Source organism: Cupriavidus sp. GW822-FHT03E04, from assembly GCF_058801495.1.
In genome coordinates this window covers 341413-383119 of the sequence record NZ_JBXANI010000004.1, presented here as the reverse complement: position 1 = coordinate 383119, position 41707 = coordinate 341413, and the positions used below count along the sequence as shown (strand labels likewise).

Annotated in this window: 37 protein-coding genes (1 of these 37 cut by a window edge); 26 read left to right on the top strand and 11 right to left on the bottom strand. The window is 66.5% G+C overall.

Going from position 1 to position 41707, the window contains the following annotated elements:
* Positions 1–159: 159 nt before the first annotated feature.
* On the bottom strand, positions 160–480 hold the full coding sequence (gene fliE, locus AC1RQC_RS07480; RefSeq protein ID WP_043353483.1) for a flagellar hook-basal body complex protein FliE: 321 nt from the start codon (positions 478–480) through the stop codon (positions 160–162).
* A 511-nt stretch (positions 481–991) separates the two neighbouring features.
* Here fliE and fliF point away from each other — a divergent pair.
* From fliF to alkB, 7 genes are all read left to right on the top strand, one after another.
* Complete coding sequence (fliF, locus tag AC1RQC_RS07475; RefSeq protein WP_492376682.1) at positions 992–2701, top strand: flagellar basal-body MS-ring/collar protein FliF; 1710 nt, start codon at positions 992–994, stop codon at positions 2699–2701.
* Positions 2691–3683, top strand: a complete 993-nt coding sequence (fliG, locus tag AC1RQC_RS07470) for a flagellar motor switch protein FliG (RefSeq protein WP_492376681.1) — start codon at positions 2691–2693, stop codon at positions 3681–3683. The genes fliF and fliG overlap by 11 nt, the downstream gene beginning before the upstream one ends.
* Positions 3670–4527, top strand: a complete 858-nt coding sequence (gene fliH, locus AC1RQC_RS07465) for a flagellar assembly protein FliH (protein WP_253928365.1) — start codon at positions 3670–3672, stop codon at positions 4525–4527. The genes fliG and fliH overlap by 14 nt, the downstream gene beginning before the upstream one ends.
* The gene (gene fliI / locus AC1RQC_RS07460; protein ID WP_492812952.1) at positions 4520–6007 is read left to right on the top strand and encodes a flagellar protein export ATPase FliI; all 1488 of its coding nucleotides are present in this window, start codon (positions 4520–4522) and stop codon (positions 6005–6007) included. The genes fliH and fliI overlap by 8 nt, the downstream gene beginning before the upstream one ends.
* The gene (gene fliJ, locus AC1RQC_RS07455) at positions 6000–6455 is read left to right on the top strand and encodes a flagellar export protein FliJ (protein ID WP_174425237.1); all 456 of its coding nucleotides are present in this window, start codon (positions 6000–6002) and stop codon (positions 6453–6455) included. Before fliI ends, fliJ begins: the two co-directional genes overlap by 8 nt.
* A 28-nt stretch (positions 6456–6483) precedes the next feature.
* Entirely contained in the window at positions 6484–7977 is a 1494-nt protein-coding gene (locus AC1RQC_RS07450) for a flagellar hook-length control protein FliK (protein ID WP_492376679.1), read from the top strand.
* Between the two features lie 134 nt (positions 7978–8111).
* Positions 8112–8765, top strand: a complete 654-nt coding sequence (gene alkB / locus AC1RQC_RS07445; protein WP_253928368.1) for a DNA oxidative demethylase AlkB — start codon at positions 8112–8114, stop codon at positions 8763–8765.
* A 30-nt stretch (positions 8766–8795) separates the two neighbouring features.
* Here the strand turns inward: alkB and AC1RQC_RS07440 are convergent, their stop codons facing one another.
* A complete protein-coding gene (locus AC1RQC_RS07440; RefSeq protein ID WP_492882826.1) occupies positions 8796–10046 on the bottom strand; it encodes a DUF1444 domain-containing protein in 1251 nt (416 codons plus the stop codon).
* A 222-nt stretch (positions 10047–10268) separates the two neighbouring features.
* Here AC1RQC_RS07440 and AC1RQC_RS07435 point away from each other — a divergent pair, with 222 nt between their 5' ends.
* The gene (locus tag AC1RQC_RS07435; protein WP_492882824.1) at positions 10269–11390 is read left to right on the top strand and encodes a tetratricopeptide repeat-containing glycosyltransferase; all 1122 of its coding nucleotides are present in this window, start codon (positions 10269–10271) and stop codon (positions 11388–11390) included.
* Between the two features lie 20 nt (positions 11391–11410).
* On the opposite strand, the gene AC1RQC_RS07430 is transcribed toward AC1RQC_RS07435, so the two are convergent.
* The 3 genes from AC1RQC_RS07430 to AC1RQC_RS07420 form a co-directional block, all read right to left on the bottom strand.
* Entirely contained in the window at positions 11411–11884 is a 474-nt protein-coding gene (locus AC1RQC_RS07430) for a thioesterase family protein (RefSeq protein WP_492828837.1), read from the bottom strand.
* Between the two features lie 1023 nt (positions 11885–12907).
* Positions 12908–15493 (bottom strand): bifunctional aconitate hydratase 2/2-methylisocitrate dehydratase, encoded by a 2586-nt coding sequence (acnB, locus tag AC1RQC_RS07425; RefSeq protein WP_150990488.1) that lies wholly within the window; start codon positions 15491–15493, stop codon positions 12908–12910.
* A gap of 174 nt (positions 15494–15667) precedes the next feature.
* Positions 15668–16585, bottom strand: coding sequence for a LysR family transcriptional regulator (locus AC1RQC_RS07420; RefSeq protein ID WP_492373381.1), 918 nt, complete (start codon positions 16583–16585; stop codon positions 15668–15670).
* A gap of 197 nt (positions 16586–16782) precedes the next feature.
* On the opposite strand from AC1RQC_RS07420, the gene catA reads away from it, so the two are divergent.
* From catA to AC1RQC_RS07355, 13 genes are all read left to right on the top strand, one after another.
* A complete protein-coding gene (catA, locus tag AC1RQC_RS07415) occupies positions 16783–17697 on the top strand; it encodes a catechol 1,2-dioxygenase (protein WP_492373382.1) in 915 nt (304 codons plus the stop codon).
* Positions 17698–17818: 121 nt separating this feature from the next.
* Positions 17819–19207, top strand: a complete 1389-nt coding sequence (gene benA, locus AC1RQC_RS07410) for a benzoate 1,2-dioxygenase large subunit (RefSeq protein ID WP_492373383.1) — start codon at positions 17819–17821, stop codon at positions 19205–19207.
* On the top strand, positions 19204–19713 hold the full coding sequence (gene benB / locus AC1RQC_RS07405; protein WP_492373384.1) for a benzoate 1,2-dioxygenase small subunit: 510 nt from the start codon (positions 19204–19206) through the stop codon (positions 19711–19713). Before benA ends, benB begins: the two co-directional genes overlap by 4 nt.
* A 25-nt stretch (positions 19714–19738) precedes the next feature.
* Positions 19739–20758 (top strand): benzoate 1,2-dioxygenase electron transfer component BenC, encoded by a 1020-nt coding sequence (gene benC, locus AC1RQC_RS07400; protein ID WP_492373385.1) that lies wholly within the window; start codon positions 19739–19741, stop codon positions 20756–20758.
* A 28-nt stretch (positions 20759–20786) separates the two neighbouring features.
* On the top strand, positions 20787–21572 hold the full coding sequence (locus AC1RQC_RS07395; RefSeq protein ID WP_492373386.1) for a 1,6-dihydroxycyclohexa-2,4-diene-1-carboxylate dehydrogenase: 786 nt from the start codon (positions 20787–20789) through the stop codon (positions 21570–21572).
* 684 nt (positions 21573–22256) lie between these two features.
* Positions 22257–22742, top strand: coding sequence for a flagellar basal body-associated protein FliL (fliL, locus tag AC1RQC_RS07390; RefSeq protein ID WP_150990480.1), 486 nt, complete (start codon positions 22257–22259; stop codon positions 22740–22742).
* Between the two features lie 150 nt (positions 22743–22892).
* On the top strand, positions 22893–23900 hold the full coding sequence (gene fliM, locus AC1RQC_RS07385) for a flagellar motor switch protein FliM (protein ID WP_150990478.1): 1008 nt from the start codon (positions 22893–22895) through the stop codon (positions 23898–23900).
* Positions 23893–24351: a flagellar motor switch protein FliN gene (gene fliN, locus AC1RQC_RS07380; RefSeq protein ID WP_492373387.1), complete on the top strand. Its 459-nt coding sequence runs from the start codon at positions 23893–23895 to the stop codon at positions 24349–24351. The genes fliM and fliN overlap by 8 nt, the downstream gene beginning before the upstream one ends.
* Positions 24348–24866 (top strand): flagellar biosynthetic protein FliO, encoded by a 519-nt coding sequence (gene fliO / locus AC1RQC_RS07375; protein WP_492882821.1) that lies wholly within the window; start codon positions 24348–24350, stop codon positions 24864–24866. Before fliN ends, fliO begins: the two co-directional genes overlap by 4 nt.
* The gene (fliP, locus tag AC1RQC_RS07370) at positions 24863–25705 is read left to right on the top strand and encodes a flagellar type III secretion system pore protein FliP (RefSeq protein WP_492373389.1); all 843 of its coding nucleotides are present in this window, start codon (positions 24863–24865) and stop codon (positions 25703–25705) included. Before fliO ends, fliP begins: the two co-directional genes overlap by 4 nt.
* Positions 25706–25739: 34 nt before the next feature.
* Positions 25740–26009, top strand: coding sequence for a flagellar biosynthesis protein FliQ (fliQ, locus tag AC1RQC_RS07365; RefSeq protein WP_043353410.1), 270 nt, complete (start codon positions 25740–25742; stop codon positions 26007–26009).
* A gap of 117 nt (positions 26010–26126) precedes the next feature.
* Positions 26127–26912, top strand: coding sequence for a flagellar biosynthetic protein FliR (gene fliR / locus AC1RQC_RS07360; protein WP_492373390.1), 786 nt, complete (start codon positions 26127–26129; stop codon positions 26910–26912).
* Positions 26913–27101: 189 nt separating this feature from the next.
* On the top strand, positions 27102–28049 hold the full coding sequence (locus AC1RQC_RS07355; protein ID WP_492828842.1) for a methionyl-tRNA formyltransferase: 948 nt from the start codon (positions 27102–27104) through the stop codon (positions 28047–28049).
* Between the two features lie 85 nt (positions 28050–28134).
* Here AC1RQC_RS07355 and rtcA read toward each other — a convergent pair whose 3' ends face one another.
* The 3 genes from rtcA to AC1RQC_RS07340 all read right to left on the bottom strand — a co-directional run bounded on the left by rtcA (position 28135) and on the right by AC1RQC_RS07340 (position 32394).
* Entirely contained in the window at positions 28135–29154 is a 1020-nt protein-coding gene (gene rtcA, locus AC1RQC_RS07350; protein ID WP_492373392.1) for an RNA 3'-terminal phosphate cyclase, read from the bottom strand.
* 77 nt (positions 29155–29231) lie between these two features.
* A complete protein-coding gene (locus AC1RQC_RS07345) occupies positions 29232–30458 on the bottom strand; it encodes an RtcB family protein (protein ID WP_492373393.1) in 1227 nt (408 codons plus the stop codon).
* A gap of 373 nt (positions 30459–30831) precedes the next feature.
* Positions 30832–32394, bottom strand: coding sequence for a vWA domain-containing protein (locus tag AC1RQC_RS07340; protein ID WP_492812979.1), 1563 nt, complete (start codon positions 32392–32394; stop codon positions 30832–30834).
* A gap of 206 nt (positions 32395–32600) precedes the next feature.
* Here AC1RQC_RS07340 and rtcR point away from each other — a divergent pair, with 206 nt between their 5' ends.
* Positions 32601–34205, top strand: coding sequence for an RNA repair transcriptional activator RtcR (gene rtcR / locus AC1RQC_RS07335; protein ID WP_492812981.1), 1605 nt, complete (start codon positions 32601–32603; stop codon positions 34203–34205).
* Here the strand turns inward: rtcR and bla are convergent.
* On the bottom strand, positions 34202–35089 hold the full coding sequence (gene bla / locus AC1RQC_RS07330) for a class A beta-lactamase (protein WP_492828846.1): 888 nt from the start codon (positions 35087–35089) through the stop codon (positions 34202–34204). The genes rtcR and bla overlap by 4 nt on opposite strands.
* Before the next feature lie 29 nt (positions 35090–35118).
* Complete coding sequence (gene blaOXA / locus AC1RQC_RS07325; protein ID WP_492828960.1) at positions 35119–35919, bottom strand: class D beta-lactamase; 801 nt, start codon at positions 35917–35919, stop codon at positions 35119–35121.
* 259 nt (positions 35920–36178) lie between these two features.
* On the opposite strand from blaOXA, the gene AC1RQC_RS07320 reads away from it, so the two are divergent.
* The 3 genes from AC1RQC_RS07320 to AC1RQC_RS07310 all read left to right on the top strand — a co-directional run bounded on the left by AC1RQC_RS07320 (position 36179) and on the right by AC1RQC_RS07310 (position 40833).
* Positions 36179–37858, top strand: coding sequence for a hypothetical protein (locus tag AC1RQC_RS07320; RefSeq protein ID WP_492373397.1), 1680 nt, complete (start codon positions 36179–36181; stop codon positions 37856–37858).
* Positions 37859–37936: 78 nt separating this feature from the next.
* A complete protein-coding gene (locus tag AC1RQC_RS07315; RefSeq protein WP_492882819.1) occupies positions 37937–39490 on the top strand; it encodes a metallophosphoesterase family protein in 1554 nt (517 codons plus the stop codon).
* The gene (locus tag AC1RQC_RS07310; RefSeq protein ID WP_492812987.1) at positions 39487–40833 is read left to right on the top strand and encodes a cytochrome-c peroxidase; all 1347 of its coding nucleotides are present in this window, start codon (positions 39487–39489) and stop codon (positions 40831–40833) included. The genes AC1RQC_RS07315 and AC1RQC_RS07310 overlap by 4 nt, the downstream gene beginning before the upstream one ends.
* Here the strand turns inward: AC1RQC_RS07310 and AC1RQC_RS07305 are convergent.
* On the bottom strand, positions 40830–41456 hold the full coding sequence (locus AC1RQC_RS07305) for a hypothetical protein (protein WP_492882817.1): 627 nt from the start codon (positions 41454–41456) through the stop codon (positions 40830–40832). The two genes, AC1RQC_RS07310 and AC1RQC_RS07305, sit on opposite strands and share 4 nt — an antisense overlap.
* 105 nt (positions 41457–41561) lie before the next feature.
* Between AC1RQC_RS07305 and AC1RQC_RS07300 the strand changes: the two genes are divergently transcribed.
* Positions 41562–41707, top strand: the start of a protein-coding gene (locus tag AC1RQC_RS07300; RefSeq protein ID WP_492812991.1) for a LysR family transcriptional regulator. 757 nt of this gene lie beyond the right edge of the window; 146 of the gene's 903 nt are visible here — the first part of the coding sequence; its start codon is at positions 41562–41564; the stop codon falls past the right edge of the window.

Genomic DNA, 41707 nt, shown 5'->3' with positions numbered 1-41707 from the left:
GTAGTCGCCCCATCCGGCGCGCCTTCTTTGCCTACTTTCTTGGCAAGACAAGAAAGTAGGTCGCCGCCCCGCAGGGGCGGTGAAACTGCAGTTGCCTTTGACGGTAAGCAGTTGCAGCTGCCCTTGCCCCAAAGCAGCCACAAGCAAAACCCACTCCCCTCAAACCGTCATATTCATCATTTCCTGATACGCCGCCGTCAACCGATTCCGAACCTGTACCCCGGTCTGAAACGAAACATTAGCCTTCTGCATATCGATCATCACATCGTTGAGCGATACACCCGGCTTGCCAAGCTCAAAAGCCTCGGCCTGCCCATAAGCCTTCTCCTGCACGTTGCTGATGCGCGCCAGCGAACGCTGGAGCTCGCCGGCAAAACCGCCGGAAGAAACGGCGGAAGCCTGGCTTTCCTGCCCGGTGGCGCTCTGGGCCAGCCCGCGCAGTTGCTGCAACATGCCGTCGATGGAAGAGATGGTAGTCATGGCGATCCGCTTGGAACCCGCCCCGCCCTGGCCAGCCGAAGCCCGCCCCGGGGGAAACCGGTTCGAAAATGAGTCATTGAGGGTTGCGCCGGGCACCCGCCCGGGCTGCTGCCGGCAAACCTGGCGCAATGCGCCGCCTATGCCACAAATACCGCATCCGCGCGCGCCGCCTGTGCCAGCCCCCGAAGCGTACTCGCGGCGTCACCTGGGCCATTGCGGGAATTCGGGTGGAAAACGAGGCCTATTCGCCGGATTGTCTGCACCCGCCTTGGATGATCATCGATACCGTGCCGAATCTGGGATGCCGCTTACCTTTGCGCGCCCGGTCCGGGCCCGAATCTCATCAACTATCGCGGGGAGTACGCGTGTTTTGTCAGCAGCGTGATCTTAGCCATGCCGAAGCCAGGGTTAGCCAGGCCAGCCGGGGTGGACAGGGCAGCCAGAGCGGCGCCCGCCATCCGGCCCAGCCGATCCTGACCCATGCCGGCCCGGCCGTGACGGGGGCGCGCGCATGAACGCCGTGGCAGCCCTGTCGAACAAGTCCGAGCTGTTCGAGCGACTCAAGACCAATCCGCGCCTGCCCCTGATGCTGGGCGGCGCGGCCCTCGCCGCAGCCATCGCGGTGGGTGTGCTTTGGTCGCGTGCGCCGGACTACAAGGTGCTCTACAGCAATCTGTCCGAGCGCGACGGCGGTGCCGTCATCGCCTCCCTGCAGCAGATGAACGTGCCGTACAAGTTCGCCGAAGGCGGCGGTGCGGTAATGGTGCCCTCCGAAAAAGTCCACGAAACGCGGCTGCGCCTGGCTTCGCAGGGCTTGCCCAAGAGCGGCACCACGGGCATGGAACTGATGGACACGCAGAAATTCGGCATCAGCCAGTTTGCCGAACAGGTCAACTACCAGCGCGGCCTCGAAGGCGAGCTGGCCCGCTCGATCGAATCGATTGCGGCGGTGCAGTCGGCGCGCGTGCACCTGGCCATTCCCAAGCCGACGCTGTTCGTGCGCGAACGCCAGAAGCCGACCGCCTCGATCGTGCTGCAACTCTACCCGGGCCGCGCCATCGATGACGGCCAGGTCGCCGCGATCGGCCACCTGGTTTCGTCCAGCGTGCCGGAGCTCACGCCCAAGGCCATCTCCATCGTCGACCAGCACGGCAACCTGCTGTCCGGCAGCGGCACCAACGAGCGTATGCTCGACGCCGGCCAGATCAAGTACGTGCAGGCGCTGGAGCGCAACTACGCGCAGCGCGTGGAGGCCATCCTGGCCCCGATCCTCGGCCAGGACAACGTGAAAGCGCAGGTGACCGCCGACGTGGACTTCTCCATCGTCGAGCACACGGACGAATCCTACAAGCCGAACCAGGACCCGACCCGCGCCGCCATTCGCAGCCAGCAATCGAGCGAGTCGAGCCAGCAAGGCGCGGCGCCGGTCGGCGGCGTGCCTGGCGCGCTGTCCAACCAGCCGCCGGCACCGGCCACGGCCCCGATCGCCACGGCCCAGCCGCCGCGCCCGGGCCAGCCGAACCAGCCGGGGCAGCAGCCCGGCCAGCAAGGCCAGGCCGCGGGCCAGGCCCAGGGCGGCGCCACCGCCACGGCCCAGACCGGCCCGAGCAGCAACCGCCACGACTCCACCACCAACTACGAGCTCGACCGTACCGTGCGCCATGTGCAGCAGGCACCAGGCGGCGTGAAGCGCCTGTCGGTGGCCGTGGTGGTCAACTACCGTCAAAAGGCGGGCGCCAACGGCAAGATGGTGTCTGAAGCCCTGCCCGCCGCGCAGCTCGCCCAGATCGAGAACCTGACCAAGGAAGCCATGGGCTTCTCGGCCGACCGGGGCGACTCGCTCAATGTGGTCAACAGCCCGTTCACCGTGGACAACGACATCAAGCCGGAACTGCCGCTGTGGAAGCAGCCGGAAATGATCGCCCTGGCCAAGACCGCCGCCGGCTACCTGCTGCTGGCACTGCTGGCGCTGTTCGTGTGGTTCAAGGTAGCGCGTCCGGTGCTGCGCAAGTACACCGCGCCGCCCCTGCCGCCGCCACAGGAAAAGTCGGCCGACAACGAAGCCATTTTGTTGCCGCCTGAAGAGCCGGCAAATCCGGAAGTCCTGCGGCTTGCCGCTAAATATGAAAGCGATCTCGCCCTGGTGCGTGACGCCGCGCAGCGCGACCCGCGCCTGGTTGCTAGTGTGATCAAAAACTGGATGGCTAGCGATGACCGATGAAGGATTGCAGAAGAGCGCCATCCTGATGATGTCGCTCGGTGAAGACGCCGCAGCTGAAGTATTCAAGCACCTTGGCCCCCGCGAGGTGCAGAGCCTGGGCTCGGCCATGGCCACGCTCAACTCGGTGACGCGCGAGCAGATGTCCGCCGTGCTGGCCGAGTTCCGCCAGGAGACCGAGCAGTATCTCGCGCTGAATGTGGACTCGAGCGCCTTTATCCGCAGCGTGCTGAACAAGGCGCTGGGCGAGGAGCGCGCGGTATCGGTGATCGAGGACATCCTCGAGTCCCGCGACCCGGGCGCCGGCATCGACTCGCTGAACTGGATGGATTCCACTTCGGTGGCAGAACTGATCCGCGACGAACACCCGCAGATCATTGCCACCATCCTGATCCACCTGGACCGGCAGAAGTCGTCCGAGATCATCGCCATGTTCACCGAGCGCCTGCGCCAGGACGTGATCCTGCGGATCGCCACCTTCGGCGGCGTGCAGCCTGGCGCCCTGCAGGAACTGACCGACGTGCTGACCAAGCTGCTGGCGGGCCAGAGCCTCAAGCGCAGCCGCATGGGCGGTGTGCGTACGGCGGCCGAGATCATCAACCTGATGAGCACGGCCCACGAAGAAGCGGTGATCGAAGGCGTGCGCCTGCACGACGGCGACCTCGCGCAGAAGATCATCGACGAGATGTTCCTGTTCGAGAACCTGATGGAAGTCGACGATCGCGGCATCCAGCGCGTGCTCAAGGAAGTGGCCACCGAATCGCTCATCGTCGCGCTCAAGGGCGCGCCGGTGGAGTTGCGCGACAAGTTCATCCGCAACATGTCGACCCGCGCTGGCGAAATGCTGCGCGAAGACCTCGAAGCGCTGGGCCCGGTGCGGGTCTCGCAAGTCGAGGCCGAGCAGAAGAACATCCTCCAGGTGGTACGACGCCTGGCCGAAGCCGGCGAAGTTGTAATCGGTGGTGGCGACGATGCCTACGTCTGAACGTGCCCTGCGCCAGTTCCGGGGCCTTGCCTCGGACAGCGATTTTGTCGATGGTCGCAGCGAGCTTCGCGGCGATCATGCCAGCGATGCCGGCGATGGCCGCGCAGCGGGCAACCGCGGCGCGCCACGCCAGGCTGGCTTCGAGAGCTTTGCCGCGCCGGCGGGCCGCGCCCCGCAGAAAAACGGCTGGCAGCGCTGGCAGATGGTCTCGCTGGATCCGCGCAAGGCCGCGCCCGCTCCGGCAGAGTTCATGCCGCTGGAGCCCGCACCGCCCCCCATCGACTTTGCCGCGCTCGACGCCATGCGTGAAGGCGCGCGCAAGGAAGGCTACGCCCAGGGCTATACCCAGGGCCAGACCCAGGGCTACGGCGACGGCCACCGCGAAGGCTATGCGCGCGGCCTGGAAGGCGCACGCACCGAAGCCGCCCACCTGCAGCAACTGGCCGCCACCTTCAGCCACGCGCTTGGCCGCGTTGACGAAGAAGTGGCCCAGACCCTGATTTCACTGGCGCTGGATGTGGCGCGCCAGCTCGTGCAGCAGGCCGTGCAGGCCGATCCCGCCGTGCTGCTTCCAGCGGTGCGCGAACTGCTCGCGGCCGAGCCGGCGCTGTCCGGCTCGCCCTGCCTGCTGCTCAATCCCGAAGATGTCACGCTGGTGGAAACCCACCTGACGGGCGAGCTTCAGGCCGCCGGCTGGAGCGTGCGCGCCGACCCGGCCATCGCGCGCGGCGGCTGCGTGGCGAGTGCCGCCAGCGGCGAGCTCGATGCCACGCTGTCCACGCGCTGGAGCCGCGTAGTCAAGGCGCTCGGCCGTGACGACCCGTGGGAGCCGCCGCATGCCTGATACCTCGGCCAACACTTCGGCCAATACTTCGGCCAATACTTCGGTGAATACGGATTTCACCGCCGGCCTGCATGGCCAGCGCTGGCGCGATGCGCTCACCGCGGCCTCGGCCGGCATTGCCGAGATCGACAGCAAGCGCAGCTGCGGCCGCCTGACCCGCGCCGCCGGCCTGGTGCTGGAAGCCGTGGGCCTGCGCCTGCCGGTCGGCAGCGATTGCCTGATCGAGCTGCCGGGTGGCCAGTTGCACGGCAAGAACACCGGCCCGCGCCTGGCCGAGGCAGAAGTCGTTGGCTTCGGCGCCGACCGGCTCTACCTGATGCCGCAATCCGACGTGGTAGGCCTGGTGCCCGGCGCGCGCGTCTATCCGCTCGAGCCCACGCCGCTGCCCAGCGGCGACACCACCCCGCGTGAGCCGGGCTCCAAGCGCCTGCCGGTGGGTGAAGGCCTGCTCGGGCGCGTGCTCGATGCTGCCGGGCGTCCGCTGGACGGCCTGGGCCCCATCACCGCTGCCACGGAAGTCACGCTCGGCGGCACGCAGATCAACCCGCTGTCGCGCGCGCCTATCGAGACCGTGCTCGACGTGGGCGTGCGTGCCATCAACGGCATGCTCACCGTGGGCCGCGGCCAGCGCATGGGACTGTTCGCCGGCTCCGGCGTGGGCAAGAGCGTGTTGCTGGGCATGATGGCGCGCTACACCAGCGCGGAAGTGATCGTGGTCGGCCTGATCGGCGAGCGCGGCCGCGAAGTGAAGGACTTCATCGAGAACATCCTGGGCCCCGAAGGGCGCGCGCGCTCCGTGGTGGTGGCGGCACCTGCCGACACCTCGCCGCTGCTGCGCATGCAGGGCGCCTCCTATGCCACGCGCCTGGCCGAGTACTTCCGCGACCAGGGCCGCCACGTGCTGCTGATCATGGACTCGCTCACGCGTTACGCCATGGCCCAGCGCGAGATCGCCCTGGCCATCGGCGAGCCGCCCGCCACCAAGGGCTATCCGCCCTCGGTGTTCGCCAAGCTCCCCACACTGGTGGAGCGTACCGGCAACGGCGCCGAAGGCGGCGGCTCGATCACGGCCTTCTACACCGTGCTGACCGAAGGCGACGACCAGCAGGACCCGATCGCAGATTCCGCGCGCGCCATCCTGGACGGCCACATCGTGCTCTCGCGCAGCCTGGCGGAATCCGGCCACTACCCCGCCATCGACGTGGAAGCTTCGATCAGCCGGGCCATGACGGCGCTGATCGAGCCGCCGCAGTTCGCCTCAGTGCGGCGCTTCAAGCAATTGATGTCGCGCTACCAGCGCAACCGTGACCTGATCAGCGTGGGCGCGTACGTGCCGGGTAACGATCCGGAGCTGGATCTGGCCATCCACCTGCATCCACAGATGGAGGCCTTCCTGCAGCAAGACATCCATGAGCGCGCCGGCTACGACGCCTCGATCGGCCAGTTGCATAGTCTCTTCCAACGGAGTGAACATGGCTAAGCCATCTGCATTGAATACCTTGGCCGACCTGGCCCAGAACGATACGGATGCAGCCGCGCGCGAGCTGGGCCGGCTGCAAGGCCTGCGCAACCAGGCGGAGCAGCAACTGGCCGCGCTCACGCAGTACCGTCAGGAATACCGCGAGCGCATGCAAGCCATCGCGCAGGACGGCATGACTTCCACCCGCTGGCAGGACTTTGCACAGTTCCTGGCCTCGCTCGATACCGCCATCCGCCAGCAGACCGAAGCGCTGGCCCGGGCCGAAGCCCAGTTGCTCGCTGGCCGCGCCAACTGGCAGCAGCAAAAGCGCCGCCAGAGTTCCTTCGACACGCTCATTACCCGCGCGGATACGCGCGAGCAGATTGCCAGCACGCGCCGCGAGCAACGCGACACCGACGAATATGCAGCCCGCGCCGCCCGCCTGCAAGTTGCAGGCCGCCACCGCTAAGCCGCCCAGACAAACCGAGCCCGAACACATGATCGACATCAGCCAGATTGTCAGCAATGCCGCCGCGGCCGCCACAGCCGCCTCTTCGCGCAGTACCAGCAACACCAGCAGTGCCGACGCGCAGCAGCAAGGGTTCGGCGATGCGCTGGCGCGCGCCCGCAACGACGACCGCACCAGCACCAATAGCACCAATAGCAGCAACGCCGGCAATGGCAGCGCAAGCAACGCCAGCAGCAACAACACCAACAACGCGTCCACACGCAACGACGCCGGCGGCCAGAACGCCAACGCCGCCAATCAAGGCACGCAGTCCAGCACGGTAGCCACCAAGCCGTCACGCCGCCAGGACAAGGACGACGAGACGTCCGAGAACCAGGCCGCGGATCCCGCCGCACAGTCCGCCGCCGCCGCGCTGGCCGCCCTGCTCGCACCGCAACCGGCCCAGCCAGCACAGCCTGCCGCGCTGGCAGCCAACGGCGCGCTGCCGGGCTCGGCTGGACTGCCCGGCACTGCTGCCCTGGGCGCACAAGCCGGCTTGAAGGACATGAAGGACCCGGCGCTCGCCAGCGCCGCGGCCGCTACGCCCAATGCGGCCGCACCGGCGACCTCGGCCGCCGCCGATACGCTGGCCACCATCGCGTCCCAGCGCGCCGCGCTGCAGGCCGTGCCGCAAACCGCGGCCAGCACCCAGGCGGCAACCGCGGACAAGCCCGCCGCAACACCCGGCACCGACGCCACCAAGACCGCCCCGGACCTGGCCGCGAGCCTCAAGGCCGCCATGGCCGGCCAGCAAGGCGGCAATGGCCAGGCCTCCTCCGGGCAGCAGGACGCCTCGCTCGGCCAGCCGTACAAGGCCCCGCTGCAGCTTGGCGATGCCGGCAAGAACAACGCGCCTGCGGCAGCCACCGCCGCCGCGCCGGCCAACCCGATGCAACTGGCGGCAGCCATGCGCGCCGCCGAGCCGGCCAGCACCGAAGCCACGCCCGCCGCCGTCACGCCGCTGATGGCGGCCGGCAGCCTGGCCGCGAGCCAGGCGCCGACTTCCGGCGGCCTGTCGCCGACCACCTCGCTGCCGATCGCGCCGCCCGTGGGTGACGGCCAGTGGCCGCAAGCGCTGGGCCAGCAGATGGTGCGCCTGTCGACCCAAGGCAACCACACCGCCGAGCTGCAGCTCAATCCGCCCGACCTCGGCCCGCTCAAGGTCGTGCTCAACGTCGTCAACGACCAGGCCCAGGCCCAGTTCGTCTCGCCGCATGCCGCCGTGCGCGCCGCGGTCGAAGCCGCGCTGCCGCAACTGCGCACCGCGCTGGCCGACAACGGGATCCAGCTGGGCCAGACTTCGGTGGGCGCCGACGGCTTTGCCGGCCAGGCCGGCAACGGCCAACAGCAGCAACGCCAGCCGGGCAACGCGCAGAACGGCTTTGGCACGTTGGCCGGTATCCCGGCAGCCCCGGTCAATGCCGGCCCTGTGGCCCCGGTGGCGCGCACCCTCGCACGCGGCGAAGTCGACACCTTCGCCTGACCGCCCGGGCGGGATGGAGGCTCGGGCGCACACGCCCGGGCATGCCACGCAGCCCAGCGCATTCGCGCTTACCATGTCGTTTTAGAGCAGGGCCGCAGCCACCAAGGCTGGCGCGCCCCGCCCGCCAGGACGCCATGACCTTCGACCTGTTCGATTCCCTCCCCCAGGACGCCCCCCGCGCCGAGCCCATCGTGCCCGGCGCAGTGGTGCTGCGCGGCTTCGCACGGGAGCATGAATTAACCCTGCTGGATAACGTGCGCGCCATTGCCACGCAAGCGCCGTGGCGGCACCTCATCACGCCGGGCGGCCTGCGCATGTCGGTGGCCATGACCAACTGCGGCCAGTTTGGCTGGGTTTCGGATGTCACCGGCTACCGCTACGAAGCGGCCGATCCCCTCAGCGGCCAGCCCTGGCCCGGCATGCCGGATGCCTTCCTGGCGCTGGCGCGCGATGCGGCCGCCACGGCCGGCTTTGCCGATTTCCGGCCGGACGCGTGCCTGCTCAACCGCTATGCGCCGGGCACCCGGCTCTCCCTGCACCAGGACCGCGATGAGCTCGACCTGCGCGCGCCCATCGTCTCGGTGTCGCTTGGCCTGCCGGCCGTGTTCCTGTTCGGCGGCCTTGCCCGCGCCGAGCGCCCGCTGCGTGTGCGGCTGGCGCATGGCGATGTGGTGGTATGGGGTGGCCCGGCCAGGCTGGCGTTCCACGGCATTGCGCCGCTGGCCGACGGCGATCACGCGCTGGTGGGCCGCGAGCGGATCAACCTGACTTTCCGCAAGACGCGCTAACGGCGTGCCGGGCGCATTGGCGGGCGAGCGTCAGCCGATCTCATCGAGCAACGCCAGCCGGCTATCGTCGGGAAACGCCTTGACGCGATACCTGGCGGGATACTGCGCCTCCGGCTCCATCAGGTCACCCAGCATGGCCAGCGCCTGCTGCCAGCCCACCACGCGCGTCTGCCCCATGCCATCAGCCGCGTCGGGCCGTACCAGGGCGATGCGATCCGCGCGCGGCAGCGAAGTCTCCACGCCGCACGTCCAGGTGGTAATCGAGAACGAAGTGAGCGGATCGTCCTGCCGCCCATAAAGCAGGTAATTGGCCAGGAAAACACCGGCGCCGTCGCGCTCGTTCAGGCGGTCCAGGGCGGCCTTTTGCGTGTCGTATTCTTCCTTGCGGTACAGCCGCGCCAGATGGGCAAGGTGCCGTGCAGCCTCCTCGCCGGACGGGACGAAATGCAACACCTCGGTCCCCGTGGGCACAGCGTGCGCCACGCCCCCGGGCTGGTAGCGGAACATGGCCGGCGAGATCGCGCGGCCCTGGCGGGATGCCTGCAGGCTGAGCTCGACCATGCGCAGCTGCCCGGCATCATCCTGGTCGCCCGTCACCAGCAGCACCTCGCGGGTTGGCATCATGAACACCGGACGGCCGCGTACCGGTACGCGCTCCAGCACATCCGGAAGCAGCGCGCGGCTGGCCTCGTAGCCGTCGCTCCAGGCACCCTGGTAGACGCCCTGCGCGACCGGGACGAAGGCTTCGCCGGTGTGGTCGCGCAGGTTGTCGCCCGCCATCTGCAGCGCCTGGCCAAGCGTCACCTGCCAGGAGGCGGAGGGGCCACTGAGCAGCGTCGACGTGGTTTCCGGATAGTCCACCGCCAGCAGGATCACGCAATCCTCGCCGAAGGGCAGGTAGGCGACATCAAAGGTCGAAGGATCGCCTTCCGTGCGCAAGTGGTGCAGCCGGATCTCGTCGATCAGCGAGCGGCTTCGGATCAGCGGGCGCAGCATGGGCCGGGCCTCGGACAGCAAGGCCGGCGTGGCTTGCCCGCTGGAACACAAGGTGGCCACGAAGCCATGCAGCACCTTGTCGCGCTGCGCGCCAGGCGCCTCGCAGTACGCCCGGTAGGCGTTATGGAGGTTGAAGAAAGCGTTGCGCCCGTGCTCCAGCCGGAACTCGTCCGCGTTGACATCGAGGCGCCCCTCAAAGCCCTGGCGCCGGGCAGCGGCAATGAACAGCGCCGCGAAACGATCCGGCGGCGGCTTGCGCAGGAAAAACGAATCGAAGAAACCCATGGCGATGGCGTGGCCCGGATGTTGACTGGGAGGTTGGCCTGGATGACAGTGCTTACACCTTACCCCATGTCCCGGCGTTTCGGCATCCTCGCCGTGCTCCGCCATGCGCCCTGCCGCGCGGTGTTGCGCTGCCATGTTTTCCGCTATTCTTGGGCTCGCCGCGGCGCCGGGCCGACCATCCCGCCCGTGGCCCCACCCCCCCAGGATCACAGGAAACCCGAATTGACGCGCATCTGCCTGAACATGATCGTGAAGAACGAGGCCCCGGTGATCGCCCGCTGCCTCGCGTCCGTCAAGCCATGGATCGACCGCTGGGCGATCGTCGACACCGGGTCCACCGACGGCACCCAGGCGCTGGTGCGCAAGATCATGGGGGACCTGCCCGGCGCGCTCCATGAACGGCCCTGGATCGATTTCGCGCACAACCGCAACGAGGCCCTGGCGCTGGCGCGCGCCGGCATGGAGGGCGCGGCCGGTGCCGAAGACTACGTGCTGTTCATCGATGCCGATGAAACCCTGCGCATGCCCGAAGGATTCCGCTGGCCCCGGCTGGCCGACGACGGCTATCGCTTCCAGTGCGAGCTGGGCGGCTGGCAATACCAGCGCAACGCCCTGGTCAAGGCGGGCCAGCCCTGGCGCTGGGAAGGCGTGCTGCACGAATACCTGACGCAGGATCCGGCGCATGCCTGGCAGCACCTGCCCGGCCCCGCCATCGTGGTCTCGCGCGATGGCGCCCGCGCCCGGGATCCGCAGACCTACCTGCGTGACATCGAAGTGCTGGAGCGCGCCCTGTGCAAGGATCCGGCCAACGCGCGCTACTGCTTCTACCTGGCGCAGAGCTACCGCGACGCCGGCAAGCTGGAAGCCAGCCTGAAGCAATACCAGGTGCGCGTGGCCATGGGCGGCTGGGAGGAGGAGCGCTGGTTCGCGCTGTTCCAGATCGCGGTGCTGACCGAGCGCCTTGCCGCCGACGCCGCGCATGCGGCAAACCCGGCCTACGCCCCCGGTGCCGTGCGCGATGCCTACCTCGCTGCCTACCAGGCGCGCCCCGCGCGTGCCGAGCCGCTGTGCGAACTGGCCCGCTACCACCGGCTGCGCGGCGAGTTCGCGCAGGCGCACCTCTACGCCCAGCAGGCCGCGGCCATGCCCTGCCCGGCCGATACCCTGTTTGTCGATGCGTCGGTCTATGCCTGGCGCGCGCTCGACGAACTCACGGTTAGCGCGTACTACATCGGCGCGCTGGCGCAAGGCAAGGCCGCCTTGCAAAAGCTGCTGACCGAGGAGCGTTTCCCGCCCACCGAAAGCACGCGCATCCAGTCGAACCGGCCTTACTACGGGCTGTAGCTTTTCATCCCGGGCCTGCCTTAGCCTGCCTTGGCCGCCCCACGGTCCACCCAGTTGACCTTGGGGAATTTGCGCGCGAACGCCTCCGGCATCGGCACGACCTGCTTGCGCTCGTAGCTGAAAAAGACAAAGCCGGACTTGGCCATGGCCACCAGCGCCTGGTCTGCCGGGCGCGTGATGCGGAAGGTGATATCGCCGCCATAGCGGTTGAAGTCCATCACCCCCACCTCGAACAGCAACTGGTCGCGGGCATGGGCCTCGGTGCGGTACGTGGTGGCCAGGTCGGTCACGATGATGCCCACCTTGTCGGTCTCGCCGTCCTCCGCGTCACTCGCATGCAGGTCGAACAGAAAGCGCGCCCGCGCCTCGGAAATCATCGAGATCATCGAGTCGTTGCCGAGGTGGTTGGCGGAGTTGATATCGGTCACGCGCACCGTCAGGTGGGTGGAGTAGCAGAATTGGTCTTCGGGGAATTCGAGATTTAGGCGGGCCATGATGTGATGGGGGAAACTCAGTGAGTGATTGTTGCTGTTTCTTTTTGCGGCGTTGGTTTTTGGACCTGCGGGCCGTACGACATTGGTCTTTGGGGTTGGTCACTGTTTCTTTTTGCGGCGTTGGCTTTTGCACCCAACAGCCATACGACATCCCCCTGCGGGGTTGGTCGCTGTTTCTTTGAGCGGCGATGGTTTTTGCACCCAACAGCCATACGACATCCCCCTGCGGGGGCTGCCGGTCACTCTTCTTTGCGTCGGCAAAGAAGACTAACGAGAAGAAAGCCGACCCTGCCGGGCGCAGAGCAATCGCGGGTGCTAGGGACACTGGTTTCGTCGTATGGCCTCAGTTCTGCGGGCATCTGCCGGTACCGGCTTGACCGGCCACGACCCTGCCAGCTTCCGGGGTTCGTGCTGAGGCCCCCGGTAGTAGACACCACTTGCTTCAAGCCGTCTGTCGCTCGCGCAGTGACCGGCCACGAAGTCGCAAGCGCACCGGTTCCGTCGTGGGCGCGGTGGCACCGGGGTGATATGCCGAAGGCCCTGACCACCGCGCCCGCCCCACCACGAAACCATTGGCCGGCGCTGTGTCGTGATGGTCCGCACCGGTAACGGCAGATGGTGGAATGCTCACCGAGCAACGCGATCAGGGGCACCACCACGTGACCATTGGGTCATGCCGTAGCGATGACCTACAAGCCGGTATGGCAAAGGCCAGCCAACACTCCGGGCCGTACGACGCAACCACCGACGCCCACAAGCCTGATTGCTCTGCCCCCGGCAGGGTCGGCTTTCTTCTCGTTAGTCTTCTTTGCCGACGCAAAGAAGAGTGACCGGCAGCCCCCGCAGGGGGATGTCGTATGGCTTTTGGGTGCAAAGGCCAACGCCGCAAAAAGAAACAGCGACCAACCCCAAAGACCAATGTCGTACGGCCCGCGAGTCCAAGATGCCAACACCGCCAGCAAACCATAAAAGAAAAGCCCCGCAAGGGGCCTTTCAAACGTACCGCTGGAAAACCAGGACAGCTTAAACCGTCACCGTATCCGCCACGCCCTTGAAGTCTTCAATCTTGTCGAAGTTCAGGTACTTGTAGATCTGATCACCGTTGGTGGCCAGCACGCCCATGTCCGACATGTACTCTTCCTTGGTCGGAATACGACCCAGACGCGAGCAGATCGCGGCCAGCTCGGCCGAACCCAGGTACACGTTGGTGTTCTTGCCCAGACGGTTCGGGAAGTTACGGGTGCTGGTCGACATCACCGTGGCGCCTTCGCGCACTTGTGCCTGGTTACCCATGCACAGCGAGCAGCCCGGCATTTCGGTGCGGGCGCCGGCCGTGCCGAACACGCCGTAGTGGCCTTCTTCGGTCAGTTGCTTGGCGTCCATCTTGGTCGGCGGGGCAACCCACAGCTTGACGGGGATGTCGCGCTTGCCTTCGAGCAGCTTGGAGGCTGCGCGGAAGTGGCCGATGTTGGTCATGCACGAACCGATGAAGACTTCGTCGATCTTGGCGCCAGCCACTTCCGACAGGGTCTTGACGTCGTCCGGGTCGTTCGGGCAGGCCACGATGGGCTCATGCACGTCGGCCAGGTCGATCTCGATCACGGCGGCGTACTCGGCGTCCGCATCCGGCTCCAGCAGCTTGGGGTCGGCCAGCCAGGCTTCCATGGCCTGGATACGGCGCGACAGGCTGCGCGGGTCTTGGTAGCCTTCGGCGATCATCCACTTCAGCAGCGTGATGTTGCTGTTGATGTATTCGATGATCGGTTCCTTGTTCAGACGCACCGAGCAACCGGCGGCCGAACGCTCGGCGGAAGCGTCGGACAGCTCGAACGCTTGCTCGACCTTCAGGTCGGGCAGGCCTTCGATTTCCAGGACGCGGCCCGAGAAGATGTTCTTCTTGCCTTGCTTGGCCACGGTCAGCAGACCCGACTTGATGGCGTACAGCGGAATGGCGTTGACCAGGTCACGCAGGGTGACGCCGGGCTGCATCTTGCCCTTGAAGCGCACCAGCACGGATTCCGGCATGTCCAGCGGCATCACGCCGGTGGCAGCCGCGAACGCCACCAGGCCCGAACCCGCCGGGAAACTGATGCCGATCGGGAAGCGGGTGTGCGAGTCGCCGCCGGTGCCAACGGTGTCGGGCAGCAGCATGCGGTTCAGCCACGAGTGGATCACGCCATCGCCCGGGCGCAGCGAGATGCCGCCACGGGTGCTGATGAACTGCGGCAGCGTGTGATGGGTCTTGACGTCGACCGGCTTCGGATAAGCGGCGGTGTGGCAGAACGACTGCATCACCAGGTCGGCCGAGAAGCCCAGGCAAGCCAGGTCCTTCAGCTCGTCGCGGGTCATCGGGCCGGTGGTGTCTTGCGAGCCCACCGAGGTCATCTTCGGTTCGCAGTAGGTGCCCGGGCGGATGCCCTTGCCTTCCGGCAGGCCGCAGGCGCGGCCAACCATCTTCTGGGCCAGCGTGAAACCGCGGCCAGTGTCGGCCGGGTTGTGCGGCAGGCGGAACAGCGTGGACGGGGCCAGGCCGAGCGCCTCGCGGGCCTTGGCGGTCAGGCCACGGCCAACGATCAGGGGAATACGGCCGCCGGCGCGCACTTCGTCGAACAGCACGTCGGACTTGACGGTGAACTCGGCGATGACCTGGCCGTTCTTCAGGGCCTTGCCATCATAGGGACGCAGCTCGACCACGTCGCCCATTTCCATCTGCGACACGTCCAGCTCGATCGGCAGTGCGCCGGCGTCTTCCATGGTGTTGTAGAAGATCGGGGCAATCTTGCTGCCCAGGCACACGCCGCCGAAACGCTTGTTCGGCACGAAGGGGATGTCTTCGCCGGTGAACCACAGCACCGAGTTGGTGGCGGACTTGCGCGAGGAACCGGTACCGACCACATCGCCCACGTAGGCGACCAGGTTGCCCTTTTCCTTCAGCGATTCGATGAACTTGACCGGGCCGCGCTTGCCGTCTTCTTCCGGGGTAATGCCCGGGCGCGCGTTCTTCAGCATGGCCAGCGCGTGCAGCGGGATGTCGGGGCGGGTGGTGGCGTCCGGCGCCGGCGAGAGGTCGTCGGTGTTGGTTTCGCCGGTGACCTTGAACACGGTCACGGTCAGGCTTTGCGGCACTTCCGGGCGGCTGGTGAACCACTCGGCGTCAGCCCAGCTTTGCAGCACGGACTTGGCGATGGCGTTGCCCTTGTCGGCCTTTTCCTTGACGTCGTGGAAGGCGTCGAACATCAGCAGCGTCTTCTTGAGCGCTTCAGCCGCAACGGGACCAATCTCGGCGTCGTCCAGCAGTTCGATCAGCGGGGCGATGTTGTAGCCGCCCAGCATGGTGCCCAGCAGCTCGGCAGCCTTGGCACGCGAGATCAGCGTGCAGGCTTCCTTGCCCAGCGCCACGGCGGCCAGGTACGAGGCCTTGACCTTGGCGGCGTCGTCCACGCCCGCCGGCACGCGATGCGTGATCAGGTCGACCAGGACTTGTTCCTCGCCAGCCGGCGGGGACTTCAGCAATTCGATCAACTCCGCAGTCTGCTTGGCGGTCAGCGGCAGAGGGGGGATGCCGAGCGCGGCGCGTTCGGCTACATGGGCGCGATAGTTTTCAAGCATGGGAACCTGCGGGTGATAGGGTTGCAAAAACCGGTTGTGCCGCGATTGTAAAATAAAGTGCACCCTTGGGTCAAACGTCTTATATCTTATATAAGAGTTAGAAACAGAAAACCCAATAAAATCAAGGCCATGCCGCATGCAAGAGTTCCCCCGGCACCATCAGGCCACCCGCCATCATTCCTGGCTCGGCGGCAGGAAAACCAGCTTCTCCTCCTCATACAGCCGGTAGATCATGTCCAGCATGGCGCTGATCTCCTCGGTCTCGTCGAGCCTGCGCATGCTCATGATGATGGGCGAGACCAGGTTGGGATCGTCCAGCTCCCGGTAGCTGATGTCGTCCCGCTTGAGGCCGTGCACGCTGCTCGGGACGATCGAGATACCCTCCCCGGCCGCCACCAGCCCCAACGCGATCTGCAGCTCGCGCGCTTCATGGATACGCCCGGGCTGCAAGGCCCGGTCGTGAAACGCTGCCAGCACCTGGTCGGCGTAACTTGGGCGGGGCGCCTTGGGAAAGATGATCAGGTTCTCGCCCAGCAGGTCATGCAGGGCCAGCACGGGCTTGGCCAGCGAGAGCGGGTGCCCGACCGGCAGCGCCACGATCATCCGCTCCTCGCGCAGCACGACCCGGCGCACGTTCGGGTCCTCGTGCCGGATGCGGCCAAACCCCACGTCGATGGTGCCCTGCTTGAGCGCCGCGATCTGGTCCATGGTGGTCATCTCAACCAGGCTCAGCTCGATCTGCGGGTGCTCGGCGCGAAAGCGCCGGATGATCTTGGGCAGCATGCCGTACAGGGTCGAGCCGACAAAGCCGAGCGACATCTTCCGCTCGATCTGCCCCACCCGCCGTGTCATCGACTCCAGTTCCGCGGCTTGCGCCAGCAACTGCTGGGCGTGCGCGTAGAAAAAGCGCCCGGCCTCGGTCAGCTTGAGCGGGCGCGCGTTGCGCTCGAAGAGCTGCACCCCCAGGCCCTCTTCCAGTTGCTGGATCTGCCGGCTCAGCGGCGGCTGGGCGATATGCAGCCGTTCGGCCGCCCGGGTGAAGTTGAGCTCCTCCGCGACGGCGACAAAGTAACGTAAGTGACGCAAGTCCACGACTATACCTTTTGAGTATTCAGCCAATACTAAAACAGTGTTGGACCGCCAATTTCTGCACTCCTATCCTTCGCATCAGGCTGTGACAACGACTTTTTATACCTTTATGGCATTTTAGTTCGAATCACGCGGCCCTGGCGGAATGCCACTGCAAAGACGGACCCCCACATAGAAAACCCGAGACAAGGAGCAGACAAATGACGCATCCGGAAATCGAAGCGCTGGTGAAAGCGTTCATCCTCGACACCGCCAACGGCAAGGCCGATGCGCGCGTGCAAAGCGTAGTGGTCCGCCTGACCACCGACCTCTTCAAGGCGATCGAAGACCTGGACCTGAGCGCCAGCGAAGTCTGGAAGGGCATCGAGTACTTCGCCGAGGCCGGGCCGGAACTTGGCCTGCTGGCCGCCGGCCTGGGCCTGGAGCGCTTCCTGGACATCCGCGCGGATGAAGCCGAGGCAAAGGCCGGTCTCGCCGGCGGCACGCCGCGCACCATCGAAGGCCCGCTGTACGTGGCCGGCGCGCCCGCGAGCGAAGGCTTCGCGCGGCTGGACGACGGCAGCGAAGACGGCCAGGGCGAAGTCCTGTTCATGCAGGGCACTGTGTTCGACACCAACGGCAAGCCGCTGCCCGGCGCCGCGGTGGAGGTCTGGCATGCCAACTTGCTCGGCAACTACTCGTTCTTCGACAAGACGCAGTCCGACTTCAACCTGCGCCGCACCATCACGACCGATAGCGAGGGCCGCTACCAGTTCCGCAGCATCGTGCCGATGGGCTATGGCTGCCCGCCGCAAGGCACCACGCAGCGCCTGCTGGACCTGCTGGGCCGCCATGGCCGGCGCCCCGCGCACATCCACTTCTTCGTGTCCGCGCCCGGCCATCGCAAGCTGACCACCCAGATCAACATCGACGGCGACGAATACCTGTGGGACGACTTTGCCTTTGCCAGCCGCGAGGGCCTGGTGCCAGCGCTCAGGCACGTCGAGTCCCCGCGGGCACTGGCCGAGCACGGCCTGGACAAGCCGTTTGCCGCCATCGATTTCGATTTCCGCCTGTACGCAGATTGCGCGGCAGCGCCGGCACCGGAAGTGGAGCGCACGCGCGCCGCCGCGTAAGCCCCGGCGCCCGAGGCATCTCAGGCGCCCGCACCGCATCAGCAACGACGCAGCAACATCAGGGCCGACCTGAGGATCCCTCACGGCCCGGCGCATCCGCCACGGATGCAGGAGACACCGCATGATCCCCATTTACCCGGACCACAGCCCGGCCCTCGCGCGCCTGGACGACTACCTGGTGGAAAACCGCGAGACCGGCGACCACCGCCTGCATCGCAGCGCCTTCACCGACGAGGCCCTGTTCGAACTCGAGATGAAGCACATCTTCGAGGGCAACTGGATCTACCTGGCGCACGAAAGCCAGATCCCCGGCAACAACGATTACTACACCACCTACATGGGCCGCCAGCCGATCGTGATCGCACGCAACCGCCAGGGCGAACTCAACGCGCTGATCAACGCCTGCACCCATCGCGGCGCCATGCTGTGCCGCCACAAGCGCGGCAACAAGGCGACCTACACCTGCCCGTTCCATGGCTGGACCTTCAATAACAGCGGCAAGCTGCTCAAGGTCAAGGATCCGGAGGGCGCCGGCTACCCCGATTGCTTCAACAAGGAAGCCTCGCACGACCTGAAGAAGGTGGCGCGCTTCGAGAACTATCGCGGCTTCCTGTTCGGCAGCCTGAACCCGGATGTGGCGCCGCTCAAGGACTTCCTGGGCGAGGCCGCCAAGATCATCGACATGATCGTGGACCAGTCCGCCGACGGGCTCGAAGTGCTGCGCGGCGCGTCCACCTATACCTTCGAAGGCAACTGGAAGCTGCAAACCGAGAACGGCGCCGACGGCTACCACGTCTCCGCCGTGCACTGGAACTACGCCGCCACCACCAACCACCGCAAGCAGGAAAACGCCCGCGAGGACAAGATCCGCGCGATGGACGCTGGCAACTGGGGCCGGCAAGGCGGCGGCTTCTACGCGTTTGATCACGGCCACATGCTGTTGTGGTCGCGCTGGGCCAACCCGGAGGACCGGCCGAACTTCAACCGGCGCGAGGAATTCGCCGAGCGCTGCGGTGCCGAGACGGCGGACTGGATGATCCAGAACTCGCGCAACCTGTGCCTGTACCCCAACGTCTACCTGATGGACCAGTTCGGCTCGCAGATCCGCGTGCTGCGCCCGCTGTCGGTTGGCAAGACCGAAGTCACCATCTACTGCATCGCGCCCAAGGGCGAAGCCGACGACGCGCGCGCACGCCGCATCCGCCAGTACGAGGATTTCTTCAACGTCAGCGGCATGGCCACGCCCGACGACCTGGAAGAATTCCGCGCCTGCCAGCAAGGCTATGCCGGCAGCGCGGTGGCATGGAACGACATGTGCCGCGGCGCCACGCACTGGGTGGAAGGCGCCGACGAGGCCGCCCGCAAGATTGGCCTCAAGCCGTTGATGAGCGGCGTCAAGACCGAGGACGAAGGCCTGTACACGGTGCAGCACCGCTACTGGCTGGACGTAATGAAGAAGGCCACGGGAGCCGAAGCCAGCAAGATCAGCAGCGCCGGGAGCGAAGCATGAGCACGACCCCAACGACCGCACCCATCGGCCTTGCCGAAATCCAGGCCTTCCTCTACCGGGAAAGCCGCTTGCTTGACGACGAACAATGGGATGAATGGCTGGCCTGCTATCACCCGGATGCCGCTTTCTGGATGCCGTCCTGGGACGACGACGACACCCTGGTGACCGATCCGCAGCGCGAGATCTCGCTGATCTACTACCCGAACCGCCAAGGCCTGGAAGACCGCGTGTTCCGCATCAAGACCGAGCGCTCGAGCGCCACCATGCCGGACACGCGCACCAGCCACAACATCAGCAACGTCGAACTGGAGCGCCAGGAAGGCAGCGCCTGCACGGTGCGCTTCAACTGGCACACGCTGAGCCACCGCTACAAGACCAACTACAGCTACTTCGGCATGTCGCGCTACGTCATCGACTTCGCCGGCGAGCAAGCGCAGATCCTGGACAAGTACGTCGTGCTGAAGAACGACTACATCCACCAGGTCATCGACATCTATCACATCTGAGCGGACGCGCCGGAGGAACCACGCCATGGAATACAACATCGCTCTGCAGTTTGAAGACGGCGTTACCCGCTTCATCACCTGCGCCGCCAACGAAACCCTGTCCGACGCCGCCTACCGCCAGCAGATCAATATCCCGCTGGACTGCCGCGACGGCGCCTGCGGCACCTGCCGCGGCTTGTGCGAATCCGGCGAGTACGACCTGCCGGCGTCGAGCTATATCGAGGACGCGCTGACGCCCGAGGAGGCCGCCAAGGGCTACGTGCTGGCCTGCCAGACCCGCCCGCGCTCCGATTGCGTGATCAAGGTGCCGGCCTCGTCGGCCGCCTGCAAGACCGGCGTGACCCGCTACCAGGGCAAGCTGGCGGCGGTGGACAAGCTGTCGGACTCCACCATCGGGTTCTCGATCGAGCTTGGCGCGACCGCCGCCCCGACCTTCCTGGCGGGGCAATATGTGAACGTGGAAATTCCGGGTACCGGCCTGACCCGCTCGTACTCGTTTTCCTCCGCCCCCGGCGCCGCCCGCACCTCGTTCGTGGTGCGCAACGTGCCCAACGGCCGCATGAGCGAGTTCCTGAGCAAGGAGGCACTGCCCGGCCAGCCCATTTCCTTCGCCGGCCCCTATGGCAGCTTCTACCTGCGCGAAGTGACCCGCCCGGTACTGTTCCTGGCGGGCGGCACCGGCATCGCGCCCTTCCTGTCCATGCTGGACGTGCTGGCCGCGAACGGCAGCCCGCACCCCATCCGCCTGGTGTACGGCGTGACGCATGAGATCGACCTGGTGGCATTGGCACAACTCGACGGCGCAAAGGACAAGCTCGCCGGCTTCGAGTACCGCACCTGCGTGCTCGATCCCGTCAGCGGCGAAACCCGCAAGGGCTATGTCACGCAGCACGTGGAGCAGGACTGGCTCAACGGCGGCGATGTCGACATCTACCTGTGCGGCCCCGTTGCCATGGTGGATGCGGTGCGCGCCTGGCTGCAGGACGCCGGGGTGACGCCGGCCAGCTTCCACTACGAAAAATTCTCGGCCAGCAACGCTGCCTGACCCACCTTCCACGGATCACAGACACGCCATGAACAACAACGCGCGCTTTAGCGGGAAAATCGCCGTGGTAACCGGCGCGGCGCAGGGGATTGGACGCGGCGTGGCGCTCGCCGCCGCGGCCGAGGGCGCCAGCCTGGTGCTGGTCGACCGCTCGGCCCTGGTGCACGAGGCCGCCGCGCAAATCCTCGCCAACGGCGGTCAGGCACTGGCGGTGGAGGCCGACCTGGAAACCTATGCCGGCGCCCGCCTGATGACCAGCGCGGCGCTGCAGGCCCATGGCCGCATCGATGTCCTCGTCAATAACGTGGGCGGCACCATCTGGGCCAAGCCCTACCAGGAATACGAGGAAGCGCAGGTCGAAGCCGAGATCCGCCGCTCCCTGTTTCCCACCCTGTGGTGCTGCCGCGCCGTGCTGCCCGGCATGATCGAGCGCAAGCAGGGCGTGATCGTCAATGTCTCGTCCATCGCCACGCGCAGCATCTACCGCGTGCCCTACGCGGCCGCCAAGGGCGGCGTCAATGCCCTGACCGCTAGCCTCGCCTTCGAGCACGCGCAGGACGGCATCCGCGTCAATGCGATCGCCACCGGGGGCACCGAAGCGCCGCCGCGCAAAGTGCCCCGCAACACGGCGGAGCAGACCCCGCAGGAAGCCGCGTGGTACCAGAGCATCGTCGACCAGACCATGGCATCCAGCCTGATGCACCGCTACGGCACCATCGACGAACAGGTGCGCGCGATTCTGTTTTTGGCGTCCGATGAGGCCTCTTACATCACCGGCACCGTCCTGCCCGTAGGCGGCGGCGACCTCGGCTGAGCTGCGACGACGCCGGCTCGCGCCCTCCCGGCAGACTGACGCTTCACATTTTCGTGTTTTTTCTGCACGAAGCAGTTGGGAGCTGCGTTTTCGGGGCGATGCCCTGAATGGCGAGGCGCACAACGTATTCGCCACCTCAAAAAATATGCCTTTAAGCGCATATTTCTGTGCCGCCTCGGACAGGTAACACCACTCGCGCATGGGTGGACCCGGGTATGCGGATTTCTCGGTCCGCAGCCGGCTCGCACGGCCCGCCAGGCGCGGCGTGGCGCCTGGCGCCCGCGGCACGCGGTTCTCCGCGCCGTCCCACCATTGGATTTAATCCGCAATCCAATCAATGACTTAGAAAATCGGCGCGACAAGCGGCGGCGCCATCGTCAACGCCAATTCCATGCCCTTGGCGGCCACCTGCGCCTGCTTGCCGCCCTCTCGCCAACCCGGCAAATCATGGCGGTTTCCTGGTCCGTCACCCGCTATCCGGTACCCCGCGCGGCTTTTAGTCAAACATCCACTCAAGTTCCGTGCCCGTCATTCGTTAACCCCTGTAAGACCATCCGCGTAGCTCGGATGACAAGACCTGTTCGGCTCAAAGGGCCAAGCTGAGCGGGTTTCACCCTTTTTTTCGGCCCTTTGCTTGCCGGTCATTCCCTCAAGAATGGCAAGGCATTCCGATACAGGCATCTCATGGCGAATACGCTCACTTCTTCCCAGGCTGACGGCAACACGAGCAAGCGCGGGCGACTGCTGCTGGTGCTCGGCGTCGTGCTCGTCGCGGCGCTGGGTGCCGGGGGCTTTTTTCTGGGCAACATCCTGAGCAACCGCCAACCGGCCGCGCCTGCCGCTCCTGTTGTACCGCCGCCGATTTTTGTGCCTTTGGAAGCATTTACCGTCAATCTGAAGAGCGATGACGGTGACCGCTTCCTGCACACCGGTTTGTCGCTCAAGGTGGCCGACGCGAAGGACCAGGCGCGCATCACCGAGTACCTGCCGGAAGTCCGCAGCCGCATCTTGCTACTGCTGTCGGCCAAGCAACCGCCCGATCTGGCGACGGTGGACGGCAAGCGCAAGCTGGCCCAGGAAATCCAGAGTGTCATCAGCCAGCCGTTCGCGCCCAACCTGCCCAAGCAGCAGATCCTGGACGTCCTATTTACTTCCTTCGTGGTGCAGTAAGCGCTTTGCCCTGCCCCACCAGCAACTCCGAAATGAATTCGTCCTTGTTTTCCTTGCCTGTCTCACAGCGCGTGCGCCAACGCCAGCGCGCGGGCTGATCGGTACATGGTCGCTTTCATTCATCACGGCACTCAAGGGGCAGGACACTAGATGGCCTACGACAAGTTTCTCTCGCAGGACGAGGTAGACGAATTACTGAAAGGCGTGTCAGGCGAGACCGATACGCCCGAGGTCGCCGCGCCGGTCTCCGAGGATGGCGTGCGCCCGTACAACCTGGCCACGCAAGAGCGCATCGTGCGCGGCCGGCTGCACACGCTCGAAATCATCAACGAGCGCTTTGCCCGCCAGCTTCGGACCCAGCTGTTCAACTTCATCCGCCGCGGCGCCGACATCTCGGTTGGCTCGGTGCGGATCGAGAAGTACGGCGACTTCGTGCGCAACCTGCCGGTGCCGACCAACCTGAACCTGGTGCACATGAAGCCGCTGCGCGGCACGTCGCTGTTCGTGTTCGACCCCAACCTGGTGTTCCTGGTGGTCGACAACCTGTTCGGTGGCGACGGGCGCTTCCACACCCGCGTGGAAGGCCGCGACTTTACCCAGACCGAGCAGCGCATCATCCGGCGCCTGCTGGACCTTGCGCTCAACAGCTACGGCCAGGCCTGGAATGCCGTGCATCCGATCGAACTGGAATATGTCCGCTCGGAAATGCACACGAAGTTTGCCAACATCGCCATGCTCAGCGAGGTGGTGGTGACCACCGCCTTCCATATCGAGCTTGGCGCGGTGGGTGGCCAGCTGCACGTCTGCTTCCCGTACTCGATGATCGAGCCGGTGCGCGACCTGCTGATGAACCCGCTGCAGGACGAGGTTGAAGTAGACAAGCGCTGGATCTCCCAGCTGTCGCAGCAGATTCGCTCGGCGGAGGTGGATCTGGTGGCCGAATTTGCCCACGTGGAAAGCACCGTAGCCGAAGTGCTGGCGCTGCGCGTCGGCGACGTACTCCCCATCGAGCTGCCCGAGCAGGTCTTCGGCAAGGTCGATGGCGTACCCGTGCTGCAGGCCGGCTTTGGCACCATGAACGGCCAATATGCGTTGCGGGTAGAACGGATGATCAATCACCAAGAAATCGATTCCAACAAGGAAACCGACCATGACTGACGGCAAAGACGACAAGCCGGCCGACCCGATGGACGACTGGGCCAGCGCCCTGGCGGAGCAGACCAGCGCCGAGGAAATCGCCGCTGCCGCCGCGCCTGCCCAGGCTGTCGCCGCCACGCCTGCCACAGCCACACCAGCCGCCTCCAAGGTCTTCCAGCCGCTGGAGAAGGAAACGCCGAGCGGCTTCCACAACGATATCGAGATGATTCTCGATATCCCGGTCCAGCTCACGGTAGAGCTTGGTCGCACCAAGGTGCCGATCAAGACGCTGCTGCAGCTGGCCCAGGGCTCCGTGGTGGAGCTCGACGGCCTGGCCGGCGAGCCGATGGATGTGCTGGTCAACGGCTACCTCATCGCCCAGGGCGAAGTCGTCGTGGTGAACGATAAGTTCGGCATCCGCCTGACCGACATCATCACGCCGTCCGAACGCATCCGGAAGCTCAACCGATGAAAGCCGGCCTGCGCCGGACCGCCAACGCTGCGCTTGCCGCCGGCGTGGGCCTGGCGCATGCGGCGAGCGCGTACGCGCAAGCCAGTGCCACGGCGGCCAGCCCTGCCGGTACCGGCACGATCGCCGGCAACGCCGGGGCCGGCAGCCATGTCCCGGTCAGCAGCGCGACGGGGCTGGCGCAAGCCGGCCTCGGCCTGTTCGCCGTCATCGCCCTGATCCTGCTGCTGGCCTGGCTGGCGCGCCGCGCCGGCCTGGTCCGGCACGGCCAGGGCGGCCAGATGAAGGTGGTAGGCAGCACCATGCTCGGCCCCCGCCAGCGCCTGGTGATGGTGGAAGTGGGCGACACCTGCCTGGTGCTGGGCGTGAGCGCCGGCGAGATTCGCACGCTCCACACTTTGCCCGCGCAAGCCGCGCACAAGCCGGACCACCCCAGCGGCAACGCGGCAACCCCGGGCTCGGCCGGCAGCTTTGGACAAAAGCTGCTGCGCGCCATGCAAGACAACCTGAAGTCATGAATTTCCTGCCTGACGCCTCCCGGCGCACTTTGCAACACCACCTGCAACGCCATCTCCGGTCCGTGCGCGAATGCGCCAGCCAACCCTGCCGGCTTGCGCTCGCGGCATTGCTGGTGAGCGCCTGCCTTGCGCTGGTGCTGTTGCCTGCCATGGCCCACGCGCAGGCGTTGCCCGGCCTGACCAGCAAGGCCGGCCCGGGCGGCAGCCAGACCTGGTCGCTGTCGGTGCAGACGCTGGTCCTGCTTACCTCGCTGTCGTTCCTGCCCGCGGCCATGCTGATGATGACGGGCTTCACCCGCATCATCATCGTGCTGGGGCTGCTGCGCAATGCGCTGGGCACGGCCAGTTCCCCGCCCAACCAGGTGCTGGTGGGGCTGTCGCTGTTCCTGACCTTCTTTGTCATGTCGCCGGTGTTCGACCGCATCTACACCGACGCCTACAAGCCGCTGTCCGAGAACAAGCTCAGCCTGGAAGACGCCGCCGCCAAGGCCGCCGCGCCGCTCAAGACCTTCATGCTCAAGCAGACCCGAGAGAAGGACCTGGCGCTGTTTGCCCAGATGGCCAAGGTGCCCGAGATGCAGGGCCCCGAAGACGTGCAGATGCACATCCTGGTGCCCGCCTTTGTCACCAGCGAGCTCAAGACCGCGTTCCAGATCGGCTTTACCGTCTTTATCCCCTTCCTGATCATCGACCTGGTGGTAGCCAGCGTGCTGATGGCGATGGGCATGATGATGGTGCCGCCGGCCACCATCGCGCTGCCATTCAAGCTGATGCTGTTCGTGCTGGTGGACGGTTGGCAATTGCTGCTGGGCTCGCTGGCGCAGAGCTTCCTGAACTGATCACGGGGCGCTAGCCCCATCCAAGGCCTTCGCCATGACGCCGGAAACCGTAATGAGCATCGCCACCCAGGCGATGAAAATGACCCTGATGCTGTCCGCGCCGCTGCTGCTGGTGGCGCTGGTGGCCGGCCTGGTGGTGAGCCTGTTCCAGGCCGCCACGCAGATCAATGAAATGACGCTGTCCTTCATCCCCAAGCTGCTGGCTCTGTTCGCCACCATGGTGCTGGCCGGCCCGTGGATGATCAACACCTTTGTCGACTACATGCGCGAAGTGTTCCAGGGCATTCCCGCCCTGGTGCATTGAGTCCGATGCGTCCGATGCGTCGGATAAGCCTGGCGTCGCACCTGGCCGCGCTGGGCAACATCTAACGCCGCAATAGCCGTAATAGCCGCAACAGCCGTATCCGCCGCAACAGCCGCCGTGCTCTCCGTCACCTCCGCCCAGCTCTACGCCTGGATCGCCGCCTTCCTCTGGCCCTTGTTCCGCCTGCTGGCCCTGATCGGCACCGCCCCGCTGTTTGGCGAGTCGACCATCCCGAGACGCGCCAAGGTTGGCCTGGCGGCCCTGATGGCGGTGATCATCTCGCCCACCATCGACCACCTGCCGCTGGTGCCGGTGTACTCGCTGGAAGGCTTCCTGATCATCCTCAACGAGGTAGGCATCGGGCTGGCAATGGGCTTCAGCATGCGGCTGGTGTTCTCCGCCGTGCAATTCGCCGGCGAAACCATCGGCCTGCAGATGGGCCTGTCGTTCGCCTCCTTCTACGACCGCTCCTCCGGCGGCCAGACCATGGTGCTGGCGCGCTTTCTCAACGTGGTCGCCATGCTGATGTTCCTGGCCATGGACGGCCACCTGATGCTGCTGGCCACCATCGCCGATAGCTTCGCCAGCCTGCCCATCGCCGCCCAGCCCCTCACCGGCGCCGGCTGGGCAGCGGTGGCCGCCTCCGGCGCCACCGTGTTCTCCTCGGGACTGCTGCTGGCCCTGCCGCTGATCGCCGCGCTGCTCACGCTCAACCTTGCCATGGGCATCCTGAACCGCGCATCTCCCCAACTGTCGATCTTCGCGGTCGGCTTCCCGGTCACGCTGGGCGGCGGCATCCTGATGATGATGCTGATCATGCCGCAGATGAGCACCTTCATGGCGCGGCTGATCGAGGGCGGGTTGAGTACGGTGGCGACGGTGTTGGGGCAGTTTGGGCGGTGAGGGTCAGGTCTCGGCAGACCCGCCCGGAGCTTTAAGAATCCGTTTCAAATTGATTCTGGCAGCGTCGCGCGGCGGTGCCGTACAGTGACGTGTCGGCGGCCGCGGTTCCAGCCAGGGTCCTTTTGCTCCCTGCTGAAGCGGCATCCATAGGTTACAAGCAGGGCCGCCCGACGATTCAGGAATCGATCGTTGAGCACCCTCTCTGCCTCCCTCGACACCGGTGCAAACGCCGGCTTCGGCCCCGCCGCCGTGCACCCCGCGGCGGTACCCGCCACGCCAAAACGCTTCGCCATCACCGCGTCCGACCGTTATGTTGGCGTCTTCGACGCCTTCGTCCAGCACGGATGGGAACCGGTGAAGCTGTTCACCGCCCGCGTCGACGGTCGCATGCATCGCACCGACGCCATCCTCGGCCGCGCGGAAGCCCGCAAGATCGACATCCAGCTCTCGCCCATGAATGACCGCTCACTCGACGGCTTGCGCGATCTCGGGTGTGACTTGCTGGTGGTGGCGAGCTACGCGTGGCGCATCGGAGACTGGGCCTCGCGGATTCCGATGGCCATCAATTTCCACCCCTCGCCATTGCCGGTGGGCCGCGGCCCCTATCCGCTGCCACGGGCCATCCTGGACGGTCTCGCCACCTGGGGCGTGAGCTGCCACAAGATCAGCAGGGACTTCGATCAGGGCGACATCCTGGCCCAGCGCCAGTTCGACCTTGCCTCCGACGAAACGCATGAAAGCCTCGATCTGAAAACGCAGCGCGCCACCTCGCGCCTGGCCCACGAAGTGGCCTTCAATCTCGATGCCCTGTGGAAGAACGCCGTGCCGCAGGGTGCGGGCTCCTACATCCCCTTCTGGACCGACGCCGACCGTACGATCGACTTTTCCCTGACACCCGAGCGCATTAACGCGATGCTGCGCGCCTTCGGGCGCCATGAATGCCTGGCGCGCATCAACGGCAATGTGGTCCACGTCATCGACGCCCACGCCTGGCACGAACCGCATAACCTGCCACCGGGCGTGGTAGACCATGTCGATGGCGAGCGCTTCGTCGTCTCCTGCACGGGCGGATTCATCGCCATTCTCGAGTGGAACCTGTTGCCACCCGGACAGATGCGGGGCACGGCGCCGCGCTGAGCGCGCACGGCCGCGGGACACCACGGGCGAATTGCAGCGTTGCCCCTCAGCCCTTCAGCCCCTCGGCCCCTCGGCCCAGCCCCCCTCACGCAACCACCACCCGCGTACACCCCTCCTGCGCCTCAAACCCGATATCCACCGGCAGGAACTTGGCAATCACCTCGGCATTGCTGCGCACGTGATTGGTCACTTCATCCACGGTGAAGCTGCCGCCGCCCGCCAGGGCCATTGGCAGCAGGAGCTGGTCAGCCAGGTGTGGGCCCACCGCACCCTTGCCAGCCAGATAGGCGCTAGCCTGGCGGCAGGCGGCGGCGGCTACGCTTTGCGCGGGGCGGCCCTTCTCGCCGAACTCGCAGAAGACCTCGGTCACGTGCTCGTGCGGCAGCGTCAGCAGCACGGCGTTGCCGGGGCCTTCCTCATGGCGCAAGCCACCCACGTGCAACTGGCTGGCGTCCCATCCCATGTGCTCGCCGACGAGGTCGAGCTCGCGGCGAGCTACGTGGAACGGGACGCCGGCGATCAGCACGCGTGCATCGGGCCTGCCGGATGCGCCGCGCGTGTCCAGCGCCAGCGGGCGCCAGGCCGCGCCGGAGCGTCCGCTCACTGTCAGTTCGCCGCCGCCGGCGGGATAGAAGCCGTGGCGGCGCAGCGCGAGCTCGGCAGGCGCGCCCATGCGGGCCATCAGCGGCAGCCAGGCGTCGCGCAGGAAGGTGGCTGAAGGCGCCATGGGGTTGTGGGTGCCACCGGACAGGGTGAGCGTAAAGCCGTCGTCCCCCGCGACGGACCACAGCGCCGGCAGCAAGGTCTGCAGCACCAGCGTGCAACTGCCGGCGGAGCCAATGGCAAAGTCGTAGTTGCCGGCGCGCACGGGCCCCGGCTCGAACGTCAGCGCCGTCGAGCCGATCGCTGCGCCTTCGGTGCGCGCGCCGCTGATCGCCTGCGCCGCCACCACGGCGCTCAGGTGCTGGCGCATCAGCCCGGGCTTGCTGCGCCGGGCGCGCACGTTGGCGATATGCACGGGCGTGCCGGTCACCATGGCAAGCGACAGCGCGGTGCGCAGGATCTGGCCCCCGCCCTCGCCGTAGGCACCGTCGATTTCAATCATCACGGAATACTCTTCTGTTCTTGTTGTTATGCCAGCGCCGCCAGGGACAGGTTCGTCCCCGGCGGCGGTTGCTGCCCTCAGCCCTTCACGCACACCACCTGCTTGAGCGTGTGGACGATCTCGACCAGGTCGGACTGCGCCGCCATCACCGCGTCGATGTCCTTGTAGGCCATCGGGATCTCGTCGATGACTTCGGCATCCTTGCGGCACTCGACGCCTTGCGTGGCCAGTCGCTGGTCTTCCACCGAGAATTGGCGCTTGGCTTCGGAGCGGCTCATGGTGCGGCCCGCACCGTGGCTGCAGGAGCAAAACGATTCCGCGTTGCCCTTGCCACGCACGATGTAGGAGCGCGCGCCCATCGAGCCCGGAATGATGCCAAGCTCGCCGGCCTTGGCGCTGACCGCACCCTTGCGGGTGACCAGCACGTCTTCGCCGAAGTGGCGCTCCTTCTGCACGTAGTTATGGTGGCAGTTCACAGCCTCCATCTCCGTGGCAAAGGGCTTGCCGATCACGGCGCGCGCGGCGTCCAGCACGTTGGCCATCATCGTCTCGCGGTTGCGGCGCGCGTACTGCTGCGCCCACTCCACCGCGAACACGTAGTCTTCATAGTGCTCGCTGCCTTCCACCAGGTAGGCCAGGTCGCGGTCGGGCAGGTTGATGAAGTGTCGGCGCATATCCGCTTGCGCCAGCTCGATAAAGGTGTTGCCGATGGCATTGCCCACCCCGCGCGAGCCCGAGTGCAGCATGAACCAGACCGACTGGCTCTCATCCAGGCAGACCTCGATAAAGTGGTTGCCGGTGCCCAGCGTGCCCAGGTGGTTGCGGTTGTTGGTGCGCGCCAGCTTCGGGTGCTTCTGCGTGATGCGCTCGAAGCCACCTGCCAGCGCGGCCCAGCTCGCATCCACCGCATCCGGCACCTCGCCCCAGGCACCCTTGTCGCGCCCGCTGCGGTTGTTGGAGCGGCCGTGCGGCACCGCTTTCTCGATGGCGCTGCGCAGCGGGCCGAGGCTATCGGGCAGGTCGCTGGCGGTTAGCGTGGTCTTGACGGCGATCATGCCGCAACCGATATCCACGCCCACCGCCGCCGGGATGATGGCGCCGCGTGTGGGAATCACCGAGCCGATGGTGGAACCCTTGCCCAGGTGTACGTCCGGCATCACGGCCAGGTGCTTGAAGATGAACGGCATCTGTGCGGTGTTGGCGAGCTGCGCGCGCGCGCCGTCATCGACGGGCACGCCATGGGTCCACATCTTGACCGGGCGGCCGGTGCCAGACTGGAATACGTCGTAATTCTCCTTGCTCATGTCTTCTTCTCTCTTTGCCTTGCGGCGGGACTACGCTGGCGTTGGCCAGCAAGATACCAAATAAGGTGGGCGACTAGTGGTTGTGGAACCGGCGCTCTAATCGTAGGGCAATGCGGCCTCGCCACGACAAGGATCGGCAGGATTTACGCTGCGTATGCCGCAGCGGCCGGAATTGAACCGGCAATCACCAGATGTAATCCTGGCCAGCATTCGTGGCGAGTCCGCATACCGCAGGCGCCATGCGCGGCGGCTGGGGTATGCCGGCTCGGGGGCGGTAACCAGCGACAAGGGATAGGACAGACAGGCCTTGGATGTAGTCTGCCCGGCATTCGCCAGTCACCGCCGAACCTCACAACTTCAGAACTTCAAACCTTCACAGCGTCGTGGCCGATATCTCGCCCACCCAGTGGCCGGCCTGCAACTGCCCGGCGGCGAAGGCTGCGACGACTTGGAACACCGAGTCGGAGAAGCCCCCGATGTTCAGGATGTCGTCGCGCTCCGGCGCCTGGCTGGACGCGTAGGGCTGCATATCCAGGCACACCAGCCGCGCCTTGGGATTGCGCTGCCTGAAACGCTCCCACTCCCGCAGCGTGGCCGTTTCGCCATGGCGTGCATCCATCCACGACTGGTTGTCCGACACCAGCATGACCACGTCGGCGCTCACGCGGCGATGGTTCAGCCACGCCAGCGGCGCGCTGCAGTTGGTGCCGCCCGCGCCGATCGCCGCCATCTTCTGCGCGTTGGTCATCACCGTGTCGCGCGGGTTCAGCGTCAGCTTCACCACTTCCTCCTTGAACGGCAGCACCATCGTGTCCGGCTGCTTGCGCAGGAAGGTTGCGGCGACCAGCGCCGCGGCGTCCACGCAGCGCACCGCGCTGCTCGACCCCGCACGGTAGCCCGTCACCGGCGAGTGCATGGAGCCCGACACGTCAGGGCAAACCACCATGCGGCCCTCCACCAGCGGCACATTGGCCAGCGCCAGTTCCAGCGCATCCTGCAAGGCCTCGCGCACGCCCGCCGGCATGTCTTCCCCGGCGGCGTGGTACGCGGCCAGCAACTGGTACGGAAACACCCGGGCCCGCGCGATGGCTTCAGGCTGCCGCAGCTTTGCCGCGATCTCGTCCGCCATGCCCGGCAGGGCAAACACGCCGTGGCGCGCAAAGGTGTTCAGGTTCATGCGCACCATCTGCCAGCCGCCATGGCGTGCCACCTCGGCCCAGGCCTGGGCATCCAGGTCCAGCGATGCCAGCATCTGGAACGGCACCGCCGGCACCGGCGCCTGCCGCCCTTCGGCCCGCGCCAGCTTGTAGGCCTCCAGGGCCTGCGTCACCGGTGGCAGCGCAGACACGTCATACGGCTTGCCGATCAGCCGGGCAAAGAAGGCGGCGCGCCAGGCTTGCGCCGGCTTCGGGTGCACCATCTTCACCACATCGGCCAGCGACGGGCTGGTGCCCACCGATGCCGACAGCAACGCACGCTCATCGGCCGTGTTGAGCCATTGCTGCACCAGCTTCTTCGGCCGCGTGCCCAGCGACTTGCGGCCCACCGCGCCGCTGCGCAGGATCTGCACAAAGGTGCGCAGCATCTTGCCGTTGTCGATCACGCGGCCGAACACCGCCGGCAGGTACTGCGAGCCCCGCACGGTCAATGCGGCCAACAGCAGGGCCGGCATGTCCTTCATATAGCCGCGCTCGCGGCAATACACGGCGGTCTTGGCGATAAAGGCCGGATCGACGTCCTCGCACAGCGCCATCACGGCGTCGAGCTGCGCTTCGGCGCTGGCGTAGAAGGTGCCGTTCAGGCAACCCGTTGCCGCGTACTGCGCCAGGCGATGTTCGCGTCCCAGGGCATAGGCAGTGCCGCCCGCCTCGTTGATCGCGTCCGCCGGCGGCAGGAAGCGGCCACGCAGGCTTTGGAACAGATTGGTATTTGCCATTTGCATTCTCCCAAGGAGACAAGGTTGCGTCGTATTCGATGGTCTCTATTTTGCAAACGGCGTGCCAGGGGGCCGCAGGTAAGCAGCAACAAACACATAACCCAATGATTTATAACGACTTCTATCGGACCCCCTCAAGAAACGCACCAATTTCCTGCTTGTTTGCCACACCTAATATCTATATATTTGTATAGCTATCTATAAATATGAAGAACATGAAAAAGGTCGTCATCGGCTTCATCGGCACACAACTCGACCGGGGTAAAGGCTCCGCGCGCTGGGAAAAATGGCGGCCCAGCGTAGCCCTGTGCCAGCACGAAGACCTGTTGCTGGATCGCTTCGAGCTGCTCTATACCGGCCGCCACCGGGCGCTGGCCGAGCAGGTCGCGGCCGACATCGCCAAGGTCTCGCCGCAGACGGAGGTCAGGCTGAACCTGCTGGCGCTGGAGGATCCCTGGGATTTCAGCGAGGTCTATGCTTCGCTGCATGAGTTCACGCGCGGCTACCGCTTCGATACGGAGCGCGAGCAGTACTGGGTGCACATCACCACCGGCACCCACGTGGCACAGATCTGCCTGTTCCTGCTGACCGAGGCGCGCTACCTGCCGGCCTGCCTGTTGCAGACCTCGCCGCCCTTGCGGCAGGCCAGCGGCCAGCCGGGCCACTACGCCGCCATCGATCTCGACCTGTCCCGTTACGACCAGCTGGCCGCGCGCTTCTCGCGCGAGCAGCAGGATGCGGTGTCGTTGCTCAAATCCGGCATTGCCACCCGCAACGCCGCCTTCAACCAAATGATCGACGAGATCGAGCGCGTAGTGCTGCGCTCGCGCGCGCCGGTGCTGCTGACCGGCCCGACCGGCGCCGGCAAGTCGTTCCTGGCGCGGCGCGTGTTCGAGCTGAAGAAAGGCCGCCACCAGCTCAGCGGCGGCTTTGTGGAAGTGAACTGCGCCACCATCCGCGGCGACGGCGCCATGTCGGCGCTGTTTGGCCACGTCAAGGGTGCCTTCACCGGCGCGCAGGGCGAGCGCACGGGTTGGCTGCGCTCGGCCCATCAGGGCTTGCTGTTCCTGGATGAGATCGGCGAGCTGGGGCTGGACGAGCAGGCGATGCTGTTGAAAGCCATCGAGGAAAAGCGCTTCTTTCCGGTAGGCGGCGACAAGGAAGTGCAGAGCGATTTCCAGCTGATCGCCGGCACTAACCGAGACCTGCGCGCCGAGGTGCGCGCCGGACGTTTTCGCGAGGACCTGTTTGCCCGCATCAACTTGTGGACCTACCGGCTGCCGGGACTGGCCGAGCGCCCGGAGGACGTGGAGCCCAACCTGGACTACGAGCTCGTGCGCCAGGCGCGCGAGCTCGGCAGCCAGGTGCGCTTCAACAAGGAAGCACGCCAGGCGTGGCTGGATTTTGCGGTATCGCCGCAGGCCTGCTGGCGCGGCAACTTCCGCGACCTCGCCGCGTCGGTGACGCGCATGATGACGCTGGCCGACAGCGGCCGCATCGATGCCAGTGTCGTGGACGCGGAAATCGCGCGGCTGAACGACTCGTGGCAGGACGGCGCTCAGCAGGCGGTAGCCCAGGGCCAGGCGCTGGCCATCCTGGATCCCGCCGTGCGAGCCGCCACGGACCCGTTCGACCTGGTGCAGCTCGACTATGTGCTGAGCGTGTGTCGCCGGAGCAAGAGCCAGGCCGAGGCCGGGCGTACGCTGTTTGCCGTGTCGCGGCTGGGCAAGAGCAGCAGCAACGACAGCGACCGGTTGGCCAAGTACCTCGGCAAATTCGGCCTGACCTTCGCGGCCGCGAGCCAGCCCTAGCTTAGCGCCTCGGCCGCGATCCGCGCCGCAGAGGCCAGCACGTCGTTGCGATAGGCGGCGTCCTTGCCGGGTTGCGTGAAATAGATCGCCAGCACGATGGGCGGCTTTCCGGGCGGCCATGCCACACCAATGTCGTTGGCCGTGCCGTAGTCGCCGGAGCCCGTCTTGTCCGCCACCTGCCAGTCCGCCGGCATGCCGGCGCGGATCCGCGTGGCGCCAGTGGTATTGCCGCGCATCCATGCCACCAGCTGTTCGCGCTCTGCCCCGCCCAGCGCATCGCCCAACGTGAGCCGTTGCAGGCTAGCTGTCATGGCCGCCGGAGTCGACGTATCGCGCGGGTCGCCAGGCAACGCGGTGTTGAGCTCGGTCTCCCAGCGGTCGAGCCGGAACTGGTCGTCGCCGATCGCACGGGCAAACGCGGTCACGGCGGCGGGGCCGCCGAGCAGCTTCATCAGCAGGTTGGCGGCCGTGTTGTCGCTGTACTGAAGGGCGGCCGCGCACAGTTCGGCTACCGTCAGGCCGTCGCCGACGTGTTTCTCGGTGATCGGGGAATAGGCAACCAGTTCGTCCTTCTTGTAGGCAATGCGCCGTTGCAGCAGCCCGGCCTGCGTTGCGCTGCGCTGCAGGACGGCGGATGCGGCGATCACCTTGAATGTGCTGCACAGCGCAAAGCGTTCGTTTGCACGGTGACTGAGCCGCGCGCCATTGGCGGTGTTCAGCGCAGCGATGCCAAGGCGCCCGCCTGCTGCGGATTCGAGCGCGGCCAGGCGGTCTTGCGCCGCGACGCTCCCTTCGGTCCTGCCGGCCCACGGCGTACAGGCGGCGGTAAAGGGGGCCGTCGCGGCGGCGAGCAGCAGCGTGCGGCGAACGGGGCAATGTGTCATCGGTCCTTTCCTGTGATTAAGCGGTTGCATCAGAGTGATCCCAACAGTCCCGGCAACGCCTGCATGAACGCATCGCGCGCGCGCAATCCTGCGCTGACAGGCTCCTTCTTCTCATCCTGGATCAGGCGCGCAAAGACGACGTTCCGGCCGTCCTTCGCCGCCCAGCCGACAAACCATCCGTAGCCGTGGCTCCAGTCCTCGGTGCCATTGGCCAGGCGCGGGGCGCCGGTGCCCGTCTTGCCGTAAACGGCCCATCCGTTTGGCAACGCGCCGAGCGCCATGATCCGGCTTGTCATTTCATAGGCATGCGCGGTCACGGGCAATTTGCGATTGACCACCTTTTGCAAAAACGCAACCTGCTCCAGCGGCGAGATCTTCAGCGACGAGCTGAGCCATGAGCGCGTCAGCCCGTTGTGCTTGCCGGGGTCGCCAGAGATATCGCCGTTGCCGTACTGGAACGCACTGACGTACCGCCCGAAGCGCGCCTGGCCAAGCTGTTGCGTCAACTGCTGCGAGTACCACACAACCGAGGTCTTCATCCAGCGCTGGGGGTCCGTGGTGACGCGCTTGGACGGGTTGCTCTCACGATACGCCTCACGATACGGCATGGCTGGCGCGTGTTCATCCGCCAGTAGCCCCGCGTCGAAGCCCATCAGGCTGAGCGGGACCTTGAATGTCGATGCCGCGGTCACGCGCTGGTCGCAGGTGCCCTCTTGTTTAAGCAGCTTGCCGCTACTGGCATCCGCAAGGACCGTGCACGTCAGCTCGGCACGGGCGGTTGATAGGGACAGCGCCGCGCAGAGCGCGGCAAAGATGGCGATTGGCTTCAAGATGATCTCCGTGATTTTTATGAGCGCGATCGATCTGGCCGGCCAGGCCGGCGCACGAAACGGAGCATAGGAGCGCGGCGGCATGACGCCAAGCCCGCTGGCTGTAACCTGCGTAACATAGCACCCTCGGCACACGCGCTGATGGCACAATTCCCACACGTCCCGCTGCAAATTACCGCTAGAAAGTGCCGCCGCAAAGGCCCGTTTCAACGTCCTGCATCAACGTCCTGCATCAACGCCCCACACACAACCGTCCCGCATGCGCCAGCCCGCCCTTGCCATCGAGCTATCCGCCCCCTATCTCGTCAACGGCGAGCCCGCGCGCTACCAGAGCCTGTGGCTGCTCGCCGCCGTCTGCGCGGCCGCGCGCAACCGCGGGGCCAGCCTGCCGGCGGTGCATTTGCAAACCCGCTTCCCCGATGCCGCCAATATCCGCATGATGGTCTCGCGCGCCTTTGCCGACTTCGCACGCTGGGGCGTGCCGGTGGGCTGGGGACCGGACCGGGGCCAGGGCATCGCGGGCCTCAACCCGGCGCGCCGCAGCCGCGGGCCGTTCTGGATCGAGCCGGAGCACGGCAAGCGCGTGCGCTTCACCGTGGATGGCCGCAGCGCTGGCGATGCGGCATTGGCGCGCTTCGTGGGGCTGGGCACTGCCGCCGCGAAGCATGCCGCCCGCCAGGCAGACGAGGCCCACCCCGCGGTCGACTACGTGATGCGCGACATCAGCTACTGGAGCCATCTCACGCAAGCCATGCGCGGCATGCAGGACGGTGTGGGCGTTGCCGGCGTTGCGGGTGGTGGCGCCAGCAACGGGGTAGCGGATGCCCTGCGCGCCGCGCAGCGCTGCGCCACCGACGATTTCCAGCACGCCTTCGCGCTGCTCAAGGAGAGCCTGGCCTGGCGGCGCGGCGACGACCTTGCGCGCAGCCGCGCGGCGCTCCAGCGCTTTGACCGCATTGTGGGCACCGGCACCGTGGACACGGCGGTGCCCACCTTCGCCGCCATGGCGCGCGTGGTGCGGGCCTGGGAGCGCTATGCAGGCAACCAGATGGAGGCGGCGCAGGCGGAACTGGAAGGCCTTGCCGCCGATCCGGCGCTGCAGCCCGTGGTGCGCTACAACCCGCGCGTGCGTTTCGAGACCCTCAACCTCGGTGCGCTGATCTACAAGACGGTGGCGATCCGCGACATGGCAACGCAGCCAGAGGCGGCGCGGCAAGCGGCCGAAGCGGCCGTGGCAGGCTTCTCCGGCGCCCTGCAGGCAGCCTATGAGGCAGACTCGGTGGATGCCGCGCAGCACGTGGCGGCCAACCTTGGCCTTTGCCTGTGGCTGTTCTGGAACCACGCGCTGATCGATCCGCGGCGCGCTTGGCCCGCGGGCCAGGTGCAGCGCCAGGCCGTGCGCTGGCTGGGCTTGTCAGAATGGATCTGCGACCGCTTTGGCGTGGGCGGCGGCTCGGCGTGGAACATCATCTTCCTGCTACGCATTGCGCGCGGCAACTGCGCGCAGGACGGCGGCGGGGCGCTCCAGGCGTTTCGCGCGCAACGGCCGCTGCTGCTGGATGAAGCGGTGGACGCGCTGCGCCCCTTCCATGCGCCCTTTGCGCGAGCCAAGGGCTTTATCAGCTGGTCGTCGCTGGCCAGCTTTGCGCTCGACGAGCACGACACCGGTCACGTGCACTACGGCGCCCTGCCGCTCGCCAACCTGCTGCTGGAAGCCAGCTGGTTCCACGCCTTCGAGCACGGCGCCACGCCTGCCGCGTTTGCCACGGTGGAGCGCCTGGCCGAGCTGCTCGGCAAGCTGCGCCCGGCGGAGCGCCGCTTCTTCGTCTCAGCCATCACCGCGCTGCCACGCGAGCTGCAACTGGCCGCCGCCGAAGCCATCCGGGCCGCACCGCGCCCCGCCCGCAAGACCAAAGCAACGCCACGCCGGTCAGGCTGACACATAACGTTCATCGTGCAGAAACATCCCATCCGTATATTTCCGCCTCGCAATCAGGAATAACAGGGAGATATAAGAATGGGTAACCACAACACCAACCGGCAAGCCGGTCCCGCCATGCGCCTCGGCGCTGGTGCCATCCTCGCCATGCTGGCTGCGGCCGCCGTGCTGCACGGCTGCGGCAGCGACAGCACGGACGCGGCGCCAGCCGCCGCCGCGCCGGTCACGCCGGTCACGCCGTCCGGCGATGCACCCAGCGCCAGCGCCAACATCCAGGCCGCGTGGGTCGAGATCGGCGACAGCAACCAGGCCATCGCCCGCGTCATCACCAACTATGCGGCGCCAACCGCCGCCGCAGGCAGCGCGTTGCCTTCGAACGCCCTTTGCCCGCTGCTGACGGTGGACGGCGTGCAGCAACGCATGGCGCTGCGGGCCGGCGCCGGCACGATGGCGCAGCGCACCACGGCCAGCGCCGCGGCTGACTCCAAACCGTCGGATTTCCCGGTCTCCGTATGCGAGGCCACGCTGCCAGCCGGCGCCGCCGCCGCCAGCGTGGCGGGCCAGACGCTGCCGCTGCCCAAGGCCCAGCCGCAACGCGTGCTGGTGCTGGCCGACACCGGCTGCCGCCTGAAGAAGGCGGATAACGCCTACCAGCCTTGCAGCGATGGCACCGCCTGGCCGTTTGCCGCGCTGGCCACCACCGCCGCCGGCATGAACCCGGACCTGGTGCTGCATATTGGCGACTACCACTACCGCGAAAACCTCTGCCCGCCCGACATCGCCGGCTGCCAGGGCACGCCGTGGGGCTATGGCTGGGATACCTGGCAGGCCGATCTCTTCAAGCCCGCCGCGGCACTCATGGCCAAGGCACCGTGGGTGGTCGTGCGCGGCAACCATGAGGAATGCGCCCGTGCCGGCCAGGGCTGGTTCCGCTTCCTCGATCCGCGCCCATATTCGGACGCGCGCTCCTGCAACGACCCCGCCAACGACAGCAACGCCAACTACTCGGAGCCCTATGCGGTTGCGCTGGGCACCGGCTCGCAGGTCATCGTGTTCGACTCGGCCAAGGCCGGCAAGGCCGCGCTGCCGACCACCGACCCGCAGTTCGTCGCCTACCAGAAGCAGTTCCAGACGGTAGGCTGGCTGGCCGCCAAGCCGGGCATGACCACCACCATGTTCACCAACCACCATCCCATCCTGGCCTTTGCGCCGGTGGCGGGCAGCAACCCGGCGCCGGGCAACCTGGCCCTGCAATCGGTCATGAGCAATGCCAACGCCCAGGCCTACTACCCGCCCGGCGTGCAAGTGGCGCTGCACGGCCACGTGCATGACTTCCAGGCCATCAACTTTGCCTCCAGCCACCCGGCTACCATCGTGTCGGGCAACGGCAGCGACAACCTGGACGTAGCGCTGCCCGATCCGCTGCCGCCCGGCACGATTCCCGCGCCCGGCACCGTGATCGACAAGATCACGCACAGCGCAAGCTTTGGCTTCGTGATGATGGAGCGCAATGCGTCGCCCGCCACCGGCTGGACCTTCAAGGCGTATAGCGTGGCCGGCAAGCTGATGGCGACCTGCGTGCAAACCTCCAATACGCTGGCTTGCGACAAGACCGGCTTCCTGGCGCCGTGATCGGGGCCCTGCGCGCCGCCAGCGCCACCATTGCCGCCAGCGCCGCCGTCTGTCTCGCGGCTGGCGCTGGCGGCGCGGCGCTTGCCGCGCCCGCGCCGGGCGTGGTGCTGATGCCCGGCGCCCCGCCCGCCAGCGTGGTGGACACCATCGGCAAGGGCACGCCCAAGGTCGCCGCCAAGGTCGACCCCACCGCCGCCGTGTTCCGTCCCGATCCGGCACTGGCCGCGTTGGGCAAGCGCATCTTCTTCGATGCGCGCCTGTCCGAGCCGCGCGGCACGTCCTGCGCCGGCTGCCACGACCCCGCGCGCGCCTTCGCGCCGACACTATCGCCCGCGTCGCTGGCAGGCCCGCACGTGCCCCAGGGCAGCCGGCCCGGCCGCTTCAGCCTGCGCAACGCGCCCTCGCTGCTGTACGTGCGCTACATCCCGCGCCGGCATTTCTACCAGGACGACGACGCGCCTTACGCCTCGCCCTTCGGCGGCCTGTTCGCCGACGGCCGCGCCGATACGCTTGCCGAACAGGCGCGCGGCCCCTTGCTCGACCCCAACGAGATGAACAACGGCACGCCGGCCAGCCTGCTGCGCAAGGTCAAGGCGACAGAGCTGGCGCCCGTGCTGGCGGCGCGCTTCGGCCCCGCCGTGCAGACCGATCCCGAGCAAATGCTGCTGGCGCTCGGCAAGGCGCTGGAGGCCTACCTGCAGAGCGATGAGATGGCGCCGTTCAGCTCCCGCTTTGACGACTACCTGCGCCATCGCACGCCGCTGGCGCCGGCACAAGCCCGCGGCCTGGCATTGTTCAAGAACCCGGACAAGGGCAACTGCATGACCTGCCACACGCTCTCGGATACCGCCAGCCGCCCAGAGCGCTCGCTGTTCACGGATTTCGGCTATGACGCGATTGCCGTGCCCCGCAACCGGGCGCTGGCCGCCAACCGTGATCCCAAGCGCTTCGACAATGGCCTGTGCGACACCGCCCGCCGCCTGCGCTGGCCCGAGCCGGAGCAATGGTGCGGGTATATCCGCACGCCCGGCCTGCGCAATGTCGCGGTGCGCCAGAGCTTCATGCACAACGGCGTATTCACCACGCTGCGCGATGCCGTGGCCTTCTACAACACGCGCTCGACCGACCCGGGCAAGTGGTATCGCGGCGGCAAGACCTTCGATGACGTGCCGGCGGCGTATCGGGGCAATATCAATATCAACTCGACGCCGATGAACCGGCGCGCGGGCACCAAGCCGGCCATGACCGAAGCGGAAATCGACGATCTCGTGGCGTTCCTGCGCACGCTGACCGATGCGCCCTATGTGGGCATCATGCCGGCTGCGCAGGCCGCCAAGCCCTAAGGACCCCGCGCCGCACAGACGGCATCGGCCTCGAACCCGCGAAAGACCAGCTGCGTGGGATCCGGCTGCGGCTCGATCTCGCGGCCGTCCTTGCCGGCCAGCCGCAGCACTTGCCCGGTGCAGCTCTTCGCCGCCGCGTTGCGCTGGTAGCGCAACTCGTACTGCCAGCCCGGCAGCGGCACAAAGGAAACCCCCACCGAGCACCGATAGGGCTGCTCGCCAGCGGCAACCGCAGCTGCCGTCAGGTAGATGCGCTGGCCAGCCACCAGCCACCGCTCGCGCGTGTGGCCGGGCGGCTCCGGTGATATCCCCACCATGGCCAGGTCACGCTCCGTGCCCATCGCGGGCAGCTGCTTGCCCGTGCCGCCCAGCAGGAGCGGCTTGGGTGGCTTCGGGCACCGGGTGGCGTCCACCACGCTGAAGGTCGTGTTGTCGTCCGTATTGGTCACCAGCCGGATGCGGGCGGCGGGCGTGCCGGTCTCGACCCGATAGTGGGATATGCAGCCGGACAGGGCAAGCGCCAGGACGCAGAGCGCACCGGGCGGGATGGCGGACTTGCGGACTTTCGACATGGGGATGCAGGAAAGTTGGCCACCGGCAAAGCATACCTGCTTTGATTTCATGACGGTTTTCCCCAAGAGGCCAATTGCGTGTGCCATGGCACAATGATCGCGAACGTGCGCGTTCGGTCTGTCAGGTGGCCAGTCAACCAATACCGCCCGCTCAACATGATAAATATCAATCACATCTACGCATTCCTTGAGCTGGTGGAGCAGCGCAACTTCAACGCCGCAGCGGAGAAACTGCACCTGACCCAGTCAGGCCTGTCGCGCAAGATCAGCGCCATCGAGGAACGGGTCAACCAACGGCTGTT

Excerpts from the sequence above, each read along its gene's own strand:
- rtcA (WP_492373392.1), bottom strand. The coding sequence starts at position 29,154 with ATGATTGAAATCGACGGTGCCTACGGCGAGGGCGGGGGCCAGATCCTG.
- fliM (WP_150990478.1), top strand. The coding sequence starts at position 22,893 with ATGGCCTACGACAAGTTTCTCTCGCAGGACGAGGTAGACGAATTACTG.
- benA (WP_492373383.1), top strand. The coding sequence starts at position 17,819 with ATGATCCCCATTTACCCGGACCACAGCCCGGCCCTCGCGCGCCTGGAC.
- fliJ (WP_174425237.1), top strand. The coding sequence starts at position 6,000 with ATGGCTAAGCCATCTGCATTGAATACCTTGGCCGACCTGGCCCAGAAC.
- AC1RQC_RS07305 (WP_492882817.1), bottom strand. The coding sequence starts at position 41,456 with ATGAAATCAAAGCAGGTATGCTTTGCCGGTGGCCAACTTTCCTGCATC.
- AC1RQC_RS07450 (WP_492376679.1), top strand. The coding sequence starts at position 6,484 with ATGATCGACATCAGCCAGATTGTCAGCAATGCCGCCGCGGCCGCCACA.
- fliQ (WP_043353410.1), top strand. The coding sequence starts at position 25,740 with ATGACGCCGGAAACCGTAATGAGCATCGCCACCCAGGCGATGAAAATG.
- AC1RQC_RS07430 (WP_492828837.1), bottom strand. The coding sequence starts at position 11,884 with ATGGCCCGCCTAAATCTCGAATTCCCCGAAGACCAATTCTGCTACTCC.
- alkB (WP_253928368.1), top strand. The coding sequence starts at position 8,112 with ATGACCTTCGACCTGTTCGATTCCCTCCCCCAGGACGCCCCCCGCGCC.
- AC1RQC_RS07440 (WP_492882826.1), bottom strand. The coding sequence starts at position 10,046 with ATGGGTTTCTTCGATTCGTTTTTCCTGCGCAAGCCGCCGCCGGATCGT.
- benC (WP_492373385.1), top strand. The coding sequence starts at position 19,739 with ATGGAATACAACATCGCTCTGCAGTTTGAAGACGGCGTTACCCGCTTC.
- fliL (WP_150990480.1), top strand. The coding sequence starts at position 22,257 with ATGGCGAATACGCTCACTTCTTCCCAGGCTGACGGCAACACGAGCAAG.
- fliG (WP_492376681.1), top strand. The coding sequence starts at position 2,691 with ATGACCGATGAAGGATTGCAGAAGAGCGCCATCCTGATGATGTCGCTC.
- fliP (WP_492373389.1), top strand. The coding sequence starts at position 24,863 with ATGAATTTCCTGCCTGACGCCTCCCGGCGCACTTTGCAACACCACCTG.
- bla (WP_492828846.1), bottom strand. The coding sequence starts at position 35,089 with ATGACACATTGCCCCGTTCGCCGCACGCTGCTGCTCGCCGCCGCGACG.
- fliF (WP_492376682.1), top strand. The coding sequence starts at position 992 with ATGAACGCCGTGGCAGCCCTGTCGAACAAGTCCGAGCTGTTCGAGCGA.
- rtcR (WP_492812981.1), top strand. The coding sequence starts at position 32,601 with ATGAAGAACATGAAAAAGGTCGTCATCGGCTTCATCGGCACACAACTC.
- fliH (WP_253928365.1), top strand. The coding sequence starts at position 3,670 with ATGCCTACGTCTGAACGTGCCCTGCGCCAGTTCCGGGGCCTTGCCTCG.
- AC1RQC_RS07340 (WP_492812979.1), bottom strand. The coding sequence starts at position 32,394 with ATGGCAAATACCAATCTGTTCCAAAGCCTGCGTGGCCGCTTCCTGCCG.
- AC1RQC_RS07395 (WP_492373386.1), top strand. The coding sequence starts at position 20,787 with ATGAACAACAACGCGCGCTTTAGCGGGAAAATCGCCGTGGTAACCGGC.
- fliN (WP_492373387.1), top strand. The coding sequence starts at position 23,893 with ATGACTGACGGCAAAGACGACAAGCCGGCCGACCCGATGGACGACTGG.
- catA (WP_492373382.1), top strand. The coding sequence starts at position 16,783 with ATGACGCATCCGGAAATCGAAGCGCTGGTGAAAGCGTTCATCCTCGAC.
- AC1RQC_RS07315 (WP_492882819.1), top strand. The coding sequence starts at position 37,937 with ATGGGTAACCACAACACCAACCGGCAAGCCGGTCCCGCCATGCGCCTC.
- benB (WP_492373384.1), top strand. The coding sequence starts at position 19,204 with ATGAGCACGACCCCAACGACCGCACCCATCGGCCTTGCCGAAATCCAG.
- AC1RQC_RS07345 (WP_492373393.1), bottom strand. The coding sequence starts at position 30,458 with ATGAGCAAGGAGAATTACGACGTATTCCAGTCTGGCACCGGCCGCCCG.
- fliE (WP_043353483.1), bottom strand. The coding sequence starts at position 480 with ATGACTACCATCTCTTCCATCGACGGCATGTTGCAGCAACTGCGCGGG.
- acnB (WP_150990488.1), bottom strand. The coding sequence starts at position 15,493 with ATGCTTGAAAACTATCGCGCCCATGTAGCCGAACGCGCCGCGCTCGGC.
- fliO (WP_492882821.1), top strand. The coding sequence starts at position 24,348 with ATGAAAGCCGGCCTGCGCCGGACCGCCAACGCTGCGCTTGCCGCCGGC.
- AC1RQC_RS07320 (WP_492373397.1), top strand. The coding sequence starts at position 36,179 with ATGCGCCAGCCCGCCCTTGCCATCGAGCTATCCGCCCCCTATCTCGTC.
- fliI (WP_492812952.1), top strand. The coding sequence starts at position 4,520 with ATGCCTGATACCTCGGCCAACACTTCGGCCAATACTTCGGCCAATACT.